The 57,671-nt window shown below is 49.2% G+C and carries 53 protein-coding genes, 1 other RNA gene and 1 pseudogene (1 of these 55 running past the window's edge); 32 read left to right on the top strand and 23 right to left on the bottom strand.

Annotated elements, in window-relative coordinates; translation table 11 throughout:
- The 4 genes from FJ023_00275 to holA all read right to left on the bottom strand — a co-directional run.
- Window positions 1–42, bottom strand: partial view of a glycogen synthase gene (locus FJ023_00275; protein ID MBM4445781.1) — the beginning only. 1,380 nt of this gene lie to the left of the window's left edge; only the first 42 of its 1,422 coding nucleotides appear in the window; its start codon is at window positions 40–42; its stop codon lies beyond the left edge, outside the window.
- Entirely contained in the window at window positions 39–1,730 is a 1,692-nt protein-coding gene (locus FJ023_00270; protein ID MBM4445780.1) for a DUF1957 domain-containing protein, read from the bottom strand. Before FJ023_00270 ends, FJ023_00275 begins: the two co-directional genes overlap by 4 nt.
- A gap of 9 nt (window positions 1,731–1,739) precedes the next feature.
- Window positions 1,740–3,020, bottom strand: coding sequence for a glucose-1-phosphate adenylyltransferase (locus tag FJ023_00265; protein MBM4445779.1), 1,281 nt, complete (start codon window positions 3,018–3,020; stop codon window positions 1,740–1,742).
- Window positions 3,021–3,157: 137 nt separating this feature from the next.
- Window positions 3,158–4,150, bottom strand: coding sequence for a DNA polymerase III subunit delta (gene holA / locus FJ023_00260; protein MBM4445778.1), 993 nt, complete (start codon window positions 4,148–4,150; stop codon window positions 3,158–3,160).
- A gap of 236 nt (window positions 4,151–4,386) precedes the next feature.
- Here holA and purD point away from each other — a divergent pair.
- The 4 genes and pseudogenes from purD to purS all read left to right on the top strand — a co-directional run bounded on the left by purD (window position 4,387) and on the right by purS (window position 8,625).
- Window positions 4,387–6,102 (top strand): annotated as a pseudogene (purD, locus tag FJ023_00255) (phosphoribosylamine--glycine ligase).
- A gap of 14 nt (window positions 6,103–6,116) precedes the next feature.
- Window positions 6,117–7,463: an adenylosuccinate lyase gene (locus tag FJ023_00250; GenBank protein ID MBM4445777.1), complete on the top strand. Its 1,347-nt coding sequence runs from the start codon at window positions 6,117–6,119 to the stop codon at window positions 7,461–7,463.
- 12 nt (window positions 7,464–7,475) lie between these two features.
- The gene (locus FJ023_00245; protein MBM4445776.1) at window positions 7,476–8,390 is read left to right on the top strand and encodes a phosphoribosylaminoimidazolesuccinocarboxamide synthase; all 915 of its coding nucleotides are present in this window, start codon (window positions 7,476–7,478) and stop codon (window positions 8,388–8,390) included.
- Window positions 8,377–8,625 (top strand): phosphoribosylformylglycinamidine synthase subunit PurS, encoded by a 249-nt coding sequence (purS, locus tag FJ023_00240; protein ID MBM4445775.1) that lies wholly within the window; start codon window positions 8,377–8,379, stop codon window positions 8,623–8,625. The genes FJ023_00245 and purS overlap by 14 nt, the downstream gene beginning before the upstream one ends.
- A gap of 68 nt (window positions 8,626–8,693) precedes the next feature.
- Here the strand turns inward: purS and FJ023_00235 are convergent, their stop codons facing one another.
- The 3 genes from FJ023_00235 to FJ023_00225 form a co-directional block, all read right to left on the bottom strand.
- Window positions 8,694–10,004, bottom strand: coding sequence for a hypothetical protein (locus FJ023_00235; protein ID MBM4445774.1), 1,311 nt, complete (start codon window positions 10,002–10,004; stop codon window positions 8,694–8,696).
- A gap of 63 nt (window positions 10,005–10,067) precedes the next feature.
- On the bottom strand, window positions 10,068–11,162 hold the full coding sequence (locus FJ023_00230) for a hypothetical protein (protein MBM4445773.1): 1,095 nt from the start codon (window positions 11,160–11,162) through the stop codon (window positions 10,068–10,070).
- 232 nt (window positions 11,163–11,394) lie between these two features.
- Window positions 11,395–12,162, bottom strand: coding sequence for an NAD-dependent deacylase (locus FJ023_00225; GenBank protein MBM4445772.1), 768 nt, complete (start codon window positions 12,160–12,162; stop codon window positions 11,395–11,397).
- Window positions 12,163–12,320: 158 nt separating this feature from the next.
- Here FJ023_00225 and FJ023_00220 point away from each other — a divergent pair, with 158 nt between their 5' ends.
- The gene (locus tag FJ023_00220; protein ID MBM4445771.1) at window positions 12,321–13,103 is read left to right on the top strand and encodes a biotin--[acetyl-CoA-carboxylase] ligase; all 783 of its coding nucleotides are present in this window, start codon (window positions 12,321–12,323) and stop codon (window positions 13,101–13,103) included.
- A gap of 43 nt (window positions 13,104–13,146) precedes the next feature.
- Here FJ023_00220 and FJ023_00215 read toward each other — a convergent pair whose 3' ends face one another.
- Both FJ023_00215 and FJ023_00210 read right to left on the bottom strand, forming a co-directional pair.
- Window positions 13,147–13,908 carry a slipin family protein gene (locus FJ023_00215; protein MBM4445770.1) on the bottom strand — a complete coding sequence of 254 codons (762 nt, stop codon included), beginning with the start codon at window positions 13,906–13,908 and terminating at the stop codon, window positions 13,147–13,149.
- Window positions 13,905–15,170 (bottom strand): nodulation protein NfeD, encoded by a 1,266-nt coding sequence (locus FJ023_00210; protein ID MBM4445769.1) that lies wholly within the window; start codon window positions 15,168–15,170, stop codon window positions 13,905–13,907. Before FJ023_00210 ends, FJ023_00215 begins: the two co-directional genes overlap by 4 nt.
- Window positions 15,171–15,646: 476 nt before the next feature.
- On the opposite strand from FJ023_00210, the gene FJ023_00205 reads away from it, so the two are divergent.
- Genes FJ023_00205 through hisB form a run of 5 tightly spaced genes read left to right on the top strand, consistent with a single transcriptional unit; the run spans window position 15,647 to window position 21,376 of the window.
- Window positions 15,647–16,885: an ATP phosphoribosyltransferase regulatory subunit gene (locus FJ023_00205; GenBank protein MBM4445768.1), complete on the top strand. Its 1,239-nt coding sequence runs from the start codon at window positions 15,647–15,649 to the stop codon at window positions 16,883–16,885.
- Window positions 16,776–18,338 (top strand): ATP phosphoribosyltransferase, encoded by a 1,563-nt coding sequence (gene hisG, locus FJ023_00200; GenBank protein ID MBM4445767.1) that lies wholly within the window; start codon window positions 16,776–16,778, stop codon window positions 18,336–18,338. The genes FJ023_00205 and hisG overlap by 110 nt, the downstream gene beginning before the upstream one ends.
- Window positions 18,325–19,632, top strand: coding sequence for a histidinol dehydrogenase (hisD, locus tag FJ023_00195; protein MBM4445766.1), 1,308 nt, complete (start codon window positions 18,325–18,327; stop codon window positions 19,630–19,632). Before hisG ends, hisD begins: the two co-directional genes overlap by 14 nt.
- Window positions 19,633–19,651: 19 nt before the next feature.
- Entirely contained in the window at window positions 19,652–20,746 is a 1,095-nt protein-coding gene (gene hisC / locus FJ023_00190; GenBank protein ID MBM4445765.1) for a histidinol-phosphate transaminase, read from the top strand.
- A gap of 39 nt (window positions 20,747–20,785) precedes the next feature.
- Window positions 20,786–21,376, top strand: a complete 591-nt coding sequence (hisB, locus tag FJ023_00185; protein ID MBM4445764.1) for an imidazoleglycerol-phosphate dehydratase HisB — start codon at window positions 20,786–20,788, stop codon at window positions 21,374–21,376.
- 2 nt (window positions 21,377–21,378) lie between these two features.
- Here the strand turns inward: hisB and FJ023_00180 are convergent, their stop codons facing one another.
- The 7 genes from FJ023_00180 to FJ023_00150 form a co-directional block, all read right to left on the bottom strand.
- Window positions 21,379–22,626, bottom strand: coding sequence for a S41 family peptidase (locus FJ023_00180; GenBank protein ID MBM4445763.1), 1,248 nt, complete (start codon window positions 22,624–22,626; stop codon window positions 21,379–21,381).
- Window positions 22,627–22,710: 84 nt separating this feature from the next.
- The gene (locus tag FJ023_00175) at window positions 22,711–22,941 is read right to left on the bottom strand and encodes a hypothetical protein (protein ID MBM4445762.1); all 231 of its coding nucleotides are present in this window, start codon (window positions 22,939–22,941) and stop codon (window positions 22,711–22,713) included.
- A gap of 140 nt (window positions 22,942–23,081) precedes the next feature.
- Window positions 23,082–23,443: RNase P RNA component class A (gene rnpB, locus FJ023_00170), an RNA gene on the bottom strand.
- 50 nt (window positions 23,444–23,493) lie between these two features.
- Window positions 23,494–23,898, bottom strand: coding sequence for a ribonuclease HI family protein (locus FJ023_00165; GenBank protein ID MBM4445761.1), 405 nt, complete (start codon window positions 23,896–23,898; stop codon window positions 23,494–23,496).
- Window positions 23,899–23,964: 66 nt separating this feature from the next.
- Entirely contained in the window at window positions 23,965–24,660 is a 696-nt protein-coding gene (locus FJ023_00160; GenBank protein MBM4445760.1) for a hypothetical protein, read from the bottom strand.
- 54 nt (window positions 24,661–24,714) lie between these two features.
- The gene (locus tag FJ023_00155; protein MBM4445759.1) at window positions 24,715–25,374 is read right to left on the bottom strand and encodes an MBL fold metallo-hydrolase; all 660 of its coding nucleotides are present in this window, start codon (window positions 25,372–25,374) and stop codon (window positions 24,715–24,717) included.
- Between the two features lie 23 nt (window positions 25,375–25,397).
- Window positions 25,398–25,982 (bottom strand): biotin transporter BioY, encoded by a 585-nt coding sequence (locus FJ023_00150; protein MBM4445758.1) that lies wholly within the window; start codon window positions 25,980–25,982, stop codon window positions 25,398–25,400.
- Between the two features lie 135 nt (window positions 25,983–26,117).
- On the opposite strand from FJ023_00150, the gene FJ023_00145 reads away from it, so the two are divergent.
- Window positions 26,118–27,380: an insulinase family protein gene (locus FJ023_00145; protein MBM4445757.1), complete on the top strand. Its 1,263-nt coding sequence runs from the start codon at window positions 26,118–26,120 to the stop codon at window positions 27,378–27,380.
- A gap of 66 nt (window positions 27,381–27,446) precedes the next feature.
- Here FJ023_00145 and groL read toward each other — a convergent pair whose 3' ends face one another.
- Window positions 27,447–29,057 carry a chaperonin GroEL gene (gene groL / locus FJ023_00140; GenBank protein ID MBM4445756.1) on the bottom strand — a complete coding sequence of 537 codons (1,611 nt, stop codon included), beginning with the start codon at window positions 29,055–29,057 and terminating at the stop codon, window positions 27,447–27,449.
- A 35-nt stretch (window positions 29,058–29,092) separates the two neighbouring features.
- The gene (locus FJ023_00135) at window positions 29,093–29,392 is read right to left on the bottom strand and encodes a co-chaperone GroES (protein MBM4445755.1); all 300 of its coding nucleotides are present in this window, start codon (window positions 29,390–29,392) and stop codon (window positions 29,093–29,095) included.
- Window positions 29,393–29,569: 177 nt separating this feature from the next.
- On the opposite strand from FJ023_00135, the gene FJ023_00130 reads away from it, so the two are divergent.
- Together FJ023_00130 and FJ023_00125 are read left to right on the top strand one after the other, a co-directional pair.
- Window positions 29,570–29,809, top strand: coding sequence for a helix-turn-helix transcriptional regulator (locus FJ023_00130; GenBank protein MBM4445754.1), 240 nt, complete (start codon window positions 29,570–29,572; stop codon window positions 29,807–29,809).
- Window positions 29,810–29,894: 85 nt separating this feature from the next.
- Window positions 29,895–31,217 (top strand): DUF2851 family protein, encoded by a 1,323-nt coding sequence (locus tag FJ023_00125; protein ID MBM4445753.1) that lies wholly within the window; start codon window positions 29,895–29,897, stop codon window positions 31,215–31,217.
- Here the strand turns inward: FJ023_00125 and tsaD are convergent.
- Both tsaD and FJ023_00115 read right to left on the bottom strand, forming a co-directional pair.
- A complete protein-coding gene (gene tsaD, locus FJ023_00120; GenBank protein MBM4445752.1) occupies window positions 31,204–32,190 on the bottom strand; it encodes a tRNA (adenosine(37)-N6)-threonylcarbamoyltransferase complex transferase subunit TsaD in 987 nt (328 codons plus the stop codon). The two genes, FJ023_00125 and tsaD, sit on opposite strands and share 14 nt — an antisense overlap.
- A 655-nt stretch (window positions 32,191–32,845) precedes the next feature.
- A complete protein-coding gene (locus FJ023_00115) occupies window positions 32,846–33,712 on the bottom strand; it encodes an IS1595 family transposase (protein ID MBM4445751.1) in 867 nt (288 codons plus the stop codon).
- A gap of 184 nt (window positions 33,713–33,896) precedes the next feature.
- On the opposite strand from FJ023_00115, the gene pdxS reads away from it, so the two are divergent.
- The 8 genes from pdxS (at window position 33,897) to FJ023_00075 (ending at window position 40,824) form a co-directional block, all read left to right on the top strand.
- Window positions 33,897–34,778 carry a pyridoxal 5'-phosphate synthase lyase subunit PdxS gene (pdxS, locus tag FJ023_00110; GenBank protein MBM4445750.1) on the top strand — a complete coding sequence of 294 codons (882 nt, stop codon included), beginning with the start codon at window positions 33,897–33,899 and terminating at the stop codon, window positions 34,776–34,778.
- Window position 34,779: 1 nt separating this feature from the next.
- Window positions 34,780–35,373, top strand: coding sequence for a pyridoxal 5'-phosphate synthase glutaminase subunit PdxT (pdxT, locus tag FJ023_00105; protein MBM4445749.1), 594 nt, complete (start codon window positions 34,780–34,782; stop codon window positions 35,371–35,373).
- Window positions 35,354–36,850: an AAA family ATPase gene (locus tag FJ023_00100; protein MBM4445748.1), complete on the top strand. Its 1,497-nt coding sequence runs from the start codon at window positions 35,354–35,356 to the stop codon at window positions 36,848–36,850. The genes pdxT and FJ023_00100 overlap by 20 nt, the downstream gene beginning before the upstream one ends.
- Before the next feature lie 32 nt (window positions 36,851–36,882).
- A complete protein-coding gene (gene tmk, locus FJ023_00095; GenBank protein MBM4445747.1) occupies window positions 36,883–37,521 on the top strand; it encodes a dTMP kinase in 639 nt (212 codons plus the stop codon).
- On the top strand, window positions 37,514–38,578 hold the full coding sequence (gene mnmA, locus FJ023_00090) for a tRNA 2-thiouridine(34) synthase MnmA (GenBank protein MBM4445746.1): 1,065 nt from the start codon (window positions 37,514–37,516) through the stop codon (window positions 38,576–38,578). The genes tmk and mnmA overlap by 8 nt, the downstream gene beginning before the upstream one ends.
- On the top strand, window positions 38,568–39,221 hold the full coding sequence (locus FJ023_00085; protein ID MBM4445745.1) for a ribonuclease HII: 654 nt from the start codon (window positions 38,568–38,570) through the stop codon (window positions 39,219–39,221). Before mnmA ends, FJ023_00085 begins: the two co-directional genes overlap by 11 nt.
- Window positions 39,218–39,577 (top strand): YraN family protein, encoded by a 360-nt coding sequence (locus tag FJ023_00080; GenBank protein MBM4445744.1) that lies wholly within the window; start codon window positions 39,218–39,220, stop codon window positions 39,575–39,577. The genes FJ023_00085 and FJ023_00080 overlap by 4 nt, the downstream gene beginning before the upstream one ends.
- Window positions 39,578–39,882: 305 nt before the next feature.
- Window positions 39,883–40,824: a DUF5050 domain-containing protein gene (locus FJ023_00075; protein MBM4445743.1), complete on the top strand. Its 942-nt coding sequence runs from the start codon at window positions 39,883–39,885 to the stop codon at window positions 40,822–40,824.
- Window positions 40,825–41,240: 416 nt separating this feature from the next.
- On the opposite strand, the gene FJ023_00070 is transcribed toward FJ023_00075, so the two are convergent.
- The gene (locus FJ023_00070) at window positions 41,241–41,459 is read right to left on the bottom strand and encodes a hypothetical protein (GenBank protein ID MBM4445742.1); all 219 of its coding nucleotides are present in this window, start codon (window positions 41,457–41,459) and stop codon (window positions 41,241–41,243) included.
- Window position 41,460: 1 nt separating this feature from the next.
- Entirely contained in the window at window positions 41,461–41,988 is a 528-nt protein-coding gene (locus FJ023_00065) for a PadR family transcriptional regulator (GenBank protein MBM4445741.1), read from the bottom strand.
- A 333-nt stretch (window positions 41,989–42,321) separates the two neighbouring features.
- Here FJ023_00065 and FJ023_00060 point away from each other — a divergent pair, with 333 nt between their 5' ends.
- The 7 genes from FJ023_00060 (at window position 42,322) to FJ023_00030 (ending at window position 50,654) form a co-directional block, all read left to right on the top strand.
- Window positions 42,322–42,825 (top strand): hypothetical protein, encoded by a 504-nt coding sequence (locus FJ023_00060; protein MBM4445740.1) that lies wholly within the window; start codon window positions 42,322–42,324, stop codon window positions 42,823–42,825.
- Between the two features lie 180 nt (window positions 42,826–43,005).
- Window positions 43,006–43,701 carry a response regulator transcription factor gene (locus tag FJ023_00055; GenBank protein ID MBM4445739.1) on the top strand — a complete coding sequence of 232 codons (696 nt, stop codon included), beginning with the start codon at window positions 43,006–43,008 and terminating at the stop codon, window positions 43,699–43,701.
- Window positions 43,658–45,097, top strand: a complete 1,440-nt coding sequence (locus FJ023_00050; GenBank protein MBM4445738.1) for a HAMP domain-containing protein — start codon at window positions 43,658–43,660, stop codon at window positions 45,095–45,097. The genes FJ023_00055 and FJ023_00050 overlap by 44 nt, the downstream gene beginning before the upstream one ends.
- Window positions 45,098–45,255: 158 nt before the next feature.
- Window positions 45,256–47,031 (top strand): HlyD family efflux transporter periplasmic adaptor subunit, encoded by a 1,776-nt coding sequence (locus tag FJ023_00045; GenBank protein MBM4445737.1) that lies wholly within the window; start codon window positions 45,256–45,258, stop codon window positions 47,029–47,031.
- Window positions 47,032–47,036: 5 nt separating this feature from the next.
- Entirely contained in the window at window positions 47,037–48,734 is a 1,698-nt protein-coding gene (locus tag FJ023_00040; protein ID MBM4445736.1) for an efflux RND transporter periplasmic adaptor subunit, read from the top strand.
- Between the two features lie 49 nt (window positions 48,735–48,783).
- Window positions 48,784–49,452: an ABC transporter ATP-binding protein gene (locus tag FJ023_00035; protein ID MBM4445735.1), complete on the top strand. Its 669-nt coding sequence runs from the start codon at window positions 48,784–48,786 to the stop codon at window positions 49,450–49,452.
- The gene (locus FJ023_00030) at window positions 49,449–50,654 is read left to right on the top strand and encodes an FtsX-like permease family protein (GenBank protein MBM4445734.1); all 1,206 of its coding nucleotides are present in this window, start codon (window positions 49,449–49,451) and stop codon (window positions 50,652–50,654) included. Before FJ023_00035 ends, FJ023_00030 begins: the two co-directional genes overlap by 4 nt.
- A gap of 24 nt (window positions 50,655–50,678) precedes the next feature.
- Here the strand turns inward: FJ023_00030 and FJ023_00025 are convergent, their stop codons facing one another.
- Window positions 50,679–51,437, bottom strand: a complete 759-nt coding sequence (locus FJ023_00025) for an enoyl-CoA hydratase/isomerase family protein (GenBank protein ID MBM4445733.1) — start codon at window positions 51,435–51,437, stop codon at window positions 50,679–50,681.
- A 175-nt stretch (window positions 51,438–51,612) separates the two neighbouring features.
- Between FJ023_00025 and FJ023_00020 the strand changes: the two genes are divergently transcribed.
- The 4 genes from FJ023_00020 (at window position 51,613) to FJ023_00005 (ending at window position 57,375) form a co-directional block, all read left to right on the top strand.
- Window positions 51,613–52,293: an MBL fold metallo-hydrolase gene (locus FJ023_00020; GenBank protein MBM4445732.1), complete on the top strand. Its 681-nt coding sequence runs from the start codon at window positions 51,613–51,615 to the stop codon at window positions 52,291–52,293.
- A gap of 326 nt (window positions 52,294–52,619) precedes the next feature.
- Window positions 52,620–53,876, top strand: coding sequence for a hypothetical protein (locus FJ023_00015; protein ID MBM4445731.1), 1,257 nt, complete (start codon window positions 52,620–52,622; stop codon window positions 53,874–53,876).
- Window positions 53,877–53,943: 67 nt separating this feature from the next.
- On the top strand, window positions 53,944–55,647 hold the full coding sequence (locus FJ023_00010) for a hypothetical protein (GenBank protein MBM4445730.1): 1,704 nt from the start codon (window positions 53,944–53,946) through the stop codon (window positions 55,645–55,647).
- A 324-nt stretch (window positions 55,648–55,971) separates the two neighbouring features.
- Entirely contained in the window at window positions 55,972–57,375 is a 1,404-nt protein-coding gene (locus tag FJ023_00005; GenBank protein MBM4445729.1) for a hypothetical protein, read from the top strand.
- Window positions 57,376–57,671: the final 296 nt, after the last annotated feature.

Here is a 57,671-nt window from a genome sequence, read left to right as displayed (position 1 = left end):
CACCAGCGGAGTGGCTTCTGCAGCAACAAAGAGGACCTTCATGAAATGACTTTGCCTTCCCTATCAGCAAAGGAACGGTAGTCCATGTGGGGAAAAACTTTATCCAGCTCCCATAGCTGATGGCAAAGAGTCAAGTCTGCTTTATCCGGCCGTCCCGATTCAGCTATGTCAGCCAATTGCTGAAAACGGTTTACATGCTCCAGGAAACGATTTTCCGCATAGTGGCGAGCCTGGCCAGTGGTTATCAGAAAAGGCCAGTCACTAGACTGTAGCAGTACCAATTCTCTGGCTGCCTGATTTAAGATTTCCTTCATCGTCCCATCGGCTTTAGGATGTCTGGCCACTAGCTCTTCCATTCTCAATGCAGCCGAGTTAATAATCGGCCAGACCCAATCGGTATCAGCATTCTGCCACGTGAAATGCCCACCACCCAACCCCCAAGAACTCTCTGGCAAGGCTAACACATCTTCAGGCGGATGTTTCCTTACAAACTCACTGGCTGTAGTCAATTCCACCAATTCGCTTTGACTTAGATGTCGTAAAACCTGCTTCAGCCAGCTAACACCCTCAAACCACCAGTGCCCAAAAAGCTCAGTATCATAAGCTGCAGCGATAATGCCAAATTTGCCAGTTTCCTGATAGAATTTTGTCATCGACTCGTTGACTAAATGAGCATAATGAGAACTATGCTCAGCAACACGCTTATCTGCCCAATAAGGGTCATAATATTCCTTGTAAGCCAAATCTAACTTAGCTCCGGTAATCTTCCAATACTGAAGCCCGGAAATGCCATCCTTTTTATGGAACTCGCGATAATTGAAGTCACCAGGATAACCCCATTCAGCAGACCATACCTGCATGCTAGTTCGATTATCTCTGCCGATGACAGCAACCTCCGGTGTCCGCACCCAATAAGGCAAATAGGTAGTCCTCTGCGTTGGTTCTGAATATTGGGGCAGCGGCACTACGTAGCGCCGTGACATACTGGCATAGGGGCCGATAACTTCTTCCCTGGCTTTACCTACAGGCTCACCACCTTCCACAGTATGAGTTTCAACAAAGAAACAGGTCAAACCAAGCTGGGCTAGGAAAGATTCTAAGCCAGGCTTAACATGGCTCTTGCCGGAGCTGCCAGCATAATAAGCAGGACGATAACCACACTCAGGAAGCCAAATGGATGATGGGTCGACACCAAAATGTCGCTTATAGTTTCTCTTGCCAGTTTGTAATTGACCGTAGATAGAAGAATCACGCTCAAGCAATGGCAAATAGGCATGTGTAGCTGCACTAGTAGCTATCTCTATATATCCTTCATCCTGCAACTGTCTAAAGGCAGAGACTATATTTCGTCCGAATCTCTCATTGAAAGTCGTAAGTGCATGCTGATAGTAGTCAAGGTAGAATTGGGCTAAGTAAAGGAGATGGCCTTCTCCGGCTTTATCAAATCGCTTTACGTCTCCCTGAGCCCGATAGATTTTGTCTTCAATGAATTCGACTAAATGGTCAATTACTAACGGGTCAGCCAACTGCTCAACTAGCACTGGGGTGATACCCAAAGTCAACTTGAAAGCGCAGCCTTCTTGTTTTAGGTCATAAAGAGCATCAAGCAGTGGAATGTATGTTTCTGAAGCCGCCTCATGAATCCACTCCTCACCATGCGGCCAACGCCCAGCATTACGACAATAAGGAAGATGACTATGTAAGACAAAGGTAAATCCTCCAGTTTTCATTTTCACCTCCTATAAGGGATGACGCCGTGGTGCCTTACTGGACACACTCTCTCCACTGGGGATATGCTTGGATGGGAAATCAGCGCTATCTACCCAGCAACCGATCTTGCAGTTGCGGCCTATTTTGACCCCGCTCGGTATCCTGGCCCCTTTGCCAACCACGGTTATACCAGCGTTCAGGTTGTCTGTTTCCTCTTTGCTGGGTGTAAAGTCATCACCATAACCAATATGGCTACCCGGACTGATCCAAACCTGTTTATCAACAATAGACTTGTCAACGATGGCTCCCCCACCCACAGTAGTATCATCAAAAATAATCGAATCTCTTACCACAGCATCATCCTCAACAAACACACCAGGAAAGATAATAGACCTCTCCACATTACCATTAATAATGGCACCATTGGACACTAGGCTCTTTGCTATTTGGGCATTTGGTCCAAGCTTTGCTGGTGGTCTATCCCGGTGCACAGTCCGAACTTCAGCCGCCGCATCATAAAGGTTCAGATCAGGTAAATCGACAATCAAATCCATATTAGCTTGCCAATAGGATTCGATAGTGCCCACGTCCCGCCAGTAGCCGCGAAACCTGTAACCATAGACTTTATGCTTTCCGATAATTTCCGGCAAAATGTCTTGTCCAAAATCATGACCGCCTTTCCTTTGAGCATACTCCTCAAGGCAATCAATCAGAACATTCTTATCGAAAACATATATGCCCATCGAAGCAAGGTTGCTCTTAGCAGTCCTCGGTTTCTCCTGGAAACTGATTACACGCTCATTATGGTCTAGCGTAATGATGCCGAATCTCGAAACTTCTGACAAAGGCACTTCAGTTACCGCCACGGTAACATCAGCTTGCCTGTTACGATGGGTGTGTATCATATGGTCATAGCGCATAGTATAAATGTGATCGCCAGCTAGAATAAGGACTTCATCTACTTTTTGATCTTCCACATAATAAAGGTTCTGGTAGACAGCATCGGCCGTGCCTTTGTACCAGTCTCGAGTTGACCGGCTCAGAAAGGGCTGAAGCAGGACAACCGCACCGGTAGTCCTATCTAAATCCCAAGGCCTACCGACACCGATATGTTGGACCAAAGAGCGAGGATTAAATTGAGTAAGCACAGCTACATTAGAAATCCTAGAATTGGCACAATTGCTCAAGGTGAAATCGATAATCCGGTATTTGCCACCAAAAGGTACTGCCGGTTTAGCCCTTTCTGCAGACAGAATACTCAACCTTTCGCTGGCACCGCCGGCCAAAATCATAGCTAACACCCGGTTCATATCATCACCCCCACTGGCTTCATTGTCTATTTTAGTCCAAATTCGCTTCGAATGTCGAATTATTCGTATTTGCCGTGAAAGGGGTGAGCGCTTGCTGAGGTGAGAGAAATTCTGCAAGACCTTGCAGGTTAACCCTGTTAAAGTTCAACAACCAGAAGTTCAAGAGCCAGGTCACCATCATATTTACCGGTCTTGATAGCGATATCAGCTTCCAAGAGTTGGTGATAGGCTTTTTTTATCCGCTCTAAAGTGTATGCCTTGGCTTGCCTTACTGCCTTCTCCAAGCCATAGTCCGAAGTCAGTTCCAGCCTGTCTCGATTTTCAGGTCGAGACAATTTGGAACCCAGGTCTTTAGCCATGACTATTAAACGAAGCTGCCGTGTAATCATAGTTAAAACATAAGAAGGAGAGGCCCCCTCCTGAAGTAATCGATGGAGCAATTGCTGAGCCACCTTTCTTCGCCCCTCAAGAATAGCATCCACCAGGGCAAAGATATTAGCCTCTCTGGCATAACTCGTTACCTGTTTGACACTGTCCTCGGTGATAACCTGACCTGAACAATAGGCAAGTAGCTTATCTATTTCGCTGCTCACAGTCCATAAATCGGCACCGACAAGCCCAACCAGCAGCTTGACTGCTCCGGGTGAGATGGTGCCACCACCTTGTGTTACCCGCTCTTGTATCCACTCGCCCAGGTCTCTATCACTAAACGGAGCAAAACCCTTAACTTTGGCCAGCGACGCTAGGGACTTCAAAAAACGATTGTTAGACTTCACTTCGCCATCAATTAAGACCAGCACAGTAGTCGGTGGCATCTGCTTGACATATTCGGCCAGCTTAATCCATTCCTCCAGCGCTGAGTCAAGTTTCGCTCTAGAGCGAGTCGCTCGTCGTTCCGACCCAGACTTTAATTCGAAACGTCCCAGCAAGCCTTTAACGATGACTAGCCTGTGGGAGCACAAGAATGGGACGGCACTGCAGGCATCCTTGAGCTGGCTTGGGCTTAGCTGCTGGCCATCCAACATGTTGATATTAACTGCCAGCATCTCCTGGTTGCCCAGCTCACTTTTTATCTCCTCCAGTGCTTGCTGGAGAGAGAAATCGTCTTTCCCGTAGAGTATGTAGAACAAGCTCTATTTCCCACTACATTCTATCACAGTAGAGAATTGCCTTGTGCAAAATAAATTCTGGGACAAACGAAAATACTCAGACAAAAGCACTTGATTTTGCCTCGACTACTGGCTATACTCATTTAGCTGGCCGAAACTTAGGAGATTCTCCAACACCGTTTTCAGCGCAGACACGCGGAGCAATAGCCATTTCAATTATCAAGGATTGAGTAAAGAGGAATATTGCTTTGAAAGTAATGGTCATCGGCAGTGGAGCTAGAGAACATGCCCTGGCCTGGGAAATCGCCCAAAGCCCCAAAGTCAAAAAACTCTATGTCGCACCAGGCAACGCTGGCACAGCATCCATCGCTCATAATCAGAACATACGCCCCAACGATATAGATGCCTTAGCTAAATTTGCCCGGGACACCAGCATTGACCTAACAGTTGTTGGCCCGGAAGCACCTTTAGCTTCAGGAATTGTAGACCATTTTGAGCGCTTAGGTCTAACCATCTTCGGACCGACAAAAACCGCTGCGCAAATAGAATCGAGCAAGATCTTCGCCAAAAATCTAATGCAAAAACATGGTATTCCTTGCCCCAATGGTACTATTTTCTCCAGCTACTCTGAAGCCAAGAGATATCTGGAATCTCAGCCAACACCAGTCGTTGTTAAGGCTGATGGGCTAGCAGCCGGCAAAGGAGTAATCGTAGCCGGTTCTACAGAAGAAGCTCAAAAAGCCCTGTCAGATATTATGGAATCTAAGATTTTCGGTTCCGCTGGTGACAGTGTGGTAGTCGAGGAATGTCTCACCGGCAAAGAAGTAAGCCTTTTAGCCTTCACCGATGGCCAGACCGTTATTCCCATGGTTCCAGCTTGCGATTATAAGAGGGTGTTTGATAATGACCAAGGGCCTAATACCGGTGGCATGGGCAGCTACAGCCCACCCGGGTTCTTTGACGCCAAATTGACCCAGCAGGTAATGAAAACCATTCTGCAACCAGCGGTAGGGGCAATGGCACATGAAGGCATGCCTTACAAAGGGGTACTCTACGCCGGGCTGATGATAGCCACCGATGGCCCAAAAGTGTTAGAATTTAATGCCCGATTCGGCGACCCGGAGACTCAGGCGATTTTACCTCGGCTGCAGACTGATTTAGTGGACATCCTCTTGGCTATAGTAGATAATAGACTCAGCGAAGTGGCTGTAGAGTGGAATAACGACGCCTGCATTGGTGTGGTGATGGCATCGGCTGGATACCCTGGGAATTACAAGACAGGCTTTCTTATCACAGGACTGGACAAGTTGGATGAAGAGATCTTGGTCTTTCATGCCGGGACTAAGCTTGACCAGAATTCACAAGTATATACCGATGGGGGACGAGTGCTCACAGTAACAGCTACCAGCAAAACCATGGCTGAGGCCAGAGCCAAAGTCTACCAGAATCTGCCTCGTATTCATTTTGAGGGCTGTCATTACCGCAAGGACATCGCAGCCAGGGAGGTCAACTGAATGCCTCTAGTCGCCATAGTCATAGGCAGCAAAACAGACGAGCCATTAATACAACCAGCTTTAGATATGCTGAAACAGCTAAATATCGAATATGAATTCTCAATCCTGTCAGCTCACAGAAACCCAAACAAAGTTCGTGACTATGGTTCTAAGATAAGAGAGCGGGGGATAGAGGTTATAATTGCTGCCGCCGGCGCTGCTGCCCACCTTCCCGGCATCCTAGCTGGCTGGACAACACTACCAATCATTGGTGTGCCGCTACCTACCAGCGAGCTCAAAGGCGTGGATTCTCTTTACTCTATTGTCCAGATGCCTGCCGGTGTGCCCGTGGCTTGTGTCGGCATCGGTACATCAGGTGCTAAAAACGCAGCTTTATTAGCTGCCCAAATCCTAGGCGTTAAATATGAAGAAATACGAGATGCCTATGAAAAATACAGACAGAAGCTGGCAGAAGGATAATTCTGGAGAGAACCATGATTGAGCGTTATTCCCGACCACAGATGAAAAAAATATGGTCTGAAGAAAACAAGTTCAATAAATGGCTTCAGGTAGAGATAGCTGTCTGTGAAGCCTGGGCAGAAATAGGTTCCATCCCCAAAGAGGCTATACCCAAAATAAAGAAAGCTGGTTTTAGTCTGGAGCGCATCGGCGAAATTCTAAAAATAACTCACCACGATATGACCGCCTTCCTTCAAGCAGTAGCCGAAGGACTCGGTGAGGAGTCTCGCTTCATTCACCTCGGACTCACCTCCTCCGATGTCATGGATACTGCCCTTAGCCTACAACTGAAAGAGGCTTCAAAACTCCTAGCTCAAGACATTGCTGAGATGATCTCAGTTCTGGAAGATAAAGCTATTGAGCACAAGCACACCCTAATGATAGGACGGACGCATGGCGTTCACGCTGAGCCTATTACCTTCGGCCTCAAACTGGCTCTATGGGCACAGGAGATGAAACGCAATGTCTTTCGCTTGACTGAAGCGGAAAAAATTATCAGCGTCGGCAAAATCTCTGGAGCCGTAGGCAGCTATGCCACTGTGCCACCGGAAGTTGAAGACAAAACCTGCACTAACCTAGGGCTAACCCCAGCGCCGATATCAAGCCAGATTATCCAGCGCGACCGCCACGCCCAGTTCGTCACCACCCTGGCTATCATCGCCAGCTCACTGGAGAAATTCGCCACCGAAATCAGAAGCCTACAACGAACCGAAGTTCTGGAAACTGAAGAGCCTTTCGCGGCTGGACAAACCGGCTCTTCGGCCATGCCCCACAAGCGCAACCCAGAGCTCTGTGAACGCGTCTGCGGGCTAGCACGGCTAGTAAGAGGTTATGCCCTAACTTCCATGGAAAATATCGCCTTATGGCATGAGAGGGACATCAGCCATTCTTCCAATGAACGAGTAATTCTCCCCGACTCCTGCCTGGTTCTGGACTACATCCTGAACATATTCACTTCAGTGATGAAAGACCTTCAGGTCTATCCCGAGAATATGCGCCGAAACCTTGAGCTTACTCAAGGCTTAGTCTTTTCCCAGCGTGTACTCATAGCATTAATAGACAGAGGCTTGAGCCGACAAAAAGCTTACGAATTAGTCCAGCGAAACGCCATGAAGGCCTGGAAACAAAAAACCAGCTTCTTGAACCTGCTCAAAGCTGATACCGAGGTAACAGCTCATCTATCTGAATCAGAATTAAAGTCACTTTTCGACTACAACTATTTCGTCAGACACGTGGATGAAATTTTCCGCCGGCTAGGTTTAACCGAGAAAAAGAGGGCCAAGACAGTTAAAGCAGCGGAAGTGGCACCACAAGCACTTTGAGTTGGTAACATTATGTCAAAAGTCTTATACGAGGCAAATTTAGGTCTTCCTCTATTCTGCCGGGGAAAAGTACGTGACACTTATGCCCTGGGTGATAAGCTGCTAATCATTTCTACTGACCGCCTCTCCGCATTCGACGTTGTCCTGCCTGACCCCATTCCAGATAAAGGCAGGGTGCTCAACCAGCTCTCATGTTTCTGGTTTGAAAAGACGAGCCAAGTTATGCCTAACCATCTGGTAGCAGCGGTTGACGCAACAAATTCATTCAAGCGGTACTTCCCATCTGAAAACACCCTGCCGGACTATCTTATCGGCCGGTCTATGATTACTCTCAAAGCTGAGCGCGTTCCCGTTGAATGCGTAGTTCGGGGCTATCTTTCAGGCTCAGCCTGGGCAGAATACAAAGAAGCTGGAACCATATCAGGCATGTCGGCACCCAAAGGATTGCAAGAAAGCCAGGAACTGCCTAAACCCATATTCACACCAACCACCAAAGCCGAAACCGGACATGATGAGCCTCTCAAAAAACAAGAGCTGGAAAACCTGGTGGGGAAATCCACCGCTGGTGAGCTTGAGGAAAAGAGCTTGGCTGTTTACCACTACGCCCGAGACTACGCCAGAGGACGGGATATTATCATTGCCGATACCAAGTTAGAGTTCGGCTTTGTTGATGGCAAGCTTATCCTGATTGACGAGCTACTGACGCCAGATTCAAGTCGTTTCTGGGACGCTGCTCAATATACTGTGGGACGCTCTCAACCCAGCCTGGACAAGCAGCCGGTTCGCGACTGGCTGGTAGCTGCGGGCTGGAACAAGGAGCCGCCAGCACCCATGCTGCCGCCTAAAGTAATCGAGGCTACAACTCGCCGCTATGTTGAAGCATACCAACGACTGACTGGAAGGACACTACAAGATGTACCTAGCTAAAGTCTATATCACACTCAAGCCAACGGTGAACGACCCACAAGGTTTAACCATAAAAGGTGCCCTGCACAATCTCGGCTTTGCCTCGGTCGAAGATGTCCGTGCCGGTAAATACATCGAGGTCCGAATCAAAGAGAAAAACCTGACCAAAGCCAAGGAGCAGGTGAACGAGATGTGTCGCAAACTGCTGGCCAACCCAGTCATCGAAAACTATCGCTTCGACCTAGAGAAGCTTTAGCCCTTTCCTCTCCCTATCCAACACCACAATTCACCACACCTGTGGCAAGCACGGTGTTTGACCTCTTTTTACAGGTCAGTGCAGTCCTTACTCAGTGAATTGTTGGTTTCGCTTTCCTCCACCACAGCGCCACTTTTGTCAGCCTCCACTTTTACACCACAGAAAATGCCACCTGTCCCGCTAAATTTATAGCCGGCGAATTTCTCCTCTCGGCTTGCACCAGCCGCCAGCGGCAACACACTGTCACTTGCCACGGCGAAGCATGGTGTAGCACAAGGGTACTTAAACAAGGACGTAGTAGTAGTCGCAGTGCAATCTGCACCACCCTGATTTTTTATCCGGTAATGAATTATATCTCCGGTTATTTCGGGCACCACCCAGATATCCTCAATTACCAGGTCCGGAAACTTAATTTTAAGCATAGGGCCGACCACAAGAAGACACGACCACGACTCAGCGTACGAATTATTAGCTTCAGAGGCTTCAGTCACGGCACCGCCGGTGTCAGCTCGCACTTCTGCAGTATCCCCAGGGAGCGTACAATTATACGTGTAAAGAGTAAATGTCTCGGTTTTCGACTCACCCGGAGCCACAGAGCCTACATTATCATTTGCTACCACAACAGTATCGACAAGCAAGGTTGAGGTGCTTGGCCCGGCTGCGGCACCACCCTGATTCGTTATCTTATAGCTGATTTTATCACCTGACCGCGAAATGTCCTCGATAATCAAGTCTGGCTCACCCGCAGCTGGTGCCCCAGTAACCATAACCGGAATGGTCATGTAATACAACCCAACGGCATTGCTTGCCGTCAAAGTGTAATTAGTGCTCGTCACCGGTGATACAGCTATAGTCCCCACAAAGCCAACAGGGCCAACTCCAGGGTCAATAGTCACCAATGTGGCATTGGACACACTCCAGCTGAAGGTAATGGAACCGCCCATGGGTATAATGGGCGGATCAGGGTCAGATATGAAGTAGTTGACCACAGGCAGACCGGTGGGCATGGGTGTTGGTGTAGGCGTCGGCTCAGGTGCGGACGGCGCCCCTGTAACTATGACCTCAGCCGTAGCTGGAACGCTCACCCCAACCGCATTAGTTGCCATCAGGGTATAGACAGTAGTCACGTCCGGCATTACAGCTCTCCTCCCGCTCAAAGCCACATTACCTATCCCTTGGTCAATACTGACTTTTGTCGCCCCAACAACACTCCAGCTAAGCGTCGCCGACTCGCCACGAGCAATAGTTGTTGGCTCGACACCAAAGGAGCTTATGACCGGCGATTGAGTGGTAGTGGTTACAGTGAGCCCAGTCAAATCACAGCCGCCAGCAAGCACCACCACCATCACCAGCAGAAGTAAAGGAATCAACTTTTTCATGTTTCACCTCCCAATATAATTTAACAGAAAGCTGTGATTACAACAAGCTATTCGCTTTATATGTCAATACTGATATTCAATGATAAGTCGACTTCTACCACCCCCCAAGTCTAAATAATCAGCCTGACTGTTATAGAACTGAGGTTTTTCAAACTGAAAGCGAAGCTGAAAACGGGGACTTCCAGCATCAACTCGCTTCTGAACAGCGGTAGTCAATGTATAAGAGGCAATAGGCTGCGATGGTGGATTTGGGATAGTCTGCAAGGCTCCAGGTACAGGGCCAATAACAAAATCGGTGGCGCCTAGAGTCTGGTATTGGCAATCGTAAACAAAAAGCATGCCGAGCTTACTGAACGGCTCGCCAAGACTATAAGCAGCCGTTATATCAAGCGCCGCCGATTTAATAGTAGCACCTTCAGGTATCATGGAAATATCAAAGCTCAAAAAAGCCTGGATGGCTGTGCCTGATTTTGTGTCGCCGACGTCTGGCTCCTGACTAACATAGCCATCTCGCCTTACTTGCCCATCCTCTGCTGCAATGGAATACAGTATCACATTACTGGGAAGCAGCTCAGCAATCACAACCTGGGCCGTAGCCGTCACAGTTCCAACCACATTGGTAGCTGTCAAAGTATAGGTCGTTGTCTTGGTTGGCGACACTGCTCTGGTTCCACTCAAGGCAACATTGCCTATTGCCTGATCTATACTGACCGTTGCAGCCCCAGAAACACTCCAGCTAAGCGTTGATGGCCCGCCTGGAACAATCCTCCCTGGATTAGCCTCAAATAAGTTAACCACCGGCTTGCCTCCTCCGCTAGGAACAACAATGACAGTTGTTAAAACTTCCTTAGACCAACCTCCCTTATCATCCTGAACCTTAAACCAAATTGTATGGGTTCCTTGCGATAAAGACGAAGTTTTAAAGCTCGCCAAAGCGCCCAAATCACCGTCTAGGCTCGACTGCCAATTATAAGCGACTATGGTGCCATCGGGGTCAACGCCGTGGCCGATTAAAGTCACCGTTTCACCCAGGGCGGCATTAGCCGGCGATACAGAATCTATGTAGGCAGTGGGTGGTTGATTAGCAGCTAGGAGAGCAGGTAGACAACCAACAGCTAAAGTCAAAACTAGAACGATTGGAAATAACAATTTCTTCATATCCTTACCTCCAAACAAAATTCGAATTGTCGGAATCCAACATCTTAAAAACCTTGTTAGGCTACCTTACACAGCTATTTCTTTTCTCTTAGCCTCCGCCTGACGGCGTTCTGATATATAACTCTGAGGCTGCCACCATGAAGCCTGAATTTCCTCCTGGCTTTCTTCTGCTGCCTTCGCTCAGCCTTGCTACTCTTTTCAACGCGGTCTTCCACTTTTTAATGAACCTGTTTCAAGATGATAATTGACTTCTTACCCTCTCCACAATCTTGACCATCACCTCCCCAGCCTTGCTGTTAATGCATGCCGTAGCCTTCGAATCCATGGGTGTGGAGGTGAGGTTAATAATGACCAGCTTAGCTCCAGACTCCACAGCATACGTAGGCATATAAGCTGCCGGATAAACAACAAGGGTGGAGCCAATGACAATAAAAAGGTCACAATTACGGGAATAGTGAATGGCATCGTTTAATGTCTTCTGCGGCAATGCCTCGCCAAAGAAAACGGCATCCGGCTTCAAAATGCCATGGCATAGATGACAATCGGGTATTTCTTCCTTCGTTAACCTCTGGAGAATGTCCTCAATAGGCAAGCGATTATCACAGCTCATACATCTAATCCATTTCATATTACCGTGTAGCTCAAAGACCTTGTCTTGAGAATTTCCTGCCTTTTGATGCAGGTTATCGATATTTTGAGTTATGACACAGGTTAACTTGCCAAGTTTTTCGAGTTCAGCAACAGCATGATGAGCTTGATTCGGGTCAGCGTCTTTCAGAAGGCTACCCTCAGCCATCATCTGCCACTGCATCCTCCGAGTCTTCTCACTGCTCATGAACTTCTGGATTGTAAAGTCATCGGGGTCAAACCTGCTCCAGATTCCGCCAGGGCTGCGGAAGTCGGGTATTCCCGACTCCGTGCTAACACCGGCTCCGGTGAAGACAACAACTCTGTCCGCCTCCACAATCAAGGCAGCAACTTTATCAACTAGATAATCCAGATCCTTCGCTTCCATGTCCTGCCTTTTTAATGTCCTATCACAATGCTAATTGGCTTTGGCCAAAATGTCAAGATGTCTACCCTTAAAATCAATAGACATAACCCTAAGGCTATCGCTATACTAACCAGGAGAAGTGATTATCGGAGGAAACGATAAGTATGCTAAATAGCCAAGACATAAAAGCCTCAATCCAAAATCGCTTAAACACTAAATTTGTGGGCAGGCAGCTATATTATTACCACCGACTGGCCACAACCATGAAGACGGCCAAAGAGCTAGTTAGAGAAGGAACAGCTGAGGGGACTGTGGTCATCGCCGGCACGCAGACAGCAGGTAAAGGCCGGATTGGTAGGACATGGCTATCACCTGAGGGCAGTCTGGCTATGTCGGTTATTCTCAAGCCTTCTCTTGATAACCTGCCACAACTTGTCATGATAGCTTCTCTGGCTGTGGTCAAAGCTATCAAAAAAGTTGCTGGCCTTGAGACACAGATCAAATGGCCCAACGATGTCCTGATTAAAGGCAAAAAGGTCTGCGGCATCCTGATAGAAAACGAGGTCAAGGGGGGCAGGGTAAATTTTGCCATTATCGGCATGGGAATAAATGTCAATTTCGACCCCCTGGTTTTCCCCGAAATTGCCGGGATAGCTACCAGTCTGTCGCATGAGCTAGGAACAGGAATATCAAAGGTTGAACTTACCAGCACACTGTTATCTGAATTGGAACGGTTATATTTGGAAGCTCAAGCTGGAGCACCTGTATACAGAGAATGGCAGGAAAACATGGAGACATTGGGCAGGTGGATACAGGTTAAAACTGGGGAGACAGTGGAACAAGGCAAAGCTGAAACAGTCACCGAACACGGCAATCTCATCCTGCGCCGTGCTGACGGTAGCCTCACCGAAATCGTGGCCGGAGATGTAACGATACTAAAAGAATAGTTTACCCCCTGCCCCTTATGGGTGACAGGGGGTAACAGTCTAACTACTTCTTCGACTCACTGGTCTTACCGAGCAAAGGCGTTATCAAGTCTATTGGCAAGGGAAATACTATTGTATTAGTTTTCTCAGTAGAAATCTGGGTCAGAGTCTGAAGATAGCGAAGCTGAAGGGCAGATGGTTGACTGCCGATAATCTTAGCCGCCTGAGCCAGCTTCTCCGCAGCCTGAGCTTCACCCTCAGCGTGCACAATCTTAGCTCGCCTTTCTCGCTCAGCTTCAGCCTGAGCTGCCATCGCCCGCTGCATCGTATCGGGCAGCTGAACGTCTCTGACCTCCACCATGCTCACCTTTATTCCCCACGGCTCTGTTCCTTCATCAATCAGTGTCTGGAGCTTTTCGTTGACTTTGTCTCGATGAGCCAGCAGGTCTTCGAGCTCAGACTGGCCCACAACGTTTCGTAGAGTGGTTTGTGAAAGCAGCGAAGCAGCTCTAATGTACTGCTCCACATTGAGCACAGCATCTTCAGGCTTCATAACCCTGAAATAGACCACGGCATCAACTTTAACAGAAACCGTATCCAGTGTGATGCATTCCTGGGTCGGGACATCCATGGTGACAACGCGGAGGTCAATCTTGACCATCCGTTCGATAAACGGAATTAGAAAGATAAGCCCGGGTCCCCTAACACCAACATACCGTCCCAAGCGGAAGACAACACCGCGCTCATACTCGTTGACAATCCTGATAGCCGCTGCCAGGAGTATTATGGCTGCTATAGCAATGCCAAAAATAAGAATTAGATTCATCTTCTCCTCCCTTTAATTTTCCTTTGAGTCACTAACAATTTCAGTCCTTCGACCTTGGTTATCGTCACCTCCTCTCCTGACTCTACTTTACCGTTGTCAATCACGGCTTTCCACAGCTCGCCATCAACGAGAACCGTGCCCTTTGGAGCCAGGCTTGTTTTGGCTATAGCTACTTTACCTATTAACCCTTCAGCACCAGTCGCCACCTGCCTTCTCTGGCCTCTAACCACTGCACCGACAAGAAAGACTATGAAGGCAGCTATACCAATAGTCACCCCGGCAATTAAACCTCTGTTTACTTCCATTGCTGGCGAGCTATGACTAAATAAAACGAGGGAGCCGATAACCAACGAGGTAATTCCCCCAGCCGTAAGTATGCCAAAAGTCGGCGTGAAAACCTCAGCCACAAATAATCCAAAGGCAAGGAGTATAAGCAACACTCCAGCCCAATATGCGTTGAGCACACCCAGGGAATAAAAAGCCAAAAAAAGGCAAATTCCGCCAACAACTCCAGGAAATATCAACCCGGGATTTGAAATCTCTGTAATTAAGCCTATGGTGGCCAAACTGAGCAGGATATAAGCGATATTAGGGTCACTGATGACATGCAGGAAGCGTTCAATAGGATTCATTTCATTTCTAGTCAATGCATAGTCGGTGGTATCAATAATGACCTTTTTGCCGCTGACTAAAGTCACTTCCCTGCCGTCGAGCTGGCGAATCAAACTTTCCAAATCATCAACCTGAAAATCGATAAGCCCGGCCTCCACCGCTTCAGATGCAGTGAATGACTTGCTTTCTGAAACCGCCAGTTCAGCCTGTTCAGCGTCACGCCCTCGTACTTCAGCAATGCTCCTAATCCAGGCAGAAGAATACTCGGTTACCTTCTTTGAAACCTCTTCAGGCATTTCCTCGCCGACAGTTACCGGGTGTGCCGCCCCGATGCTGGTACCTGGAGCCATAACCGCTACATGCGCCGCTATAGTGATGAAAGTCCCTGCTGAAGCTGCCCAGCTACCGCTAGGCGAAACGTAAACCACAATCGGCACTCTGGCATTCAGAATCCGCTGCACGATACCTTCTGTGGCATTAAGTAGCCCTCCCGGCGTATTCAATTCGATGATGCAAACAGCACCTTTGGATTCGGCTCGGCTGATACCACGGTCTAAGTAGTTGGCAACCACAGGTACTATGGTGCCATCAACACTGAGGATTTCTATGTCAGACGAGTCAGCATTGACCCCACTGGGCACAAAAGTCATGACCCATAAGGTGGCCAGAAAAAGAAGATAGCCGAGTTTGAGTATAGATTTGAGTACTTTCACCGTCAGCAGCCTAATTATAGTTTACCTAACAGCTAACAGCAAACACAGGTTGTGACAGTGTTTACTGATGCAGCGTGAGGCCGTGACCTGACCCTGAGTGCAGGTTAATCAAAAATATGCAGACCCGAGGTTTTAACCTCGGGTGCTCGACCCTGAAGGGTCGAGGCTACATGTAACTTTTACAAATCCCAAACAATATCAAAATTCGAATTCCCCAAATTCGAAACACCGAGGTCTCTCCAAAAATGTCATTGCTAGGCAAAGCCGTGGCAATCCCGGTGGGGAGACTGCCATGAGATTCTTCGCTGCGCTCAGAATGACAATCAATATTGGCAGACGCTTTACGGCAAACCTAAATTGAAGCAGAAAGCTCGTTAGTGTAGAATAGGTCAACTTGGCTAGGGCTTAGAATTATGACAAACCAGAAATGTAAAGGGGCTAGGGATTTGCTTCCCAAGGATACAGAGGTATTCCGTTACATAGAGGATGTCTTTCGGAAGTCGTGTCTCAGTTGGGGTTATCAGGAAGTGCGGACTCCAACTCTGGAATATCTGCACCTGTTCACGGCCGCTGGCACACTTACTCCCAATATGTTGAGCAAAGTATATTCTTTTCTCGATTGGGATGGCTGGAGCGGTGAAAGAGTAGTATTGAGACCAGATGGCACTATACCTGTCGCCAGGCTCTACATTGAAAATTTGCCACAACAGGCAATAGCCAGACTTTTCTATGTCACCAATGTCTTCGCCTTCGAAGAGACGGGTAATGAGAACAGGGAACGGTGGCAATGTGGAGCGGAGCTTATAGGCAGCAATAAACCGACATCGGACGTAGAATTGATACTGCTGGCTATTGAAACTCTACGCAACCTGGGTGCCAACGATGTTCAGATACAATTATCTCACGCTGGAGTACTGAAGGCTTTGCTCGATGAATTGAAACTGAATCCCGACGAAGAAGTCAGGCTACTGGACCAGATTCTTGATGGCAACTGGCAAGTGCTGACGAAGGCGAAACCAACGAACTCTGAAATCGGTAGGCTGATATCGTTGTTCCTCGATTTGAGGGGAAAAACCAGCGGTTTCCTGGAAAACCTGAAGGCCCTGCCTCAGATTCCCGTTAATGTGAAATCTGCATTGAATAACTTCGCTGAAATTGCCAACCTCCTCGATGCCCTGGGCTGCAACTACCAGATTGACGTTACATCCACACGAGGCTTCGAGTATTACACCGGACTTTGCTTCCAGTTTTCAACCAAGGGGGAAAAGATAGGCAGCGGTGGTAGATATGACAACCTCATCACGCTGATAGGCGGGAAGGACACGCCAGCCTGTGGTTTCGCTCTCTATGTTGACCCACTTGTTACTTTGACTCAGCCCCAAATCAAACGAAACACAGAACAGGGAATACTGATTAGATGCGACAGGGCAACGCCCGACTCAATAAGAACCAGCTTTCAACTAGCCGAGGCGTTGCGCCAGGCGGGATATGTGACTGAGCTTGACTTCAGCGGCCGCCAGTGGGACCGGCGCTGGATAGTCGTTGTTCCAGAAAAGCAATCGCCTTTTACTATCATTGACCAAACCCGAAACCAGAAGAAAGAGGCGTCTTCTATTGCCGACGCCATCAAAATGGTCGGAGGCTCGACGTAACTTGTTAACTGAAATCAAATCGGATTACGTTAACATAGCTTTGCCCAAGGGAAGACTTCTGCCAGCTACCACCTGTCTATTAAAAGAAACCGAGCTTGAATTCAAAGACTATACTCAAGGGACACGAGTTTATCGACTCAAATCAACAAAGCTGCCTCATCTTTCAGCCAAGATATTCCAGGAAAAGGACATCCCCATCCAGGTAGCTGTAGGCAATTATGATTTAGGCATCTGCAGCCTGGACTGGATTGAAGAGCTTTTGGCTAAGTACCCGACCAGCGCCCTACTAAAGGTAGCCGATTTGGAATACGGCAAAGGAAATCTCTATCTGGCCGCCAGTCGCTACGGAAACATATCCAGCCTCCAGGATTTGTCAACCGGGCAATATAGCTGGCGTATAGTAACTGAATATCCCAATCTGGCAGAGATTGCAGCTTTGAATCTCAGGCTGAGGAGGTTCAAAATCTTTCCAGTATGGGGAGCCGCTGAAGCCTATCCACCGGAGAATGCTGACCTGGCTGTGCTATGGGCAAAAGATGAATCGGAAATAAAAGCGCAGAGCTTAATACCACTCAAAACTCTGCTCTCCTCCAATGCCTTTCTCATCGCCAATCGAGAGAGCTGGCAAACCAAGGACGTTAGCCAGATAATAGCCTATTTCAGCCAAGGTCTTGAGATGAAAACCAAACCCTGGCTAAAAATCAAACCTGAATTGACAAAAAGCTCCAATAATTTCCGCCCTGATTTTAGCCAAGAAAAGGTCTGGCTGGCTCTGCCTGATGGACACCAACAACCACCAACATCAGAACTACTCAACAAAGCTGAACTGGAACTACAAGGCTATGCGGAAGATAGTCTGGAGCGACGCCCACGTTTCAAACTTGATTGGATTAATGCTAAGGTTATTAGGCCACAGGATATGCCGCTTCAGGTAGCCAACGGAAATTTCGACCTGGCTATAACAGGCAAAGACTGGCTACTTGACCATCTGTGTCGCTTTCCTTCAAGTCCGGTTACAGAACTTGCAAACCTCGGCTTCGGTGAGGTAAAAGTAGTGGCAGTAGTCAGCCAGAACTTGCCTGCGGCCAATATTGAACAATTGAAGCAGATACAGGATGACAGGTTATCACCACTTAGAGTAGCCTCAGAATACATAAATACCGCTGACAAGTATCTTCGTGACAACCATGTCAGCCACTATAAACTGATTCCCACCTGGGGAGCTAGTGAAGCCTTCTTGCCTGAAGACGCTGACCTACTTATAGAAAACACCCAGACTGGAAAAACCTTGGCCAAGCATAATCTCAAAATAATGGACACTCTTTTTCAATCGACGGCCTGCCTTATCGGCAACAAGACCAGCCTTGAGTCCCCCTCCAAAAAGGAGAGGATAGCCTCTCTGATTGAAATTTTTCGCCGGGCAGCCAAGGGCAACTACGATGAGAATAGTTAAAGGTTTTCAAAAGGCAAAGCCTCTATTGACCAGAGCTGTCCCCTCCTATGGGCTTCCACTGCCCCCAAAGCCCAAAACGAGGACGAGAAGAGAAGAATCCTTGCCCGAGGATATAGTAAAACGCATACTTGCTGAGGTGCGGGGCAAGGGTGACAAAGCGCTTTTTAGCTACACCAAGAAACTGGATGGAGTTGAACTCAGCTCATTGGAGGTAAGTAAAAACGAGATTTCGGATGCCTATGAGGAGGTGAACAAGAAGCTAGTGTCAGCACTGAAACTGGCGGCGAACAGAATAAAACAGTTTCATTCCATGTGCAAGCAAAGGCTTGAATCTAGCTTCCTCAGCCAGGGCGTGGGGCGGCAAATCAGCCCATTAAACAGGGTGGGCATTTATGTGCCTGGTGGCACCGCTGCTTATCCATCTACAGTACTGATGACCGCCATTCCAGCCCGGATAGCCGGAGTTAAAGAGCTCATTGTAGTTACACCACCCAGGAAAGATGGTACAATTCCGCCAGTGACCCTGGTAGCGGCTGACATCGCCAAGGTCAATCGCGTATTTAAGATAGGTGGGGCTCAAGCTATTGCCGCCTTGGCCTTTGGCACCGAATCGGTACCGAAGGTGGATAAGATTTGTGGCCCAGGCAACGTTTTTGTGGTTGCAGCCAAGAGAATGGTCTATGGGACAGTGGCCATAGAGAGCCTTCCTGGACCCAGCGAGATAATAATTGCAGCCGATGACACTGCCAATGCCTCTTTTTGTGCCGCCGACCTTATAGCTCAAGCCGAACACGACTCTCAGGCATCGGCAATCTTAATCACCACCTCATCCAAATTAGCTAAGGCTGTTAACAGCGAGATAAAGAAACAATTGGAAAAATTGGAACGGCAAACCATTGCCGCAGAAGCTCTGAGATCCGGAGGTATGATAGTATTGGTTGATACTCCAGATGAAGCTATTGAACTAGTCAATCTCTATGCTCCGGAGCATGTCTCCCTAATGCTACGCGGCGCTGCCAGTTACATTCAGAAAATCCGCAATGCCGGCTGTATCTTCATCGGCGGTAGTTCCCCGGTAGCTCTCGGTGATTATATCGCCGGACCTAGCCATGTCTTGCCCACAGGAGGCAGTGCTTATTTCAGCTCCCCGCTCGGTGTAGAGGATTTCCTTAAGATCACCAATATTATCGCCTTAGATGAATCTGCCGGGAAAGAACTGGGGCAAGCAGCCATAACCATAGCTGAGGCTGAAGAACTCAAGGGTCATGCCCAGGCAATAAGGATAAGATTATAACCAACAGGGAAGAGCAGAAATGATGTCACCTGACGATATCGAGGGATTAGTGAGGCCTGAACTCAAAGCCATGAAGGCCTATACACCCATTGAGCCGACTGGTGTCTTGAGCCAGCGTGTCGAAATTCCCGAGGAAAAAGTTATCAAACTAGATGGTAATGAAAACCCGTATGGCTGCTCAGCCAGGGTAAAACAGGCCATGGCCGATTATGCCTACTATCACCTCTATCCCGACCCCGAGCACAGGGAGCTAAGGAAAGCACTGGAGGAGTACACAGGAATAAACTCGGAATACATCCTGGCTGGTAGCGGCAGTGATGAGCTCATTGACCTCGTACTGCGTCTATTTATTGAACCTGGAGACAAGGTAATCAACTGCCCACCGACCTTTGGTATGTATCCTTTCAGCACCGATGTTTGCAGTGGCAAAGTGGTCAGTATATCAAGGAAGCAAGATTTCTCCATCGACATTGCCTCGGTAAAAGAAGCTTTAGATAAGCGAACAAAGGTAATTTTTATTGCCTCACCAAATAACCCGTCGGGTAATGTAACCCCTGAGCAGGTAATTCTGGAGCTTTTGAATAATTCCATTGTGGTGGTAATCGATGAAGCCTACTTTGAGTTCAGCGGTGTAACGGTGGCACCTCTGGTTCCAAAGTACTCAAATTTAATAGTCCTTCGTACTTTCAGCAAATGGGCGGGACTGGCCGGGCTAAGAGTCGGCTACGGCATTTTCCCGATCAATATGGTCAAATATCTAATGAAAATAAAGCAACCATACAATGTAAACGCCGCGGCTCAAGTAGCCGCATTAGCATCGCTGAAGGACATGAGCTATCTGCGCGGCACGATTAACGCTATTATAGATGAGCGAGAACGGCTGCTAACCAAACTCAGCCAGCTTGGCTGGTTAAGAATCTATCCATCACAAGCTAACTTCATACTTTGCTCAGTGCTTAATGGTAAGGCAAAGATAATACACAAAGGACTGCAAAAGAAAGGGGTTTTCGTCCGCTACTTCGATACGCCGCAGTTGAAGGACTGCTTGCGTATCAGCGTGGGCAAGCCAGAACATACAGATGCATTGATTGCCGCATTAAAGCAAACGGGGTAAAGTATCAACCATCGCAGAAAATGAAACGAGGTTAAAAACATGGCTGAAAGAAAAGCTAAAGTGACCAGGGAAACCAAGGAGACTTCCGTCAAAGTTGAGCTGAACATCGATGGCAAAGGACAATTCGAAATCACCACCGGAATCAGGTTCTTCGACCACATGCTCAGTCAACTGGCGCAGCACGGAATATTTGATATAAAGCTCTCAGCCACAGGGGCTGACCAGCATCACGTGGTTGAAGATGTAGCCATCTCTTTAGGCAAAGCTTTAAATCAAGCTCTGGGAGACAGGAGCGGAATAGTCAGGATGGCTCACGCTGTGGTGCCGATGGATGATACCTTAGCGATAGTGGCCTTAGACATCGGAGGCAGAGGTTATGCAGCGTTCGAAGCCTCTTTCAGCAGCACCAGAATCGAAAAAATGTCCGCTGACCTAATTCGCCATTTCTTCGTTTCTCTCGCCTCCGAAGCCAAGCTTAATATCCACGCCAAAGTCCTCAGCGGTATTGATGACCATCACAAAGCCGAAGCTCTGTTCAAAGCCCTGGCCAGGGCACTTGATACGGCAACTCGCCTCGATGAAAGAATCACCGGCAGGATACCAAGTACCAAGGATACTATCGAGAGTTAGGGTTAGCTTGCAAAAACCGGCAGCAATTCGGTTTTAATCTGACCTTTCAGATACTGAATCGCCCAATCCACAAGCTCCTCATCTTCGAGTTCAAGTACAAAGTCGGGCTTCAGCCCAACACCGTCTATTGGCCTACCGAACGGAGTCAGCCAGCGATAAGCGGTTATATGCAACGCTGAGCCGTCACTGAGGTCGCGGACAACCTGAACACTGCCCTTGCCAAAAGTCTGGCTTCCAGCCAGCTTAGCCCGTCCATAGTCCTGAAGAGCACCAGCCACTATCTCACTGCCACTGGCGCTGCCCTTGTTCACCAAGACGATAAGCGGCAGGTAAGTAGCTATGCCACCTCTCTTCACCGCCACCGGACTTTCCCTTCCTTCATCATCCACAACCTTAGCCACCATTCCCATGGCCAGAAATTGACTGGCAACCTCAGTAGCCGCATTAAGCAGGCCACCGGGGTTATTGCGAAGGTCAAGGACAACGCCCTTAGCCCCCTTATCAATAGCTTCGTTTAGAACACCTTGTAACTCACCACCGGTAGATTTTAAGAACTGGGTAAGCCTGATGTAGGCAATATCATCGCGCATCTCAAGGAAAACGCTCTCTACCTTTATCTCGCCACGGACTATCTGAATTTCCACTGGTTCGGTCTCACCCTCATGCAATACAAGAAGTTTAACCGAAGTGCCTTTCGGTCCACGAATTTTGAGAGTTGCTTCAATCAGAGTCAACTTAGAAGTAGACTGACCATCAATTTCCAAAATCTTGTCTCCGGCTTTGATGCCCGCCTTCTCCGCAGGAGAATCAGCGATCGGTGCCACGATTGTTAGCTGTTTATCTTTCATGCTGATAACAGCACCAATACCGTCAAATTTCCCCTCAAAGGTACTCATCTCCAATTCCTTATTCTCAGGGTCAACATAACCGCTATACGGGTCATCTAATGCCTCAACCATGCCCTTGACTGCACCTTGGCTCAGCTTTGTGGGGTCTAGCTTGCTTTTATCCACATAGTCCTCAGACAGCTGTTTCCAGGCCTCAGCCAGAATATCAAACTCAGGAGGCAGCTCACCATCAATATTCTTAACACCTATATTATTAAAAGAAAGAGGGTTATTTATTTCAGGAGATTTAATTGTGGGGATGACTTCCTCGTTAATAAAGTCACAGCCAGCACCCAACATCGGCAACATAAGCAACAGAATAGCCAATGCCACAGACATAGGACCGGCATTTTTTATGCGCATAATTTACCTCCGTTTATCCAGAAAATAATACAGAAATACGGCAGATATTGTAGCAGTTTACGGGGGAAATAAGAAATAAGAAGGTTAAGCTTGCTGGCCCTGAGCAATGGCTTGTTTCACCAGCTCAAGCGTCTTGTCCAGACTGCCTAAGGCCAAAGACAGTCCCAGTTGCTTAAGCTCGGCACGGCCCAATCCTCTAAATAGGTGCTGTCCAGCCACTCCTGCCATCTCATCATAAAGGGATGGCCAATCAGCACCGCGCCTGTCTACACAGAACAAAATAAAATCGCGCAGTTGAGGGTCTAGGGAATTCATGGTGGCTAACAAGAAAACGGTCTAGAGCCGCAAAAGTTTATTAATACAAGGTTGACTAAGGATAAAGAATCTATAATTTTTGACCGCTCAGGAGATAAAATGCTGGAAATCAAGAGGCCAATATATTTTATTAAGATAAAGGGCTAAGTAAACCTATAAGCCGAGTTCTGTACCCCGAAGCAGTCTTCGGAGCGGTGACCATCCATCTAGCCTTGATGTTACCACCAAGGTCAAGCGACCAACCCGGGGTTAGGGCCGGGCATCCCCTTCGCCCCCTATTTGGTCTTGCTCCGAGTGGGGTTTACCCAGCCAGCTAGTCACCTAGCTGCTGGTGGGCTCTTACCTCACCATTTCACCCTTACTCTTAATACAAAGAGCGGTATGTTTCTGTGGTACTTTCCGTAGGGTCACCCCTCCTGGGCGTTACCCAGCACCCCGCCCGGTGGAGCTCGGACTTTCCTCCCTGATTCTTACAAATCAGAGCGGTCACCCGGTTTACTTAGCCCAATATCCACTTTACACCCTGGCTAAGTGGCCGTCAAATCTAAGATGCTATTTCACAAATTTCTTTAATTCTGCTTTAGCCAAGGCATGGGCTTCAGCATTCCCATCGTGCCCAACGTGGATAATAGATATATTGGCAAACTTCTTGCACAGCTCGACAGCCTCTTTGTAGAGAGGAAAGAGAAAAAGGTTTCTCACCTTGTAACTGCCGGCTAATTGTCTAGCTACTAATTCTGAATCCAGATAAAGCGTGACATCAGTTGCTTTAAACCTGGCGGCCGCCTTTAAAGCGATGATGACCGCTTGATACTCCGCTTGATTATTAGTAGCCTCTCCAATGTATTGAGAGATCTTAGCCAATTCTTTTTGCTTCTCATCCTTGATAACAGCCCCTACGGCTGCCGGGCCAGGATTGCCCCAAGAAGCTCCGTCAGCATAGATATTAAGATGCATCCTCTTTCTTTACAAGGTTTCTAGCCTAAATAGCTGCGACCCTTTAGGGTCACGGGTGGCGAAACACTAGCCCAAATAGAGTATCCTGCCACAGCTACTGCACTGAGCTAAAGTCCCGGCTCTGGCTCGCTGCAATTCGTTCATTGACAAGTTAAGGTGGCATCCATGGCATCTCCCCTGCTCTACCTTAGCCACCGCTTGCCCCTTCCTCAGCCTTATTCCCTCATAAAGCTCAAGCGTTTGCTGAGCAATTTCCGAGCCTAGCACCTGCCGTTTCTGACTGAGGTCGGAGAGCCGCTTTCTCACCTTAGCCTGTTTTTGAGTCAAGGCAGCTTGTTCCTGCTGCCATTCTGCCTCTAACTTCTTAAGTCGTTCGTTACCTGACTTTATCTTGCCCTGTAACGTCTCTATCTCAGCCATTAAATCCAGCAGGTTATCTTCCTTCTGCCTCAATTTAGCCTTGAAAATCTCCACCTCTTTCTCAAGGCTGACCAGCTCTTTTGGGTTCTTGGTTGCACCGCCGTAAAGCTTATCATTCACCTGCGCGATGCTTCCTCTCAGATTTTCAACCTCCCACTCCATATCACGCTGCTGCTTTTCCATCTCAGCCAGATGCTTCTGTTCAGCTATAAGCTCAGCCTTAGCCTTAAGCAAAACTTCGCTCTCACCTAGCTGGCGATTGATGTCATCTAAAACCTCTTGTTCCCCCTGAATGTCCAGGTCGATTTGCTGTAAATCATAGAGTCGCTTGGCTAACTTCATAACCAGGCTAATTCTACGGGAGAAGTATAAAGCCTGTCAAAGAGGAGAGGCTGGCTAATGAGGATAATCGAGGATTATCACCTGAGTGCTCGTCGGCAGGGTTGACCGGGTGACCGAGAGCTTAGCTTGAGAGACTGATTCCTTTATTCCCACTTCTTTCAGGAACTTATCCACCGGCTCAAGCTCTTTGGCCAATGCCACCGTCTTGTAGTGCATAGGAATAACAACCTTGGGCGTCAAACGCCTTACTATCTCAGCACCCGTCGAGCCACCTATGGTAGACACACCACCCACAGGCAAAAACAACACATCGATATCATCCATGTCTTCTATAAATTCAGATGCCAGCAAATGGCCAAGGTCGCCTAAATGACATAACGCCATCCCATCCATTTCCAAGAGATAGACAGTGTTCTTGCCCAGCTTCTGACCCTGGACAGCATCGTGCCAGGTAGCGAGACCGGTAATAAACGTGCCTCCCAGCTCATATTCACCGGGCCCTTTAATCTCTTTGAAATCGCTGGTGATAGCTTCAGTGTAGCAATGGCCGGGATGGAAGTGGCTCAAGGTCACTATGTTAGCCTGGAGTTTACTTAAGGAATAACCCAAGCTCGGATGGTACGGGTCAGTAATAACTGTAGCTTCCTTACCCTTGATGCGAAAACAAGAATGACCTAACCAAGTGATGTCCAAAGCAACGACCTCAATGAGAATTAGTCAAAAAAGAGGTAAAGCCTTCAAGTCATAAATCGTCTCAGAAGTAACCACCCTGAAGGTAAAAATAAAGCGGCCACAGCCACCTTTATCAAATCGCCGACTATGAAGGGATAAAGCCCAGTCTGGAGCAAAGTGCCTTCAGAAACGAAATGGGCTAGCCAGGACAGTCCGAAGATATAGATAACAACACTACCGCCAAGCATAGCTGGAATTGCCGTCCATACACGTCGGTCCCAGCCTCTTTCAGCCAGCCAGCCGACAAGAAAAGCGGCTGCCACAAAGCCCATCAGATAACCGCCAGTAGGGCCAATCAAACGAGCGATGCCCAGAGGTCCACCTAAGGCGAACCAATATGGAATCCCTGTAGCCCCCACAGCCAGATAGCTGAGCTGGCTCAATGCTCCCCGCCGGCTTCCCAGAAGAGCACCGGCTAAAAGAACAGCAAGGGTCTGTCCCGTAATAGGCACCGGACCGATCCAGAAACTTATCTGGGCAAAGGCAGCAGTTAAGCAAGCAAAACCAACCACCAAGACCACATCCCAAAGAAAACCAGTTCTAGGTAAAGCAACATCCATAAAGGTGAGCCGAGCGGTTGACGTTTTCATCCTATTCATGCCTCCTTACTATCATTGACCAAAGTTAAAGTATAGCAATGAATCAGAGGAAGGTCAACAGCTACCAAGTGTATCCCAGCGACTGCATTGACGCCAGGCGTTGGTAGCGGGTAAAATTCTGACATCATGCACGAAAAAGTTACCCTGGATAATGGTTTACGCCTTCTCACCAGCGAAATGCCTCATACTCGTTCCGTCTCCGTGGTCTTTTTTATAGGCGCCGGCTCTTGCTATGAGACTGATACCGAAGCCGGCATCTCTCACTTCATCGAGCACATCTGCTTTAAAGGTACCGAAAAGCGCCATAGCTCCAAGGAAATCAGCGAAGCTATCGAAAGCGTTGGTGGCATGATCAATGGTGGCACCGATAAAGAACTGACCACCTTCTGGTGTCGGGTAACCAGCGAGCATTTTCTCTTGGCTCTGGATATCCTCATCGACCTGCTGCGACACTCCCGCTTTGACGCCACAGACATTGACCGAGAGCGCCAGATAATCATCGAGGAAATAAACATGAGCCTTGACTCACCGAGACAGCGGGTGGCTATGCTGATAGATGAGCTACTGTGGCCCGGTGAACCACTAGGACGTGACATCGCTGGAAGTAAGGAAACAGTCGCATCTCTAACCCGCCAACAGATGCTTGACTTTTTCTCCGCACATTATCTGCCAAATACCACAGTGGTCGCTGTAGCTGGCGATATCGAACAGAAGCAAGTGCATGACGCAGTCAGCCAGACTCTAGGCGAGTGGAAACCTAACAAGGTACTGACAGGCTTTCCCTATAAGGGCAATCAAGAGATGCCCAGATTACAGATTGAGTTTCGAGAAATTGAACAGGCTCATCTTTGCTTAGGCGTTCCTGGGCTATCTTTCTTCCACGCCGACCGCTATGCCGTTGACCTGCTTAGCACAATACTCGGTGAAGGTATGAGCAGCCGCCTCTTCAACGAGATCAGAGAGCAACAAGGGCTTGCCTATGACATTCACAGCTATACCGACCACTTTGCCGATTCAGGCGCTGTCGTCATCCACGCAGGGGTCGACCCCAGCCGAACGGAAGATGCATTAAAGGCGATTATCGACCAGGTTGCCAAGCTCAAGGAGCAAATCTCTGAGTCCGAAATCAATAAGGCTAAGGAGATAGCTAAAGGAAGATTATTGCTGGGCCTGGAGAACAGTCGGAATGTCGCTGCCTGGCTGGGAGCTCAAGAGCTACTCACCAACCGCATCCTTACCGCAGATGAGGTGATATCACTGGTCGAAGCTGTTACTATCGAAGACCTTAAGCGAGTGGCACAGCAACTCCTGACCAGCGAAAAGCTGAATTTGGCTATCGTAGGGCCAGTCAAAGAAGAAAAACCCTTAGCCAAGCTGCTCAAGCTTTAACGACTTTGCTTCAAATAAAGAGCCGCCCCTGTTGAGGCGGCTCTTTTTACAGCTTTCTATCCCCTTCTAGTACTCAGGCATGGGCGGCATCGGTGGGGTCTTTTCTTTTTCGGGGATATCGGTTACCAGAGATTCAGTGGTCAGTATCATATTGGCAATACTGGAAGCATTCTCCAGACCGGTTCTGGTGACCTTAAGCGGGTCGATTATACCTTTGGCTACCATATCGCCGAACTCATCTTTTAAGGCATCATAGCCAACGCCCTTCTTGCTGCGTTTGACCTTATCCACTACCACCGAGCCTTCCTGTCCGGCATTTTCGGCAATCCAGCGGAGCGGCTCCTCAAAGGCTCGCTTGAGAATGGCAATACCGATGGCCTCATCGCCCTCAGCCTTGACCTTATCCAGAACCGGACTGGCATTGATCAAGGCAACGCCACCACCAGGCAGAATGCCTTCCTCGACTGCAGCTCTGGTTGCCGAAAGGGCATCCTCAACCCTGTGCTTCTTCTCCTTAAGTTCAACCTCAGTGGCAGCTCCCACTTTAATTACTGCTACGCCACCGGCTAACTTGGCTAATCTTTCCTGAAGCTTCTCTTTGTCATAGTCTGAGGTTGTCTCATCTACCTGTGCCTTTATCTGCTTGATACGAGCCTGAATAGCCTCTTCAGAACCCTTGCCTTCGACTATGGTGGTATTGTCCTTGTCTGCGACCATTTTACGAGCTCGGCCAAGGTCAGCCACCGTCGTTGAATCCAGCTTCCGCCCTATCTCCTCGGAGATAACCTTGCCCCCGGTTAGAATGGCTATATCCTCAAGCATCGCCTTGCGCCTGTCTCCAAAGCCCGGCGCTTTGACCGCCAGACAGTTGAGAGTGCCCCTCAACTTGTTGACCACCAAAGTAGCCAGTGCTTCACCCTCTACATCCTCAGCGATAATTACAAAGTTCTTGGAAACCTGAAGTATCTTCTCCAGAACCGGCAGAAGTTCAGCTATAGCTGAGATCTTCTTGTCGGTAATCAGTATATAGGGGTCTTCAAGCTCTGTTTTCATCAGCTCAGCATTGGTGATGAAGTAAGGACTTATGTAGCCGCGGTCGAATTCCATACCCTCGACATACTCTGTCTCAAAAAGCAAACCCTTTGATTCCTCAACAGTAATTACTCCGTCCTTGCCTACCTTCTCCATCACCTCAGCGATGAGGTTGCCTACCTCAGAATCGGCAGCTGATATCGTCGCCACCTGCGCCACCTGCTCCTTTGTGGTCACCGGGGTCGACATCTTCTTCAGCTCCTCAACAACAGCCTCCACGCCTTTCTCGACTCCGCGCTTGAGAGCCATAGCATCAGACCCGGCAGCTATATTCTTGAAACCACCGGTTACAATTGCCTGAGCTAGCACAGTGGCCGTAGTGGTGCCATCGCCGCACTTATCATTTGTCTTAATTGCTGCTTCCTTAACCAGTTGCGCTCCCATATTCTCGAATGGGTCGGGAAGCTCGATATCCTTGGCAATAGAAACGCCGTCGTTAATAACATTAGGTGCGCCGAACTTCCTGTCCAAGGCTACAGGGCGCCCCCGAGGCCCCAGAGTGACCTTAACCGCATTGGCCAGGGCATCAATGCCAGCTTTTAAGGCTCGCCTTGCCTCTTCACCATAAAGAATTTGTTTTGCCATCTGTTAAAACCTCCTGTTTATCTTTATAAACTTTTCTATTTAGAACTTTTCTTGGCTAAAATATCGCTTTCCCTGAGGATAATAAGTTCCTCATCATCTTCCTTAATTTCGGTGCCGCCGTATTTGGCATAAATCACTATATCACCGACCTTCACATCCATGGCTATGCGTTTGCCATCTTCAGTCATCCTGCCCGGACCGACAGCGATGACCTTGCCTTCCTGTGGCTTCTCCTTAACAGTGTCTGGAAGAACAATACCACCTTTGGTAACCTCCTCCTTCGGACTCGGCTTTACCACAACTCTGTCTCCTAATGGTTCAAGTTTAACCGCCATCTTTACCTCCTTTTTAGATTTTAGCACTCTTAGGCTTAGAGTGCTAATTATATTAGCATAAAAAAATCCATTTGTAAAGTGGTTTAGGCTGGCAGGATTATAATTCTTGCCCCCGGTCATCGACAAATGAGCTTTAGACTCCTTGATTTTTCACACTATAACGTGTAAAATAAAAACATGGCTCAGAAACGAAAAAAGGTTGATTGGAATAGGCAACGCATTCTGGCGTTGCGGCAACACTTGAGGCTAACCCAAGCCAAACTAGCCGATGAGCTGGGCACCCGCCAGCAGACGATCAGCGAGTGGGAAACCGGAATGTATAAACCGCGAGGAACCTCGGCCACTTTGCTTACCCTGATCGCCGAGCGTTCTGGCTTCAAATATAAGCCAAACGCCAAAAAAGAGGCACATGATTAAATGTAAACAGATAGACACTACTACCTGCTAGGGGGGATAGTTGCCTTAATTTTTTGCTTATAACTACACGTAAACGTGCAACAAGATGAAAACACAGGTTTCAGAAAAGCTCATTGCCCGCCTCTGGCAGTGCCATCTAGTAAAAAGCCTGGTTACCGATGATGGTGAGCCATTTCAGGCAATATATCCCGGCAGAGTCAGTAACACCAGTGGCTGTGATTTCAAAGATGCCGTTTTCGCCCTCAACGGCCACATAATGAACGGGGACATCGAGATTCATGTTAAGTCCAGCCAGTGGTATAGCCACGGTCATCACCAAGACCCTAAATATAATAATATAGCCTTGCATATCGTATGGTGGCACGATAGCCAATCTCACACCTTAATGCAAAATGGCAAAGCCATTCCTACAATCAGCCTGAATTCTTTCTTCAGCAGTCCGTTAGACGAGTTAGACAATCTAGCCAACCTGTCTGGTTATTATCTAACCTCTTGCCCCAAAGTCAGCCAGCACTCAAATACAGAGCGCTTAAATAAACTGCTTACTATCGCCGGCGAGGAAAGGTTCGCCGCCAAAGTAAGTCTGTCCTGCAAAGCTCTGAATAAAGAGAAGGCGGGGCAGGTGCTATTTCGCGGCATAGCCAGAGCTCTGGGCTATGCCCAGAATGCTGAGCCCTGCGAGGAACTGGCCAACAGGTTATCTCTAAGTTTTTTGGAGAGAGCCGAACCGGAGAGCGATACCAGCAGGCAAGCTTTGATTCTGGGGACCGCCGGACTACTGCCTTCTCAGCGGAAAAGGTCAATTGAAGACATGGAGACAGATAAACTGGAAAGGATATGGCGCTCCCTCGTCATCACCCAAACCATGAAGAAAGATGACTGGTGCTTCTTCAGAGTGAGACCGGACAACTTCCCCACTCGTCGCCTTGTTGCCCTGAGCTACCTCCTGGCCCGTTATCACCAAACGGGGCTCCTCCGAGGAATACTCGAACTAGCAAAGAAGGCGCCTCAGGGAACTGAACATGGCTGGCTGATAAACGGCTTAGTCATTGACGGCCAGGGCTACTGGAGAAACCACTTCGATTTCGGCATCGCCCAGAAAAGAAGCTCGGCCATTATCGGCCGAGAGAAAGCTTCAGAAATAGTTATAAATACCATACTGCCCTTCGCCTGCGCCTGGGGTGAGCTGAATTCTGAACTGAAGCTGAAGAAAAAAGCTGCTGAAATTTACCGCCGCTATCCCAGCCCGGCAGACAACGAGCTAACTCGGCATATGAAACAGCAGTTACTTCTCAAGCCGGATGCCCGCCTTTCTGCCTGCCAGCAGCAGGGGCTGATTCATATCTTCAAGACCTATTGCCGTCTCCGAAATTGCGCTGAGTGTACTGTAGCTTTTAACCGAGGCTGAGGCTGGGTAGCACATCTATATCATAGCCATCGATTTTGCCCGACTGGTAGCGATAGTAGCCGCAAGCAGCAACCATCGCCGCATTATCGGTACACAAGCCCGGAGGTGGTATAAGCACCGGCACAGGTGAATTGGAGATAAAACTGTCACGGAGAGCTTGATTAGCCGCCACACCGCCGGATAACAGTATCTGCTTGACGTCCAGCCTCTCCGCAGCCTGTATCGTTTTGGTGGTCAGCACGTCAACCACGGCCTGTTGAAAGCTGGCCGCCGCCTCTGCTACCCGAGAAGAGTCCGAAAAATCATTATCTCTGACCAGATGGAGCAAAGCTGTCTTCAATCCGCTGAAGCTGAAATCATCGCTGCCCTTAAGCCATGCCCGGGGCAAAGGAAACGATGCCGGCCTGTCTCTGGCTGCCTTCTCTATAGCCGGACCGCCAGGATAACCCAGGTCCAAAATTCTAGCTGCCTTATCGAAGGCCTCGCCGGCAGCATCATCTCTCGTCCGTCCCAGCTTCTCAAACTGTCCATGCCCACTCATCAGCACCAGATCGCTATGCCCCCCGGAAACGATAAGGCAGAGACAAGTGAAAACAGGCTTACCCCCACTCAACCAGTTGGCGTAGATATGGCTTTCAAGATGATTTATACCAATGAGGGGCAGGCCGTAAGCTAAGGCGATAGCTTTAGCTACATTCACCCCGACCAGAAGCGAGCCTGCCAGACCAGGGCCCATGGTTACGGCAATGGCCTTTATATCCTTCCAGGTGGCTTTCGCCTCGGCCATAGCGCTTTCCACCACCGGCAGGACTGTAAGCACATGCTGCCTCGAAGCTACCTCGGGCACGATGCCGCCATAGCGACTGTGTATATCCACCTGAGAGGCGACGACGTCCGATAGAATGCTAACTCCATCCTCAACTACCGCTGCCGCGGTCTCATCACAAGAGCTCTCAACTCCCAGAATTTTCATACTCAGGATTATAACATAAGTTCGAAATTCGCTTTATCACTGATAGATGCTATAATTTTACGACAGTATACCCCCTTGTGCAGTATGCAATCTTTGGGAATTTCCCCTGCCAAAGTATACCATTTTATACAGGGAAAGGTATATAATGGTGGTATATGTGCAGAACCAAAATTAGAAACTGGTGGCATTCAATTTTCCCAATCTTGCCAACCTCTGCGTATTTCCAGACAATCATCATATTCCTCACACTTTTGGCTGGGTGGATTACCGACATACTTGGAAGACACTTCTTGGATTTTACATATGGGGCTGTCGTATCTCTTTGGGACATTCATTGGGAACAGGGTCGCAACAATATGGGGGTTAAATGGTGGGTATTACCATTGGAGTTTGCTATGTTAGCAGGAGTAGTAGCTGCAATAACTACATTTCTTATGAGGGCTAACAATAACCAACGTTCTCGTGAGAGAACCTTACAAAATGAGCAAATGGCAACAAATAAGGCGTTAACTGCATCTTTGGATAGATTATCGACAAATATTGAACGTCTAATAAATAACAGGCGGAATACAAATGAGACGACAACGCAAGATAATCAAACGCAAAATCACTAAAGACCAGTTCCTAGCTATTCTCAGCAAGGCTGCGCAGCCTGTCAAAGACTGGCGACAATCCGATTCAGCATCAGGACAAACATCGGAGTCTCGTCTTTCCGATGGTTGTGTCGAAAAGCGTACTCGTTCAGGTAAGACTGGAGATATTTAGGGCTGACAGCATGATAAACACCGCTTATGCCACGCTTGGTCAAACTCCAAAAACTCTCGATGGTGTTGGTATGCACCCTGCCGTTGGCGTAGACCTTATCAGCGTGGTTGACCGATTCGTGCCTCATGCCGAGCCTGTCAACCGTGTCATAGACATGGTATTCGTCTGTGTAGACGATGGCTCTCTGGGCTACATTCCGAGCGATAAAAGGCATGACCGTAGACCTCTTGACATCGGCGACAACCTTGGTGACTATCCTGCCCCGCCGTTGGGCGATGCCGATTACGGCGGTCTTGTTTTCTGCACCACGCCCACGCTTGCCGTGAGCCTTCCCGCCGACATAGGTTTCGTCAACCTCAACCTCATTGTCCAGAATTATAGGGGTTTCATTAAGAAGTTTGCGGACTTGCTTGAATATTCTCCATGCCGTCTTGTAAGTTACCTCATGCTTTCGCTGAAAAGCCTTAGCCGAAAAGCCAGTCCGTGTTGTGGCTATTTCATGTATGGCGTCAAACCATATCTTAAGGGGTGTGGGCGACTTATGGAAGATTGTGCTAGCAAGTGGCGATACGTGATGCCCGCATTGGTCACAAGCATAGACATATCGGCTCTTATACTTGTGATGCTTGGTGACTTTCTTGCAAACAGGACACTCAATGCCGTTAGGGTAGCGTTGGCTTACCAACCATTCAAGGCAGGCGTTGTCGTCTGGAAACATCCTCTCAAGGTTTTTGGCTGTGAACTCCCTTTTTCTCATCGTAATCACCCCTTATCTGAATACATTATAGCACAAAAGGTACTGCATGTCAAGGGATAATCACGTAATTTTAATATAGGAGATTGAGAACGAAATCGAATAGTCGAAAAAGGGCAGCTACTTCCATTTGCTACGAAGACCGAACCAGTGTAAAATAATAAAAACACTTATGTAAACGGGGAAAATGGACACAGGTACTTGGAAAGTTAAATCAGGTTTAGCCCAGATGCTCAAGGGCGGTGTCATCATGGATGTGGTCACAGCGGAGCATGCCAAAATCGCTGAAGACGCTGGAGCCTGCGCCGTCATGGCACTGGAGCGGGTGCCGGCAGACATCCGGGCTGCCGGTGGTGTTGCCCGTATGGCTGACCCGACGATAATCAAGGCCATAATGGAAGCGGTAAGCATCCCGGTGATGGCCAAATGCCGCATCGGACATTTTGTCGAGGCCCAGGTGCTGGAGGCGCTGGGAGTCGACTTCATCGACGAATCTGAGGTGCTCACACCTGCCGACGAAAGCCATCATATCTGGAAACACGATTTCAAGGTCCCCTTTGTCTGCGGCTGCCGCGATTTAGGCGAAGCCCTACGCCGCATCGCTGAAGGTGCCGCCATGATTCGCACCAAAGGCGAGGCCGGTACTGGCAACATCGTTGAAGCCGTAAGACACATGCGGGCAGTTCACGACGGCATTCGCCGGCTGCAAGCCTTGCCCATTGATGAACTTACCACTGAAGCTAAAAACCTGGGTGCTCCCCTCGAGCTGGTGTTGGAAATACACAAAACGGGGAAACTACCGGTGGTCAACTTTGCCGCTGGCGGTGTAGCCACACCGGCCGATGCCGCGCTGATGATGCAACTGGGGGCCGAGGGCGTCTTCGTCGGTTCAGGTATTTTTAAGTCCAGCGACCCGGCGACGAGAGCTAAAGCCGTTGTTAAAGCGACCACACATTACCAGGACCCGGCAGTCATCGCCGAGGTATCCAAAGCCCTCGGCACAGCCATGCCCGGGCTGGACATAAAGACCATCCCGCCGGAAGAATTATTGGCCACCAGAGGCTGGTAGAGTGAAAATCGGTGTCCTGGCTCTGCAGGGAGCTGTGACTGAACATATACAGATGCTATCCGCTTTAAACGCAGAAGCCGTCCCCGTACGCTTGCCCCCAGAGCTCAATGGCCTGGATGCACTGGTCATCCCCGGTGGAGAAAGCACTACCATCAGTAAACTACTGTCAGACTACGGTTTGCTGGAGCCGATACGCAAGCTCGCCAAAAAAAGTTTTCCCATCTTCGGCACTTGCGCCGGTTTGGTGCTTCTAGCCAAAAAAGTGCCCAATTTAGAAATGGAGCCTATCGGGGTCATGGACATAGAGGTGGAGCGTAATGCCTTCGGCAGGCAGGTAGATAGCTTTGAAGCCGACCTGAAGATACCAGCCCTGGACAACGGGACTTTCCACGGCATTTTCATCAGAGCCCCGATAATCCAAAAAGCTGAACGTGGAGTTGAAGTATTATGTCAATTAAATGGCAAGCCGGTAGCTGTCAGGCAAGGTAAGCTACTCGCCTGTGCCTTCCATCCGGAACTGACCGATGACTTGAGGTTCCACAGATACTTCCTCGACCTCGTCAAGGAGAAGCTATTTGCAAAAAGTAATCGCTGATGATTTAGACGCCCTGCTTGGTGTCCTGCCACAACACATCCGCCAGGCACTTCTTGCACAACCTGAAAACAGTGAATTACTTGAGGTAGTTTTAGACCTCGGTCGTCCTCCTGAAGCCCGCTATCCACACAAGGAGGTAATCCTCAACCCCACAGAGGTCACAGACTCAGATATCGAGCACGTAGTCTCTGGCATCGGCAGCTTTAGCGGCGACAACCGCGCTGGCATCGAGCGCACGCTACACCGCATTTCAGCTATACGCAATCGTGAAGGGCGAATCGTAGGCTTGACCTGCCGCGTAGGCAGAGCTGTCTTCGGCACGGTGAAAATCATCCAGGACCTTGTCGAGTCAGGCAAAAGCGTGCTGCTCCTAGGCCGACCTGGTATCGGCAAAACAACCATGCTGCGTGAGGTAGCTCGAGTCCTGGCTGATGACTTTAGAAAACGGGTGATCGTCGTTGACACGTCCAATGAAATCGCCGGTGACGGCGATATACCCCATCCCGCCATAGGACACACGCGGCGGATGCAGGTGCCAACACCGACTATGCAACACGCGGTGATGATTGAAGCCGTGGAAAACCACATGCCCGAGATAATCATCATCGATGAAATAGGCACCAGTCTGGAAGCTGAAGCTGCCCGAACCATCGCCGAGCGTGGTGTCCAATTAATAGGCACCGCCCATGGAAATACCTTAGAGAACTTAATGATGAACCCTACCCTGTCCGACCTCATCGGCGGCATTCAAACAGTGACCCTAGGAGATGAAGAGGCGCGGCGGCGGCACACCCAGAAATCAATCTTAGAGCGCAAGGCGCCACCCACCTTCGATATAGTCGTCGAAATTCAGGAACGAGACCGGGTAATTGTCCACTCGGATGTAGGTCAGGCCGTAGATGCTATCCTCCACCGCAGGCCTCAGGAAACCGAAATCCGCTGGCTTGATGAAAATGGCGAAGTGAGAAAGGATAAGGCAACAACTTCCCACATACTAGACAAGAGGGAGCCAGCACCAAAAAGAGAGGGATTTCGCATATACCTTTTCGGCCTCAACCGTTCTAAGCTGGAAGAAGCCGCCAAGGAAAAAGGAATTAACCTAGAGCTTACCAATGAACTTACAGGAAGCAATCTTTTGCTTACCACCAAGAACTACTATCGCCGCAAGCCGCAGAAGCTAATAGATGCCGAGATAGCTGGCATTCCCATCTACGCTGTGAAAAGCAACAATCTTCCCCAGTTAAGACAATGCCTTGACACTATCTACTCGCCACATAAAGACGTACCCATAAATTCCGCCATCGAAGAGGCCGAGCAGGCGATTACCCAGGTGAAAGAAGGCAAGGGGCCTGTAGAACTGAGCCCTCAAAATGCCTACATTCGTCGTCTGCAGCATCTCCTGGCCGAACGCCATAGCCTGACTTCTCACAGCCTGGGCAAAGAGCCCAAAAGAAGAGTGCAGATTATCAAAGGCTAAAAGCCTTTATTTTGCCATAGGATAGTGAACTCTTGAGTCTATTTATCACCTTTGAGGGCAGTGAAGGCTGCGGCAAGAGCACGCAGGCCAGAGCCCTGTGGAGAAAACTCGTTCGACTGGGCATACCCGCAAAGCTGACACACGAGCCCGGTGGCACAGCTTTAGGCAACCAGCTCAGGCGCATACTCAAAAGAAAACGCCAGGATAAAATCTCTCCCCTAGCCGAGCTGTTTCTGTTTGCCGCCTGCCGCATACAACTGGTTACAGAAGTGATTCGCCCCAGCCTGCAACAAGGCGAAGTGGTTATCTGCGACCGCTTCTCTGATTCCACTGCAGCCTATCAGGGCTATGGCCGCGGACTGGACCTGGAGACCATCGAAAAGACTAACGATTTAGCTACACAAGGAATAAAGCCCGACCTCACCATATTTCTGGACATCCCCACCCAGAAGGGACTGAGCCGCAAGCAATCAAAGATGAATGACCGCTTCGAGTCCGAAGACATCGCCTTTCACAACAAAGTAAGAGATGGCTACCTGAAGTTAGCCGCCAAGGAGCCAGAACGCTGGCTGGTGATAGATGCTACCTTGCCCAGAGCCAGAATTGGTACAATTATCTGGGACAGGATTAACCGTCTACTTCAGGCAGAAAAAGTCTCGAAGCATGTCTAAGAAACGCGTAGCTGTAGCCTTAAGCGGCGGCGTTGATTCCTCAACGGCGGCTCTATTTCTCAAGGAAGCCCGCCATGAAGTCATCGGCCTGACCATGCGCCTGTGGCCTGAAGAGGAACCACTGCCGGGCAAACAGCGGCATCCCTGCCCATCAACATCGAATATCCACGATGCTGAACACATCTGCCAGACTCTCGGCATACCCTTTCATGCCATCAATCTGGAGAAAGAGTTCAAGCAATATGTAATCGACTACTTCTGCCAGGAATACGCTGAAGGTCGGACTCCGAACCCGTGCATTGCCTGCAATCGGCACATAAAATTCGGCTTCCTCCTCGACCACGCTCTTTCTCTCGACGCCGACTACTTAGCTTCCGGCCACTACGCCAGAATCGAATACTGTAACGATGCCTACCACCTGCTAAAGGGCATCGACCCTGATAAAGACCAGTCTTACATGCTATACACTTTGGGACAGGAAAAGCTAAGCCGCATACTCTTTCCTCTGGGGAATTATCTGAAAGCCGACATCCGAGAGCTGGCACGGCAGAATGGCTTACCCACCGCAGGTAAACCCAGCAGCCAGGACATTTGCTTCATCGCCTCGGACTACGGTGCTTTCCTAAGCCAACAGTTCACCCCCACCCCGGGTGAAATCGTCAACAGCCGAGGTGAAGTGCTGGGCAGACATAAAGGTACCGTCTTTTATACCGTGGGGCAGCGACATGGCCTGGGGCTTGCCACTGCCGAACCATTATACGTAACAAAAATAGAACCTGATAAAAATCAGCTAATCGTTGGCTCCAAAGAAGACCTTTACTGCCCACGGCTTACCTCCACAGAGGTGAGCTGGATATCCGGCAAGACCCCACCCAAACCGATGACGTTAACTGTTAAAATACGCTACCGGTCACCGGAGGTAGCTGCCACCATTCGTCCCGGGCCTGACTCAGTCGAAGTTAGTTTCCGTCAGCCACAACCTGCCGTCACTCCGGGGCAAGCCGTGGTTTTCTACCAAGATAACGAAGTTCTAGGCGGTGGCACCATTGCAAACTAAAGGCAATAAACCTGTATTTGAGCCTCCGAGCCTCGTTGAAGAGAATGGGCTTAGCGTCAAAGGTTATCGCTTCATCGCCGGCGTGGATGAAGCCGGACGTGGCGCCTTAGCCGGCCCTGTCGTCGCCGCCGCCGTGATTCTGCCCCAATCTCCCAACTTCCTCTGGCTAAAATCAGTTCGAGACAGCAAAGAGATACTTCCCGCCAAGCGCGAGTACCTTTTCGACCTGATAAAGCAAGAATCCGTAGCCATCGGCGTCGGCATAATCGCCCCTCAAACCATCGATGTCATCGGCATTCTCAACGCCACCAAGATTGCCATGTGCCATGCCATCGAGCAGCTAGCCTGCCCGCCAGACTTCCTGCTCATAGATTACCTGCGTCTGCCTCAGCTTCGTATCTCCCAAAAGCCGATAATCCGGGGCGACAAATTATGCCTCACCATCGCCTGTGCCTCGATTATCGCTAAGGTCACCCGAGACCGCATTATGGTGGAGCTTGACCATCTTCACCCCGGCTACGGCTTAGCCCTCCACAAGGGCTACGGCACAAAACATCATGTATCCTGCCTGCGCCAGCACGGCCCTTCACCCATCCACCGCCATTCCTTCGCCCCGGTAAGAGAGGCAGCACAAACAAAATGAAACGCAAGGAACTCGGCGACACCGGCGAAAAGCTGGCTAAGGACTTTCTCAAAAAGAAAGGCTACAAGATTCGCGAGACTAATTTCCGCTGTCGCGAGGGCGAAATAGACATCATCGCCCAGAAAAAAGGCTGTCTCGTTTTCGTCGAAGTCCGCACCAAAACCAGCTCCGGTTTCGGCAGCCCTGAGGAATCGGTGACATTCGCCAAAAAAGAAAAACTCATCGCCTCAGCCCTCACCTACCTCAACAGCCACCAAGACCTACCCGAGTCCTGGCGTATAGACTTCGTCGCCGTCGAGCTCGACCAGAAAGGCAAAGCCACCCGCATTGAGCTAATCGAGAACGCCATTAGTTAATGCAAAAGTAAAACATCAAAAGGCAAAAAGACAAGTTAAAAGTCAAAAGTAGGGAGACGACTTCAAGTCTGTTCGGCTAAAAGAACAGGAGCATTTTGCATTTTTATCTGTCATTTTGATTTTTGGCTTTTGATTTTAGCAGCGTTCAGTTTATTCATGCTTTCCTAAAAAGGTAAACAAGAGGGCTCACCTAACAATCGATTGAAATTCTATCGGGCCAATGATAAAATGAGAAGGTAAACAATCAATAGCATCCCCATAAATCTCCTAACAATACAATAATTGGATTGGAGGAGGCAGGAATAATGAGAAAAAGCATTTTTTCAGTTCATGCTGTGGGCATCGTCCTTATCATATTAATAATAGTAGGCGCAGGCATTAGTTGCGCTGGCATGACGTCTTCGCCTGCTGGGAAAAAGATAGCTTACGCTTATAAGGATAAGTATAACAATATTTATATAATGGATGAAGATGGACTGGGGCAGCCTTTGCAGATCACCAAAGATGATACACACCTTGGCTCTACCGAACCTGCATGGTCACCTGACGGTAAAAAAATTGCTTTCACATCTGAGAGGTATGAAGGTATTTGCGTCATAGATACTGACGGTACAAATGAGAAAGTTAGAATATGTGCCAAAGCATTATACGCCTCTGTCAAGATCCCTTCCAGAATAGGATTCAGCTCGGCGAGTCCTTCATGGTCACCCGACGGTAAAAAAATTGTTTTTTCATCCGAGTTCAGTGGCAGTTGGGAAATATATACCATGAACGCTGACGGCACCGAAGCCATTCGTCTTACCGATAATTCTGCTTATGATGACTACCCGCGTTGGTCTCCAGATGGCAACAAAGTTGCCTTCGTCTCGGAACGTGATGGCAATCGGGAAATATATATAATGAATGCTGATGGAACAAGCCAGGTTAATTTAACCAATACCCCTAATGCAAAAGATAGCCTACCCAGATGGTCGCCTGACGGAAAGATGCTTGCTTTCGTCTCGGACCGTGATGGTAATTGGGAAATATATACAATGAATGCTGATGGTTCCAAGCAGACGAACATCACTAACAATCCCCAATGGGATTCTTCCCCTTCATGGTCATCGGATGGAAAAAGGGTCCTGTTCTACTCAAACCGAGAAGGAGATGGTGATTTTTACATCATGAATTCCAATGGCTCCAAACCAATTAAAATCACCAGCACGTCGTCCAGTAATTACCGGGACCCAGTCTGGCAACCATAACGATATTAGAGGACTATCGATTTTCTATTTTAGTTACCAAAATAATATGTAGAGGTAACATAGAATCAAGTCATCATTATTCTTGCTAATAAGCCCGACTTTGTCTCTGCTTATATTCACAATGTTAATTGTGCGCAATCACCACAAAGTGTGGATGTTCAGCAAGCAAACAGTTTCAAAAACGATAACAGCGGGCCTAAAAATAGCATATCAATCCAAAATTGGTGGCATGAGCTATGATGTCTACTTGCGGGATATCAGTGCCCCATCTAAACCCACAAAACTGACAGATAATCCAAGGGACAATCTAGAGCCCGAATGGTCATGACCTGGCGCATAAACTTCGTCGCCGTCGAGCTCGACCAGAACGGCAAGGCCAGCCGTATCGAACTCATCGAGAATGCCATCAGCCAGAATTAACGGCTATGACGATTCCATTTTCTTATACTAGCTCTACCAGCCGCTGCCGCCAGAGGCGCCACCGCTATCCACAGCGTGATGGTAATCAGCATAGCCATGGGATAATCTATACCCTGCCAGCCGAGCTTTGGAGCGATAACGCCCCAGAGAAGCATTAAGAACAACGAACTCAGAAAAAAACCGGGAATAGCTGCCAGTATTCTAAAGTAACCCATTTCAGTCCTCCTTTTCTTCCAATATAGTTTTGATTTCCTGGGAAGCACGCGAAATCACCTCGCGTATGCGCTTCATTTTATCGGGGGCTACACGCCGTGCCCGGCGGCCCATCATTCTCGCCAGTTCGCCGAACTCGCCCATCATCTCCATAAACACGCCAATGTTTTCGGGGTTCCAATGACGCCTCATGTGGCTCTTGACTTCGTCGGTGAAGTCTTTCTGCTCCGACAGGAACTTAGTACCCTCCTTGGTTATGGTATAGACCTTCTTCCCATCCCGTTCCTTGGCGCTGGCGTAGCCCATTTCTTCCAGCATCTGCAGGGTTGGATAGACCACTCCGGGACTCGGCGTGTAAAATCCATGTGAGCGCTCCTCGAGAGCACGTATGATCTCGTACCCGTACCTCGACTTCTCTTTCAGCAGGTCGAGAATCACATATTTCAAATCGCCCTTGCTAAAGGGACTTTCCCGGCCGAATCCGCGGAAAAATCGCTCGCCTCTGTAAAACCTGTCTCTAAACATGTCCATCACCTCCTTTAAATTATGATATATCCAGTATTATCACGATATATCTTGATATATTATAGACTGCTCGGAATGTACTTGTCAAGGGGTTTTAGGTGATTTTTGTAACTTTTTAAAGTTTTCTAGAGGGGTGTTCAAAAAAGATATTGGCACCGAGGTACTGAAGCTCGCCACAACGCAAAACCCACACGCATTGAGCTAATTCAGAACGTCGTTAGTTAAACCAGTCAACAACCCTCAGTGAGCCATCCCGCAGCACCCTGTGAGATCTTAATAAGATTTTAACATCCAGATGCTATCCTTATATTAGCCTTAAAAAAAGGAGGCCAAACAGAAATGTGGCGAAGCAAGAAATTCATTATTTTCACGGTACTGGCGGCTGTATTACTGGCCGGGAGCATAGGTGGAATAGCACTTGCTGCCGACAACGGTGATGACAATCAACCTAAGGCCCGATGTGGGGCTCTACTGGACAGAGTCTGTGAAATCTACCAACAGAACACAGGCACCACCATAGACCAAGAAGCGCTGAAAGAGGCCTTTGCCCAGGCCACAAGCGAGATGCGCCCTGAAGTCATGCAGAACCGCCCAAAGATGGGGGCTGAAGCCATGCAAGACCGCCTTCAGAATCTAGTCAATGAGGGTAAAATAACCCAAGAACAAGCTAAGGCACTCCAGGAGTGGTGGGAGGCGAGGCCTAGCGTCCCCACCCAGGAACAGGCTGATGCACTTAAAAAGTGGATGGAGGCGAAACCCGATGTCCCCGTTGGATTCGGCTTCCCCGGCCATGGCGGCTTCCCTGGCAAGGGTGGACCATGTGTTCCACCACCATCTGAATAGCTGACCAAACTTCGATTACAAGAACTCATTTGACCACATCAAGAGAGGGAGAGCACTTCTCTCCCTCTCTGATTATTAATGAACCGGTGATGAGCGCTAAAAATGAACCAGGGCTTAACAATTCCTTAACATTTATGTTATAAGATTATAGAAACATAGCAATCGTTAAGGTATCTAGAGATGGCTGGTAAAAAAGTCCTTGTAGTTGATGACGATTCAAAAACGGTGGAATTGGTCAAGCTCTACCTTAACCGGGATGGCTACAGGGTTATGACCTCTCACGATGGTATTGAAGCCCTGCACCTGGCTCGTGAGAGTCGCCCTGATCTTATCGTCCTGGACTTAATGCTGCCCGGCATGGATGGGCTTGAGGTCTGCCGTACCCTTAGAGATGAGTCCGATGTGCCAATAATTATGCTCACCGCCAGAACTACGGACGAGGACAAACTGACTGGTCTGGGTTTAGGAGCGGACGATTATGTGACCAAGCCCTTCAGCCCGAGGGAGCTGGCAGCCAGGGTCCGAGCAGTGCTCAGACGCCTGCCGGGAGAACGTGGTCCTGTAGAGATTAAGCACGGCAAAATTGTCCTAAACTTCCTCAAACAGGAAGCATCCATTGCCGGCAAACCTTTGAATCTTACCCCCATTGAATTCAAGCTGCTGGGAATTCTCATTAAAGAACCTGGCAGAGTTTTCAGCCGGGCAGAACTTGTTGAAAAAGCTTTGGGCTATGATTATAAGGGCTTTGACCGCACCATCGATGTTCATATCCTGAACTTGCGACGGAAACTAGAGCCTGACCCAAGACACCCCAAGTACATAAAGACAGTCTATGGAACTGGCTACAGGTTTTCGGAGACTCAAAGTGGTACATAGTTTGCGATTTCGTCTCCTGGCGGCCTTCACCCTCGTCATACTGGTTGTAGTCGGCGCCATATACCTATTTGTCAGTCAAACTACCGGAGTTGAATTCCGCCGGTATGGTGAACGAAGCGAGCAAGCACACTTTGGAAGAGTGGCATTTGAGCTGCACCGCTATTACCGCGAGCATGGAAACTGGGAGGGAATTCAACCCTATGTGGAGCAGTGGGGCAACCTATATGGACGAAGGATTATACTGACCGACTCTAGCGGAGTAGTAGTGGCTGATTCTCAAGGAGAGTTATTGGGACAACAATACCATCCTGACATACCAGGTATGGGCTTGCCACCGCAGTTGGCTCAAGGAGAGTGGTTTGGACAGCAGCACCATCCTGACATGCCGGGTATGGGATTGTCACCGCCGTGGGAAGAAAGCAGCGTGGGGACTTTCTATATCAGCCCCGAACCATCGGCAGTTTTCCCTTCAACGCTAAGTCTCTCCCAGGCAATAAGTCGTTTTCTTCTTTGGGGTGCACTACTGGCGGTTGCTGTTGCACTCCTAATAACTTATTTCCTGTCGCGTCGAATTTCAGCACCGGTAAAGGCTCTTACCCTTGCCGCCAGGCAGTTGGGACAGGGGGACCTGTCTCAGAGGGTACAGTCTAAGGAGAAAGGTGAAATCGGAGAACTGGCACAAGCCTTCAATACCATGGCAGAAAATTTGGGACGAAGTGAACAACTTCGCCGCAATATGATAGCTGACATTGCCCACGAGTTGCGGACTCCACTATCCAATCTCAGAGGTTACCTGGAGGCAATGCATGATGGTGTGATAAAGCCAGAGCCAGATGCCATCCGCTCCCTCAACGAAGAGGCAGACCTGCTATCAGTACTGGTTGACGATCTCCAGGAGCTGAGCTCGGCTGAGGCAGGTGAACTAAAACTGCATTGTCGGAAGGAAAATATTATCAAGTTATTGAAGCAAACGGTGGCTGTGAAACAAAGCCAAGCAACAGCAAAGGGAATAGCGTTATCCTCTAATCTGCCCAAAAAGCTGCCACTGGTGAGCATTGAATCCCGACGGATTAGCCAAGTCTTGCTCAACCTCATCGATAATGCCATAACTCACACACCACAAGGCGGTACCATAACTATAGCCGCCAGGCAGCTTGATAACTGGCTGGAGATAAGTGTAGAAGATACTGGTGAGGGTATCCCTGCTGAGGACCTGCCGAATGTTTTTGAGCGCTTCTATAGGGTGGATAAATCTCGAGCCCGAGCCACCGGCGGTACGGGTCTGGGGCTTGCTATTGCCAAATATCTCGTCGAGGCGCATAACGGTAAAATTAATGTACAAAGCGAGCTAGGAAAGGGGAGCTGTTTTAGTTTTACCATTCCGGTATCAAAGTAATCATTGCCATGTCATTTGCTATTAGTTTAGAGGTTTCTCTTAATTCCAGGCTTAAATACATGCTTTCTAAACAAAATCTTAACATTTCCCTGTTATTTTAATAAGATGGTTTGCAGCCGGCAGTTAAGGTATTAAATAAAACTGAAGACCAGACAGAAATGAGCAAAATATCTACTAAATTGCTAATCGTTCTCTTCACATGCGCCTTGATTGTTTCGGGGATAGGCTGTTCCTCAAAGCCAGATTCTCAGGAACCAAAAGGGCGAATCATTACCGTACAGCGCGGCAACCTTGCAGTGACTGTGCCAGTGGACGGCAGCCTGGTAATGCCGCAGGCATTTGATCTGACTTTCGGCGCACCGGGCGACGTTAAAGATGTATACGTAGAAGAGGGGGATTTCGTCAGAGCCGGGACAATATTAGCCACACTGGATGACACGGCACAGAGGCTGGATGTAAGATCAGCCAACAACACCGTACAGCAAACACTGAGTTATCTCTACGAAACCGTGCCACTGCTGCCCCAGTTTCCGGCTAATGATCCTAACGATAATTCAGGTGTTGGCTATCCATTTTATTATCCCAACGCCACTGCTCTGTCATCCCTCATCTGGGCGCAGGACGAGATTTTTAAAGCGCGTGAACTATTCCAAGCCGGCAAATACAGTGAAGCCGCGTCTGAATTGTATGTAGCTTTATCTGACCTAGAGCCCTGCGTGAAAATACTTGAGGACACCATAAACAACCCGAAGTCCGGCCTGGGCAACATGGCGCCATTCGTCCCCAGTGATGAGGCTGGCATAACATATTTCCAGATATATCAGGGGCAATCATTTGCTGTGTCTTACATCATTGAGCTGCGCCAGGCGGTTGATTTAATCAAGCAGGGACAGGCCGACATCGATAAGCTGCGCGAGTTAATCGGGCAGGGCAAAACCGACGAAGCCGGCACGCTTTTCAAGGTCCTCTTAAGCCGGGTTGACGACATAGGCAAAACAGTAAAAAATAACATCAACATGATAAAAACGCATATCGATACGACCATTTACGGCGAGGCAATAAGCTTGTATTTTTACGGCGCTGCTGAAGAGAATTTAGATACGGCGCTGAAAGGTATAGAAAGGGGCGACCTTAACTCATCTGAACTACATGACAATCTGCGTATAGCGCAGCACTACATGAAGCTCTGCAACGCTATTCTGGGAAGCAATGACTTAGTGTTCCAGCACGGCCTCTCCCTACAAAAGGAGCATGGATACAAGCTCGACCTACAAAAAGACCTTGTTTCACTGGTGAATAGCGAGGAAGACTTCCTCAAGACGGTGATAATGGCACCTTTTGACGGCACGGTGGTAAGTGTGGATGTCAAAAAGAACGATGTCCTTTCCGCCCAGGATTATTCATCCAAGGGTACCATCCAGCTTGTTGATACCACGGCAATCAAATTCCAGGGGCTTGTCGATGAAATCGATATCTTGAAAATAGAAACCGGCCAGAAAGCTACGATTTCCGTGGACGCTGTGTCAGACAGAACATTCCCAGGCACAGTATCCTTCATCTCACCTTACGCCAGCACGGACACGGGCAGTGTTGTCAAATTCGCCGTGACCATCCTGCTTGATCCTACCGATGTCGAACTCAAGGGGAGCCTTACCGCCACAGCCGATATAATCGTAAAGAACATAGAAAATGTACTACTACTGCCGGTATCGGCTATCACCACCACATCTGCCGGCTCCTTCGTCGATTTCATAAACAGCGCCACAGGCCAGGTCGAGAAAAGAAAGGTCACTCTGGGTAGCCAGAGCTATCAATTTGCCGAGATATTGACCGGGCTGAATGAAGGCGATGAAGTCGTAGTTCAAGAAAAGGTTACCGGGGCACCCATAACAACAGGTTTTCCGCGGCGATCCCAGGGACCACCACCTAGATAGATAAAATGAAAACAAGAATAATAACCATACTTTTAGTAAATATAAGTTTACTTTCGATATTGCTCAGTGGCTGCAGCAAAACTGTGGTTCCTCTTGGGCAAACTTTCCAAGTGGAAAGGGGGGACCTCGATATCGTGGTATCTGCCGATGGTTCCCTTATCATGCCCAACCAGTTCGACCTAAAGTTCGGCACAAATGGGCAGGTCGATGAGATACTGGTGGAAGAAGGAGACACGGTCAAGCAGGGTGCCCTCCTGGCTATGCTTGATAATTCATCACAGAAAAACGCCATTAGAACAGCCCTGTTTAGCATACAGGCTACAAAAAATGACATCGAATTTGAATGCGGAGCTGACCATCTTCCCTATAATTACTTGGATTTGAGCGTATCCCGTCTTGTTGATGAAGCACAAAAGGATATAGCTGCGGCTATTAATTATTTTGAACAGGGGAACTACAAGGACGCCGGCTATAAGCTCATCATGACATATTTTGATATTGAAGTATGCGAAGACCTGATTAAGTCCAGACCCGATGCCGCCGTATTGGCTGGGGCCAAGACAAATTCAACTTACTATCCAGACCTTACCGCGGGCAGCTCCCAAAGCAAGTCGCCGAATGACAAAATGGTCGTCGACTACCTGCAGAAGTACCGTCAGAAATTGCTAAACATTGCCCAATTGATGAAAATCGGGGACTATGCCACACTTACACCTGAATTCGACAAGGTGCAACAGGAAATGCTCACGGTTGTCCAGCTGGCTAAAAGCACAATATATCTCAAGGACAGTAATTTGTTCGAGTACCCCGATACCGCTACCAGCGTCGATTTCCTGCAATCGTCTATGCGCGCTTTGCAGGAATTAGAGGACTACCTGACACAGAGCGACGCCCTGCCGGTTGAAGCTGCAAAGAAGTTGTACATCGCCAAGCTTAACCTGCTGGTAGGACGCGACATCTTGGAGAATCAAACGTCACTCTTTGTAATCATAAAAGACGTCAACTGGCAGAAGTTGCAGCAATACAACCTCAGCCTGCAAAGCTCAGAAATATCTTTATATGAGGCCAAGCAGGATATCATGAAGACTGCCATCATAGCCCCTTCCGACGGCACTGTGGTCAGCGTGGACCTTAAAAAGTCCTACGTCCTGTCTGCCCAGGATTATTCCTCCAGGACAGCTGTCAAGCTCGTAGATACTAAATCTATAGAGTTCCAGGGGCTTGTCGATGAAATCGATATTATGAAAGTCAAACGTGGACAAAAGGCCACGATTACCATAGACGCTGTACCAAATAAGGTGTTCACAGGAACAGTGAAATTCATTTCACCCTTTGGCACACAGTCGGGCAATGTAATTAAATTTGATGTCACCATCGAGCTGGACCCGACTGATATCGAGCTCAGGGGTGGCTTAAGCGCTACTGCCGATATCAGTATCTACAGCGCCAAGAACACATTGCTGGTGCCCGTATCAGTGATTGTCAATACACCTTCGGGACCCATGGTGGCGGTGATAGACGAGGCCACAGGCCAGTCCGAGTTACGGCGGATCACTCTGGGCAGACAAAACTTCCAATACGCCGAGGTGTTAGAGGGATTAAAAGAAGGGGAGAAAGTTACTGTATCAAATCTGACGCCCAGCACAGGTACTAATACACAGCGTCGGGGAACGCCAGGTATGATGCGCGTCCCTATACGCTAAGATGGCAACCCCGCATATCGCATAATGTTTGTAAGTTTGGTGTTAGGATATGATTGAATTAGAAAATGCAACTAAGATATACGACATGGGTGAGGTGAAGGTCACTGCCTTAGACGATATCTCTTTTCACTGCCAGAAAGGTGAGATGGTTTCCATCATGGGGGCATCCGGTTCTGGCAAATCTACCATGATGAACATACTCGGCTGCTTAGATAGGCCGACTATTGGAAGCTATCGCCTGGAGGGACAGGATGTCTCCAGCCTTAAGGACGATAACCTGGCGGTAATAAGAAATAACAAATTAGGTTTCGTTTTCCAGTCTTACAACCTTTTACCTAAATTGACCGCAGTAGATAATGTAGAATTGCCGCTGATATATTCGGGTCAAAATCACAGGCACCAGCGTGCCCTCGATGCCCTGGAATCGGTCGGCATAGGCAAAAGGGCACACCACCACCCGACCGAACTTTCTGGCGGCGAGCAACAAAGGGTAGCAATCGCCCGTGCCCTAGTAAACAACCCTGTGATAATACTTGCTGATGAACCCACCGGTAACCTTGATACCGCCTCGAGCCGCACAATCATGTCTCTTTTACTTGAACAGTGTAAGAAAGGTATTACTGTGATCGTAGTTACCCACGAAGAAGATATAGCAGCATATACTCATAGAACTATCTATCTCAGGGATGGTAAGGTCATCGAGGAAAAGAAACGATGAACATCTGGGAGAGCACCAGAACAGCCTGGCGATCTATATTTTCCAATAAACTGCGGTCCTCGCTGACGATGCTTGGTGTTGTGATTGGCGTCTGCGCTGTGGTCCTGCTGGTTGCCCTAGGCCAAGGGTTTCAGGCCAGTATGAAAACAACTTTTGAGAATATGGGGGCCAGCGCGCTTTATATATCCAGCTCGGCAGACAAGACAACAAAAACTGTGCGTGACCTCACACTTGAAGATGCCCAAGCACTGGCAGACCAGAAGATGGCACCATCAATAGCTGTAGTGTCGCCTACGCTTAGCAAAGGTGTAAATGTGTCTTACAGTAACAACAACGTGAATATACAGGCCACCGGTGTTACGCCCACGATAGCACAAATAAGGGCTTATACTGTAGATAAAGGTAGATTTATCTCCGAGCAGGATATCACAGCAAGGCAGAACGTGGTAATAGTTGGCTACCAGACGGCTTTGGACTTATTCGGCAGCGAATCCCCACTGGGCAAGAGCCTGCGCGTTGACGGCATTAAATTCCAGGTCATCGGCACCATTCAAAAGATGGGGGGCTTTGCAGGAGATGACTATATATTGATGCCGCTTACAACAATGCAATCAAAAATAGTCGGTGGCAACAATATCCAGCAGATTGCCGTAAAGGCAGTCAGCCCGGACCAAGTAGATTCTGCTATTGCCGAAATAACCTCGATAATAAGGGCACGGCATTATATCGGGCCAGGGGGCGCAGATGACTTCACCATCAGGGACATGCGGGAAGTCCTGAGCAGCATGCAGCAGTCATTAGCTGCCTTCTCGATTTTCTTGAGCAGCGTAGGCGCTATCTCGCTCATTGTGGGCAGCATCGGCATTATGAACATCATGCTGGTTTCCGTATCGGAACGGACACGAGAAATCGGCATACGCAAAGCTATCGGCGCCAAGCGACGTGATATTTTAACTCAGTTCCTTATTGAAGCAGCAGCCCTTAGCTTCACCGGCGGTTTGATTGGCTTGCTCATAGCGGTAGGAGGGTCATTATTAATGGGCAATATTACTATGGGGAACTCAACTTTTCAGGCTCAAATTTCACTCGGCGTTGTTATTCTCGCCCTTACCGTGTCAATTGGGACAGGGTTGATATCTGGGACCTACCCCGCCTTCCGGGCTGCCAGGCTAGACCCGATAGAATGTTTGCGTCACGAATAAAAACACCCTGGCATGCTCCAGCCCTCAGCTTTTCTTCCTGAAGCTGGCCAGCCTGTCCTCGGTATCGGCGATATCAAACTCGCTGCCGAACTCAAGTTCCAGGCCCTTCTTCAGGGTTAGCTTCATGCCCCGATTATAGAGATACTTATAAGCAGCCAGGCTCTCCCAACTGTTGGCCATTATCTTCTTGGCTAGCTCGTTTGTTGTCTCCTCCAGTTTATCTGCCGGCACTGCCATGTTTACCAGGCCTATACGCTGGGCTTCACGACCGTCTATAGTATCAGCGGTGAACGACAGCTCCCTTGCCTTCACAAGCCCGACAGTGCGCGGCAAACGCGCGCTCATACCCCATGTGGGTCTGAGACCCCACCTGGCATGTGTATCCCCAAATTTCGCCTCCTCAGCCGCTATCGCCAGGTCACAACCAAGCACTATCTCTAGGGCACCAGTAAAGCAAAACCCGTTGACCATGGCAATCACGACCTTAGGTATAGCCTGTATCGTATCGATAAGCTCACGTGCCGGGTCGTCAAGAATCGGCCCCACCTTCCCCTTCTCAAGCTTGCGCTCACCCAGAGCTTTCAAGTCCACACCGGCAGAAAAAGCTCTGCCTTCCCCAGTTATCACCACCACTCCCACATTTTTATCCTTCCCGGCATCCTCCACCGCAGCCTTCATCTCCTTAAGCAATGCCGGCGTAATCGCGTTCATAGCGCTGGGGCGGTTAATCGTTATCCTGGCAATACCGTCCTTTTTATCGTATTTCAGGCTCTCAAACTCCATGAATGTCCTCCTTCGATAACTTGCTGCGGGCTCATTCTATACAAATGAAACCAGCAGCGCAAACTGAACCACAGGGCAATGGCAGGCACAAATCTATTCTATCCCCCAGCATCTTGACAGCTGGCGAGCCTAGCCTTAACATAGCCACGCTAAGCAGCGGCAGGAGGAGGTTAAAATGCCGAAACAAGGCTCATCGGTGATTCAAATTCCCCTGGGCAGGGCCAATGTCTTTGTCATCCGTGGCAAACGCGCTGTCCTCGTTGACACCGGCTTTCCCGGCAGCGCTCCAGCCATCATCAACAGTCTCACCCGTAACGGCATCGAACCCGGCTGGGTTTCTCTCATACTCATCACCCACGGCCATTCCGACCATTTCGGCAGCGCCGCCGAGATGAAGAAGCAGACCGGTGCGCCGGTAGCCGTCCACCAGCTCGATGCCGAGGTATTGAAAAAAGGTCAAGACTCATCTCTCAGCCCCACCGGAGCCATCGGCCGCTTCTTCCTCTCCCTGATGGCAAAAAGGGGCCCGGCCACAGCCCCACCTGTGAAACCGGATATAATCATCGAAAACGAAATGGACCTCAACAAATTCGGCGTCGACGGCAAAGTAATACACACGCCGGGGCACACTCCCGGCTCTCTATCGGTGATTTTGCCCAGCGGCGAGGTCATCGTCGGCGACCTGATTATGAGGGGCATAGTCCGCTTCTGGCAGCCGAACTATCCCTTATTCGCCGACAACATGTTCCAGCTAAAAGAAAGCATTAAACTGATACTGCGAAAAAAGCCGGTAAAAATCTTCTGTACCCACGGTGGCCCATTCGACCCCAAGGCCGTCCTGCGGAAATTTTCGTAAGCAATGCTCTCTGATATCTAGCGTGCGCTGAACGTTCCGCTAAATTGTTGTCCCGGCCCACTAAGAGAGGGGTGACTTGCTGACACGGCGCAGGCAAGGCAAAAAACTAAGGAGCTGGCCATTCAGGGATTCTGTCCTGAGACGACTATTGACACATACAAAAACATGGCGCATACTAACAGCAGCGATGTTCTTACATAATTTACTCTAGGGACTCGCATTGCATGGCATTTGTTTTAGATGGAATGATCCCAGAAACTGTGGCTAAGGGAATTCCGCCGATATGACAGGAAATCTGCAATTGATTCTTATTGGGAGGTTGAGCCATGAAATTATCAGGTTTTAGATGGGTCCGCAGCATGAATAGCATTCTCGGATTGTGTCTCTGCCTTGTGCTGATCGGCCTCACAACTGCCGGGGCAATCGTGTACACTAATCGGTCCTACACAGGCAGGATGCTACCGGACGTCCAGGTGTGCAAAGCTGAGCCCTTACAACAGAACGAAGCCGATTACACTTCAACCGCTATAGACGGGAATGGACCGGTCATCCAGGTGTTCAAAGCTGACCCAATGGAGCTGGATACCCCCACTTCCGCCGCCGTGTATACCTTCAAGGTGAGGCGCGCCACGAATGTAGTGATAAATGAGGCGGGCACTAACATTAAAAACATCAGTAACCCTTCCGGCGCCGCCCTTAACGGGACTGCCGACGGGCTGCCGGCCTCTGCAATAACGACGGACGACAGCGGTAAGTTTATCACCATCCTCATGGCCAGCAACGAATACGGCAGCGATACGGCAGAGCTAACGCTATCTCTTGCCGCCAATCTTATACCGGCTGGACAATCAGGGCCGACGGATAACCAGACCGAGCAGCGTACGCCAAAATGGTTGGACCAGTATTCCACGCCAGGTACTTCACCTCCATCGATTACTACTCGTAATAGACCTGATTTTTTCAAATGCCCCAGCAACTGCGCCTACTGTCTGAAACCTGGGGAGGCAGCAAACCTCGGGTTCACCCAGAAATGCTCTGATGCGCGCTGCTACTACTCCCCTGACGACCAGCAAAACTGGTATTGCTACAGCGAGCCGGAAGGCTGGTGCTGCGCAAATGAAAAAGTCAGCCAGACCACCAAACGTGAATGCACCCAGATAGGAGGTTTCTGGTCCACCTTCCAGGCCGAGGCGATAGAATTCTGCCAGCCGAAAGGATACTGCTGCCTGAATGGGCAGATATACTACCCATCCACCCAAGCCCAGTGTGTCCAGATGGGAGGCTCCAACTGGTCCACCAACCGGGCCCAGACGATGGAACGCTGCCAGCCGATGGGATACTGCTGCAGAGACGGCCAGGTCTACACGGCCACCCAGGCTCAGTGCACCCAGGTAGGAGGCTCCTACTGGTCAACCAACCAGGCCCAGGTGACGGAACGCTGCCAACCGCCGACGTGCTGGTGCTGCCTGAAAAGCCAGGTCTACCAGACCACTCAGGCCCAGTGTACCCAGACTGGAGGCGCCTGTTATGCCACACAGTCCCAGGCAGCCGCAGCCTGCCGTCAGACCCCAGCTCTACGTTGATGGCTTCTATTTGGCAGACCAGATGAAAAATAAATCCATTCTGTGAGAGAAAAATGGAGGTAGTTAAATGAGGACATGGAACTTCGGAAAGTGCCGTAGGGCAGCGGTCTTTTTCAGGTTATGCCTGGGCATTATAGTTGCCTTGACATTGTCACTGGGAGGGATGGCTCTGAACACCCAGCCTGCACAGGCTATATTTGACATTTCTCCTGCCAATATAACCATAGACGCGTTCGAATGCCTACCCTTTGTTGATACCCAACTTACCGTTACTTGTTGTACATGCTCGAACCCTCCACAAAACCTCTTCTTTTGGCTGGTGGATACGGGAGGGGGGATTCCGGCATGGGTAAACATAGATCAAAATACCGGGGCAATTTCAGGTTGCCCTCCCACGCCTAGCGCTGGCGCCTATACCTTCGGCGTTCAGGTCTCCGAGCTTTGCGTTTGCCCTAACGCGGCGGGCACCACTTGTACCTTTGGGAATTGCTTTCCCAATGGCGACGCCACTTTACCTTGCGTAACCATATCGCCGACCATTGCCAATGTCACCCTCAATGTCGCCGCTAATATCCCACCCTGTGTCACGGCCATTAATCCAACGTTTTACCCGGTTGCCTGGGAGGGTTTGCCGTTCACCATGACGTTGAGCGCCACCGGCGGTGTGGGGCCGTTAAACTGGACCGCTACCCCATTGCCAGCCGGGCTGACCGTGACGGACGCCACCAACGGAGTCATTTCCGGCATCCCCGGCCCGGGTACCTGCGGCATCTATACCGTAACGGCTACGGTTACCGATACCGGTACGTGCCCAGACCCGACCTGCTGCCCAGCCATCAGCCGCGACTTTATCCTTATCGTTGATTGTTGGGCTAACTACCTTCCCATCTTTTACTACACTACCGCTTGCGATTTCACCGTCGAAATTGGCCCCGGTCTTACCCAGGGCCAGACAAATGTGCTGTTCGATGGTACACACGAGGCCACACTTGTAGGCGGCCAATCGGAAACCTTTATCTCCGTGCCGTGCGAAAGCCATTTGGTGATGGTCAATCAAACCATACAGGTCCCAAACTCCAATGCCAGGTTCACCGTCATAGGGCCAAATACCAAGACGGTGACTGATATCGACAACTATGCCTATTTCGATTATGCGCAGGAGGTATACATCCAGACGGCCAGCGAACCGTCCGGAGCCACACAGCCACCGGGCACCGGCTTTTATGCTGTGGGCAGCAATTTCAGCAGTACCGCGCCGGGCACCATTGAAACTAATATCCAGAACGGCATAAAGTACGTCTTCCGGGAATGGAAGCTCCCCGACGGCACCACACGCCCCATCAGTAACCTGTTATTTGCTGTCAACCAGGGAGGGACTGTCACTGCCGCATACGATACTTTTTATCAGCTGCGACTAACCTCGGATTACCCGGCCATAGACGAGCGCTCCTGGGAACGCAAAGACAGCATTGCCACCTGGAACCTGTCGCTGCACGCAGTCCCCATGCTGGGCTTCTGGGGTTTCCTGGGTGGGGTACAAAGCCCGATGAACGCCAGCGGCCAGCAAATTATGAACGGGCCCGCTACCGTAGAAATCATGTGGAGGCCCAACTACACCATGCCGATCATAGCCATAGTGATTGTATTGCTGGTCATCGTCGGCCTGGTCTATCTCATATACCGTCTCCGGTCAAAGCCTGCCGCCAAACCCGTCGCCACAACCAGAGCCAGGAAGGCTTCATCTAAGGCTAAAAAACGAACGTCTAGATAAACTTCCGCCCTGAATGCGGCACCCTTGCGGACAGTGAATTAGACTGCTGCAAAAAGTGCTGAAGAAGACTTAAATCGGGCGACAATGACGATATTGTGCATGTTGCCCGGTTTTCGTTCTAACCAGTGTGCTGATTTTAATCCGGGGCAAGACAGGCCGAGGTCCAGCCACAACGCTCCCTGACATCCAACGTGCATTGAACCTTTCGCTATTTTGTTCAGTGCTCCGACACCGAAACTCACGGTTTTGCAATTACCCCTGTGCTTCACCCGACATATATGGTAGAATCCCATAGTTACAGCGAATTAGACAGCAGAAGCTAGTATGAGTAACGGTAAGCGTCATTTTTTAGACACCTTTTTCTATCCGAAAAGCGTCGCTGTGGTTGGCGCTGCCAGAAGCCCAGGCACATTGAACTTCCAGTTACTGTCAAACCTAGTAAATCTAAGCTTTATGGGCAAGATATATCCCGTAAATCCCAACGCTGAAGAGATTTTGGGATTAAAATCATACCCTGATTTACGGAGCATTGAACAGGAAGTAGACTTAGCCGTAATCGCTGTTCCCGCCAGTAAAACTCTAGATATCGTCAGAGATTGCGTTGCCAAGAAAGTGAAGTGTGTTACCCTGGTTCCTGGCGGTTTCTCCGAGATTGGCAAGCAGGGAAAAGCATTACAAGATGAAATACTGGCTCTGTTAAGGCAGCATGGAATCAGAGCCATCGGACCAAACGCACTTACCCCTGTCAATAGCCGAAACAACCTTGTCATCAGCTTTCATCCCGTTGAGAAGCTGCCGCACGGAAAGCTTTCCTTTATCTTCCAGTCGGGGCTATATGAGCCCAGGTTCGGCTGGCTTCTTTCAGGTCTTAATCTACACATAAGTAAGCTCATTGACCTGGGCAATAAGATGGATATCAATGAAGTTGACGCTCTGGAGTATTTATCACAGGACCCGGAGACAAAAGTTATTGCCCTGCACCTGGAAAGCATTGCCGGCGATGCTAAAGAATTCATGCAGCTTTTGAAGCGCACTACCAAGGAAAAACCGGTGATTGTTCTCAAGTCAGGTCGAACGCCAGAAGGAGCTGAAGCGGCCTCCTCACACACTGGTGCCATAGCTAAATCAAGCGATGCCGTGGTTGATGCTGCTCTAAAGCAAGCTGGAGCGATTCGGGTACAGGCTCTGGACGATTTTTTCGATTTTGCCAAGATCTTTGAGTATTTACCCCCATTGAAGAAAAACAGGATTGCCATCGCCACCGGTTCTGGTGGAGAAGGAGTAATCGCCACTGACCTATGCCTGCTTAATGGGTTTACCATAGCCCAATTAAGCCCAGAGACACGTGATAAACTCCGCTCCATTTTCCCGCCCTGGGACATTCCGGTGAACCCGCTTGATGCTGGGGTATGCTATCAGTTCAATTGGGGAACGGACGCCAATGCTGTTTTCTTAGACGCTTTAGCCGATGACCCGAATGTTGACTGTGCAGCGTTGGCTACGCAGATACACGCATATACACGAGCTGATCCTCATCAATTTGTGAAACCATATTGTGATATGGTTAAAAATGGCAAGCCAGTGGTGACATGGGTGACTGATCCTAGAGTGGGAGGAAAGTTAGTTGACCAACTGGAGTATAACCGAATACCAGTATACACATCAGGGGAACGAGCGATCAGGGCACTATCTGCGCTCTATCATTACCACGCCATGAAAAACATTTGACTAGAAATCCCAGAACTCAACAATTCGTCATCGCGTTCATTGTATACCGGTGGGTGGCGACCTCCATCAGGGAGGCTCAGTCGGTCTAAACCCGCGTGGGACTTCGATTTCCATATGCAACATGGCTAAGCACATCGATTTCCCTGTCTCGTCCCACCTCAGTGTTCTGGTAGCGCCACCTCCTAAAGCGTTATGCATTACAACCTGCAGCGCATTTATGTTCGGCATCTCGTATACCTCAACCTCACCTTTGACCAAGTCTCTGTAATGTTCCTTCACTTTCTGCGGCGTAACTT

Source organism: Chloroflexota bacterium, assembly GCA_016875875.1.
In the GTDB taxonomy this organism is placed as follows: domain Bacteria; phylum Chloroflexota; class Dehalococcoidia; order GIF9; family UBA5629; genus 9FT-COMBO-48-23.
Note: the sequence above shows the minus strand (reverse complement) of the source record. Positions and strands in the feature narration are given on the sequence as shown.

Coding starts and splice junctions, on each gene's coding strand:
- FJ023_00020 (MBM4445732.1), top strand. CDS start 51,613: ATGCCGAAACAAGGCTCATCGGTGATTCAAATTCCCCTGGGCAGGGCC.
- FJ023_00030 (MBM4445734.1), top strand. CDS start 49,449: ATGAACATCTGGGAGAGCACCAGAACAGCCTGGCGATCTATATTTTCC.
- hisB (MBM4445764.1), top strand. CDS start 20,786: ATGGCTGAAAGAAAAGCTAAAGTGACCAGGGAAACCAAGGAGACTTCC.
- FJ023_00025 (MBM4445733.1), bottom strand. CDS start 51,437: ATGGAGTTTGAGAGCCTGAAATACGATAAAAAGGACGGTATTGCCAGG.
- FJ023_00150 (MBM4445758.1), bottom strand. CDS start 25,982: ATGAAAACGTCAACCGCTCGGCTCACCTTTATGGATGTTGCTTTACCT.
- FJ023_00045 (MBM4445737.1), top strand. CDS start 45,256: ATGAGCAAAATATCTACTAAATTGCTAATCGTTCTCTTCACATGCGCC.
- FJ023_00050 (MBM4445738.1), top strand. CDS start 43,658: ATGGAACTGGCTACAGGTTTTCGGAGACTCAAAGTGGTACATAGTTTG.
- FJ023_00165 (MBM4445761.1), bottom strand. CDS start 23,898: ATGCATCTTAATATCTATGCTGACGGAGCTTCTTGGGGCAATCCTGGC.
- FJ023_00010 (MBM4445730.1), top strand. CDS start 53,944: ATGAGGACATGGAACTTCGGAAAGTGCCGTAGGGCAGCGGTCTTTTTC.
- FJ023_00055 (MBM4445739.1), top strand. CDS start 43,006: ATGGCTGGTAAAAAAGTCCTTGTAGTTGATGACGATTCAAAAACGGTG.
- hisC (MBM4445765.1), top strand. CDS start 19,652: ATGATGTCACCTGACGATATCGAGGGATTAGTGAGGCCTGAACTCAAA.
- FJ023_00160 (MBM4445760.1), bottom strand. CDS start 24,660: ATGAAGTTAGCCAAGCGACTCTATGATTTACAGCAAATCGACCTGGAC.
- FJ023_00080 (MBM4445744.1), top strand. CDS start 39,218: ATGAAACGCAAGGAACTCGGCGACACCGGCGAAAAGCTGGCTAAGGAC.
- FJ023_00075 (MBM4445743.1), top strand. CDS start 39,883: ATGAGAAAAAGCATTTTTTCAGTTCATGCTGTGGGCATCGTCCTTATC.
- FJ023_00220 (MBM4445771.1), top strand. CDS start 12,321: ATGCTAAATAGCCAAGACATAAAAGCCTCAATCCAAAATCGCTTAAAC.
- FJ023_00265 (MBM4445779.1), bottom strand. CDS start 3,020: ATGAACCGGGTGTTAGCTATGATTTTGGCCGGCGGTGCCAGCGAAAGG.
- FJ023_00040 (MBM4445736.1), top strand. CDS start 47,037: ATGAAAACAAGAATAATAACCATACTTTTAGTAAATATAAGTTTACTT.
- groL (MBM4445756.1), bottom strand. CDS start 29,057: ATGGCAAAACAAATTCTTTATGGTGAAGAGGCAAGGCGAGCCTTAAAA.
- hisD (MBM4445766.1), top strand. CDS start 18,325: ATGAGAATAGTTAAAGGTTTTCAAAAGGCAAAGCCTCTATTGACCAGA.
- FJ023_00015 (MBM4445731.1), top strand. CDS start 52,620: ATGAAATTATCAGGTTTTAGATGGGTCCGCAGCATGAATAGCATTCTC.
- FJ023_00205 (MBM4445768.1), top strand. CDS start 15,647: ATGACAAACCAGAAATGTAAAGGGGCTAGGGATTTGCTTCCCAAGGAT.
- FJ023_00245 (MBM4445776.1), top strand. CDS start 7,476: ATGTCAAAAGTCTTATACGAGGCAAATTTAGGTCTTCCTCTATTCTGC.
- FJ023_00145 (MBM4445757.1), top strand. CDS start 26,118: ATGCACGAAAAAGTTACCCTGGATAATGGTTTACGCCTTCTCACCAGC.
- purS (MBM4445775.1), top strand. CDS start 8,377: ATGTACCTAGCTAAAGTCTATATCACACTCAAGCCAACGGTGAACGAC.
- FJ023_00135 (MBM4445755.1), bottom strand. CDS start 29,392: ATGGCGGTTAAACTTGAACCATTAGGAGACAGAGTTGTGGTAAAGCCG.
- FJ023_00175 (MBM4445762.1), bottom strand. CDS start 22,941: ATGAATTCCCTAGACCCTCAACTGCGCGATTTTATTTTGTTCTGTGTA.
- FJ023_00070 (MBM4445742.1), bottom strand. CDS start 41,459: ATGGGTTACTTTAGAATACTGGCAGCTATTCCCGGTTTTTTTCTGAGT.
- FJ023_00035 (MBM4445735.1), top strand. CDS start 48,784: ATGATTGAATTAGAAAATGCAACTAAGATATACGACATGGGTGAGGTG.
- FJ023_00060 (MBM4445740.1), top strand. CDS start 42,322: ATGTGGCGAAGCAAGAAATTCATTATTTTCACGGTACTGGCGGCTGTA.
- FJ023_00250 (MBM4445777.1), top strand. CDS start 6,117: ATGATTGAGCGTTATTCCCGACCACAGATGAAAAAAATATGGTCTGAA.
- FJ023_00130 (MBM4445754.1), top strand. CDS start 29,570: ATGGCTCAGAAACGAAAAAAGGTTGATTGGAATAGGCAACGCATTCTG.
- pdxS (MBM4445750.1), top strand. CDS start 33,897: ATGGACACAGGTACTTGGAAAGTTAAATCAGGTTTAGCCCAGATGCTC.
- FJ023_00210 (MBM4445769.1), bottom strand. CDS start 15,170: ATGACTTTTGTGCCCAGTGGGGTCAATGCTGACTCGTCTGACATAGAA.
- FJ023_00065 (MBM4445741.1), bottom strand. CDS start 41,988: ATGGACATGTTTAGAGACAGGTTTTACAGAGGCGAGCGATTTTTCCGC.
- FJ023_00230 (MBM4445773.1), bottom strand. CDS start 11,162: ATGAAGAAATTGTTATTTCCAATCGTTCTAGTTTTGACTTTAGCTGTT.
- mnmA (MBM4445746.1), top strand. CDS start 37,514: ATGTCTAAGAAACGCGTAGCTGTAGCCTTAAGCGGCGGCGTTGATTCC.
- FJ023_00180 (MBM4445763.1), bottom strand. CDS start 22,626: ATGCGCATAAAAAATGCCGGTCCTATGTCTGTGGCATTGGCTATTCTG.
- FJ023_00005 (MBM4445729.1), top strand. CDS start 55,972: ATGAGTAACGGTAAGCGTCATTTTTTAGACACCTTTTTCTATCCGAAA.
- FJ023_00270 (MBM4445780.1), bottom strand. CDS start 1,730: ATGAAAACTGGAGGATTTACCTTTGTCTTACATAGTCATCTTCCTTAT.
- FJ023_00125 (MBM4445753.1), top strand. CDS start 29,895: ATGAAAACACAGGTTTCAGAAAAGCTCATTGCCCGCCTCTGGCAGTGC.
- FJ023_00115 (MBM4445751.1), bottom strand. CDS start 33,712: ATGAGAAAAAGGGAGTTCACAGCCAAAAACCTTGAGAGGATGTTTCCA.
- FJ023_00215 (MBM4445770.1), bottom strand. CDS start 13,908: ATGAATCTAATTCTTATTTTTGGCATTGCTATAGCAGCCATAATACTC.
- tsaD (MBM4445752.1), bottom strand. CDS start 32,190: ATGAAAATTCTGGGAGTTGAGAGCTCTTGTGATGAGACCGCGGCAGCG.
- FJ023_00235 (MBM4445774.1), bottom strand. CDS start 10,004: ATGAAAAAGTTGATTCCTTTACTTCTGCTGGTGATGGTGGTGGTGCTT.